Source organism: Bradyrhizobium sp. Cp5.3 (assembly GCF_000426265.1).
In the GTDB taxonomy this organism is placed as follows: Bacteria; Pseudomonadota; Alphaproteobacteria; order Rhizobiales; family Xanthobacteraceae; genus Bradyrhizobium; species Bradyrhizobium neotropicale.
Window position 1 is genome coordinate 1 of sequence record NZ_AUFA01000045.1, and the last position, 50958, is coordinate 50958.

The window sequence follows — 50958 nt, forward strand, 5'->3', positions numbered from 1 at the left end:
CGTCAGTTGTCGATGCAGGCCATATCCGCAGGGTCCGGCTTCGTAACAAAAACTTACCTGCCGGTCACCCTTGCCAAGCTTGTTCGCCAGCTTGTCGATTTGATCAGCGCGATTAGGGATGATCCCCAAGTTACGAACTTCACCGCCGCGCATCCCTTCCGCCACTGCGACCGAAATCGTCGCCTTGTGCACATCCAGTCCCACGAAAATGCTATTGTTCATCAGGCCCGCTCCCCATGCTTGAGGCTCGGCACCGGCTCATCCGGCGCAACCCTCGATGGAGCTTGCCGCGGGGCGGGCCGCCTGTCACCTCAGAGGGCAAACATAGGGTCTAGAAGAACATTGACGTCGATACCAACAGATTCAAGGCGTGGCCGGTTTGACGTGTATATGTGATGCTCGTCGGATTGTTGATATAGGTCAGTCCTATACTTGTGTATATTCCGGGCGCCACATGCGCGGTATACGTCCCCGATATCGCAGTACTATCGCGATGCGCAAGATGCCCTCCAGCGAGCGCAGCGTTAACTGCAAAAGCACTCCACGCGGTGTGGGTGGCAACAATTGCCATTTGATCATGCGGGCGGCTGTCAAATAACCCCTTTGCATAAAGACGGACTTCGTAATACTGGCTGACCTTGTTCAGGTCGGGCGGAGCGTACATTGCAGAGAACCCGCCATAGATACCGCGAGATGGCGAGGTTTCCATATCGAGCTGCCAGAGCTGCCTGTCCGCAGCGACGTAGTAGACGCTGTTCGCGTTGTTTCTCGGCTGACCCGGATATTGCAAATTCGTGTAGCTGCTGTTGTTCAAGCCGAGGCCGGCCCGCAACCATGTCTCGGGCGCGCCGGGAGCCGCTTTGTTCTTGTAACCAGACTCGTCAAGCAGAAGGATACCGGCGTTAGTCGTACTCCAGTTTAGACCTGTAGGATTTTCGGCTATCTGCGCCGCTTGACCGTCGGGGTTCAGCGAGCGCTGGATTGAAAACTTGTTATAGATGCGATCATCAAAATTGTACTTCACATTGAGAGCCGGCGTGGGCGCCGGATTGTTGCTCATTCCTGCCTGGTATAGGATGTTCGATGAGGGTCCAAAAACATTGACTCCGGCATTGCCGCCAACCACTGTGCCGGCGAACTCATTTTGATTTCTGAGATAACCCAGCTTGAGTTCGACCCTCCTGTCGAAAAACGTCTGATAGTAGGCAATCGTATTGATGCCCACCCGATCTGGCCCACCCGGCTTCCATGTCCAGTATTGCTGCTCGGCTCCCACAATAATCTGACCATCGGGAATTCCAAAGCGGCTCAGATCGTAGGTCACGATCAAGAAATTCGCGGTATTAAACGTCGGATTTTGTCCCATATAACGCTGATCAGCAATGGTGCTTCTAGCCGCATTGGGCAGTTGATTGTCTATGAAAGTGTTTTGGGTCCAGCCAACATAGCCTATTCCCACCTCTGCTAATGCAGATCTCACGCCGCCGCTATCCTGATCGATAGTGTCGGCAGGACCAGGAATGTTGAGCCACATTCCCTTTTCACGAAGGGCCTCGAACCTGGCGAATGGGTCGGCGGGTTTTCGAGTTTGATAGTTGGTCACCTCGTTTGTGCTGGAGCATTGCGGGGACGAGCGATTAACAGCTTGCGCCGACGCACAGCCGCCGACGACGCTCGCTGCTCGTCTAAGCTCTCGGACGCGGACTTTCGCCCCGCCAACCGGCTTCTTTCGAACCCTGCTCTCGGAAAGCTCATCGGGAGTATCGATCCTTTGAGACACGCTGGTGCCTTGTACCGGCGCCGAATTGACGCCAAGGCTCGCGGCAAGAGAAAGTGCGATGGCAAGCGATCTATCCTGCTTGGCTGTTCCGATGCTCCAAAGCGTCGCCGCGGCCGAATGTATCCGCATCGATGCCGCGACCACGCAACCGTACATAGTGAACCCCGCTTCCCTTTTCTCAGCTTTACTGGACCAGGCCCTCCAGCAAATCGGTCCGGAGCGTCTGATTGTCAGGAGGTCACGCCGGCGACGCTCGAGGCGCCAGCCCCGTCTATCCGCCCCATACTCGTTCACGGTTTTCGCGCTCTATCGGCTACTGGAGCCGGGACATGCGCATGAGCGCATATGTCGATCGCTCGATAAGTACTTCCGCGCGAGAGACGCGGACGGCGACCCGAACGTGTTCGCCGTTCATGAACGGGAGCGACCCATCTCAGTCGTCGGCCTAAAGATTTCGCTCATTCTGATCATCCGATTCAAGAGACCGCATGTTCGACAGGACAGGAGCGATTGACGCCCAGATTTGTACCGCTTGCGAACGAACGCAGTGCCCGAGCGGCTCGCCATTCATGGGCCCACGACTGTCATGTGCCGCCTCGTTCATCAATTGCCGAGGTTGGTAGTTGACGAGGTCCGCGGGGCTGAGTCTCGCTGCGTGCGGCTGAGGTCGTTGGCGCCCGCCAGGCGTTCGCAGAAGGCAGCACGCGATGGATTGAGCTCGCTTTGCCTGCCAAGTTCAGCTGGTGCGATGTGCGAGGGCTCTTTCCCGAAGTACGTGGCGGGATGAATGGACAGAACATGGGCTTTGCGACGGATACGCGGCCGCGCAAAGCGGGCGGTCGAGTTGCCGCCGCCATCGCTTACCCAAGAAGGCGGGAGCGAAGTGGCTGCCGAGCCCCGTCGTGATCCATAGAATTGCGGTTCCGGAAAAGCACTCTCAATCTCCGAAGCTGGATCAAGCCGCTCCCGCGATTCGCGACAGGGTATCGTTGGCCGATCTGCCGTCGTGACGCGGATTGGTACAGATCCGGACCTGGCCGGAAGAAAGGACATGGACAGCGGTTCAGCGAACGGAGCGGACGGCTCGTTGGGCGCCGAGCCAGATCAGTGGGACAAGCGAAGGGAGTAAATGCAGCCGCAGCGCAAAGCTGCTAGGCGTCCGCCGCAAGCGGTTGCTTGGTGACTTTTGTCCGCGTGACACTGGGCCGACCGTCGATACTGACCGGGACCTCTCCCTCGATCGCTGCCCGGCGCACGACCCGGTGCTGGCCATTGTAATCATTGACTGCAAAGTGTTGCGTGGCGCGGTTGTCCCACATCGCTACGTCGCCCTCTTTCCAGCTCCAGCGCACCGTGTTCTCGGGAGCTGTGATGTGGGACTGAAATAGATCGAATAGTTTTTGGCCATCATATTTCGGGATCCCAACGAACCGCTTCACCACGTCGCCAAGAACCAGTGTACGTTCGCCAGTCTCTGGGTGAACGCGTACAACCGGGTGCTCGGTCTCATAGATCGTTCGAGTGAAGACTTCATCGAAATGCTTCTTGTCTTCCTGGCTGGCGCGGGCCATTACGGCGTAGTCGAAGGCGTTGGTGTGAACGGCCCAGAGCTCGTCGGCAAGCCTGCGCAGCGGCGGCGGCATATCGAGATAAGCGGCTGCCGTGTTCGACCAGATCGTATCGCCCCCGAATGAGGGCAACACGACGCCCCGCAGCACTGCGATCTTGGGATAGGCGTCAAGGAAGGTTCCATCGCTGTGCCAGAGATCGGCCCGGCTCGCGGCGCGGGTGGAGTCAAGTTCGATGATCGACGTTGTTCCTTTGATGGCACCGAGCGTCGGATGCGGGACAAGCTTTCCGAAACGATGAGCGAATCGCTCATGTTCGACGTCGTCGAGATGCCCCTGGTCGCGAAAGAAAATGACCTTGTGTGAGATCAGTAAGGTGTTGATCGCAGCGATCGTCTGGTCCGGCAAAGCCCCCGAAAGCTTGATGTTCCTGATTTCGGCGCCGATGCGCCCTGCGCGCTTGACGATATCAGCGGGTGGAATAACAGCATCGATCGCGACCGCTCTATTCACGCTGGCATTCTCCGAGCTTGCCGTTTTTTGGCGAGAATCACCGGTTGCCTGAGACGCGACCTGACGCGGCATCCGTCAAGAGAAGCGGTGCTTGATCCATCGATTGACACGCTCTTCAGCCCAGGTCCGCCAAATGGTCTGGGACCGTGACACCGGCCTGCCCTCTCGATCAATTGCCAAGATTGGTAGTTGACCGGACGCACACTCGCATATGACGACGGTGGTCCGTTCTGGTCAAAACCGAGACATGTACCTCGAGATTGGTATTAAAGGCATGTCGCCGACCAATCGAGGTAACTAGGCACCATGGTCGACGCCGAAGCCGCAGGAGGTACCAAGGGTCCTCACCTTCGTTCAAGGCGCGACGCTCAATGACAGCGTTTGTCACCAGCCGGGACCGATTTTTGATCCGTTTGCGAAGCTGTCGGATCCGTGCGCCGTTGCAACCTGGCTCCTGCACGCGAGCAGTTCAGCTTTCTTGTCGCAGCGATCAGGGCAATCCCTACGGTCCGAATGCCGCCAACTGATCAGCCGACTGGCTCGAGCCGCCCACCACGAAAATCTGCCCAATTTCAGCAGGCGAGCCTATCCGAGGGCTTGAATCACACGTCGCGTCAACTTGTACGATCTCGAACAATACTACGGCGATTTCTGGCTAGGTCGTCGCCACCCATGAGTTGGGGAATCTCAATGTCTCTGCCCGTTCAGCCTCCCACGACACAAGCCCGCCAAGGTGCGGGGGCCTCGCTCCAACACTTGACGCGGACACAGCCTATCCAGCAGACCACCCATCTGAGGCCCAGCACATTTGGATTGGCCGCTGTGTCGGATACCCGACAAGAACTTCTCCCTCACCTATCGAACACGCTCACCGCCTGACTGCGAACGAGAGTCGTCAGTTCGAGTGATCTCGCCATGTGATGACAGTTTGAGGTCGTGCAAAAGGACGCACCAGTTCGAATTGACTACATCGCGACAAGTTTCGATCGACCATCGTTGGGCTCGTCCCAGCCGTCCATAGGCGGCACGGAGCTAGGATGTGCGAGGACGACACGACAATTGCGGGTCAATCACTCGCGAGCCTCGAATTTCAGCCCCTGATTCTTCGGAGAGTAAACGAATGCAGACGTTTCCATTCGGCACGGTTCTGATAGCTAACAGGGGTGAAATCGCCGTACGCATCATCAAGACGTTGCGCAACCTGGGGCTTCGCTCTGCAACTGTCTACCATGAAGCCGATGCCCGGACGCCGGCCGTCTACATGGCTGATACCGCGATCGCTATAGGCGGCCATCCGCCAATGTCCGCCTACCTCGATTCCGAGCAAATCATTGCCGCCGCTCGCAGCGCAAACGCTGGCGCACTGCATCCAGGCTACGGATTTCTATCAGAGAGCGCGGAGTTTGCCCGGGCCGTTGAATTGGCTGGCATAACATTCGTTGGGCCCACATCCGAAAACATCGAACTTATGGGCGACAAGACCCGGGCTCGCAATTTCGTTCAGGGGAGCGGATTTCCGGTCGTGCCCTCGGCCATCGAGGACGACGATGCATCGACATTCGCGTCAAGAGCGCGGGCCCTTGGGCTGCCTTTGCTCATCAAGCCTTCAGCGGGCGGCGGAGGCAAAGGTATGCGGATTGTACAGGATGTCCGCGCTCTGGATGACGCGATTGCTCAAGCGCGTCGCGAGGCGCGGCGGTATTTCAGGGATGGCAGGCTGTACGCCGAGCGATATGTCGAAAGGCCACACCACATTGAAGTTCAGGTGCTGGGTGACGGCTTCGGAAATGTCGTCCACCTGTTCGAGCGCGAGTGCTCGGTCCAGCGCCGATTCCAAAAGATCATCGAGGAGACTCCCTCGCCGGCCCTGCCACAAGAGCTGAGGAAGCGGCTCTGCGACACCGCCGTCAGTATTGCCCGTAGCATCAAGTATCGAGGCGCCGGTACCGTGGAATTCATCCTTTCGGGAAGCGAGTTCTACTTCCTTGAAATGAATACGCGGCTGCAAGTCGAGCATCCCGTGACCGAGGTGGTCACCGGAATAGATCTTGTTGCGGCACAACTCCATGTCGCCGCGGGACATGAACTTTCATTTTTGCAGTCGGATATCGTCTTGAGAGGTCACGCGATTGAGGCCAGACTGTATGCCGAAGCTCCCGAAGTCGGATTCGCACCGACGACGGGCAAGATACTAATGCTTGAGTACCCAGAAAGCGCAGATGTGCGAATTGACAGCGGTATCGTTCAAGGTCAAGAGATCACGGCGGCATTCGACCCTCTCCTGGCCAAGATCATCGCACACGCTTCCACGCGTTCCGAGGCTACCCTCAAATTGGAACGGGCAATTCGAGAGCTGGTCCTTCTCGGCTGCGAGACAAACGCGAGCTTTCTAGCACATCTGCTGACGGACAGCACGTTTCAAAACGGAGATATGCATACTGGATGTCTCGATGACAACCCAGGCCTCGCCCTTGGATCTAGGAGCGACATGTCTCCCTTCCTGGCGGCTGCCGCGCTTCTGACCAGACCGGTTCGCGATTCGGCGGACGCCGTGCCCGCCCTCCACGCAGCTCTTGGCAAGTGGAGAAACTGACGTGAAGCACTTTTTCGAGCTCAATGGCTACAACTGGGAAGTATGGCTTTCACCTTGCCAACAGGGCTATCGGCTTCACTTGCCGGGAGGGACGATTTCGCAGGTCGCGTTCTCGCATCAAAGCGACGGCAGCGGCTTGCTTGTGATTGAGGGCGACGCCATTCCCGTCAAATTCGCGATCGATGGTGACACGATCCATCTGCACATCCGTGGCAGGACGCACAGTTTGCGATACCTCGATCCATTGCGGGCACTCGCTTGCGCTGACGCAGCTGCCGAGCATCTCGTGGCCCGCGCACCGATGCCCGGACTTGTGGTTGCGACTAAGGTTTCGCAAGATGACGTCGTTGCTGCAGGTACGGCGCTCATGCTGATCGAGAGTATGAAGCTGGAGATTGTCATTTACGCTCCGAGGCATGGCAGGGTCGACCAGATTCATTTTAGAGAAGGCGAGAGTTTCGAGCGAGACGCCACGCTGATCACGCTATCCGAGACAGGTCGCTGACATGCAACGGATTGTTTCACGGCTCGACGTCAACTCGCAGGCGTTTCGCCTGAACGCACTTCATAACGGACGGCTTGCCGCAGAATTGAAGGAACGCCAGCATTCAACCCGTTTCGACCGCCCCGAACGAGATCTTGAGCGGCTGCGGTCGACAAAACAAGCTGTTCGTTCGCGAACGGCTCGAGGCTTTGCTCGATCCAGAGACTCCGTTCCTCGAGCTGTCGAGCTTGGCCGGCAACAAAGCCTATAACGGCGAGGTCCCTGGCGCGGCACAGGTCGTCGGCATCGGCCTGGTAGCAGGTCGGGAAGTCATCATTCATGCAGATGACGCCAGCGTGAAGGGCGGCGCATGGTACCCGCTGTCCGTGAAGAAGCTCGTGCGTGCTTTGGATATCGCGATAGAGAATCGTCTGCCCGTGGTCCATCTGTGCGACTGCGCAGGCGGCTTTCTGCCCTTGCAGGCGGAGTTCTTTGCCGACCGCTATTGCGCGGGTCGGATTTTACGCAACCAATCGATCCTCTCCAGGATGGGGGTTCCTCAGGTCGCGGTGGTGATGGGTCACTGCTCCGCGGGGGCGGCCTACGTTCCGGCCCTTAGCGACTACAACATCATCGTGCAGGGCACCGGAGCGGTCTTCCTTGGGGGTCCCCCGGTTGTAAAGGCCGCCACTGGAGAGGACGTGTCAGCCGAGGAGCTTGGCGGCGCTCACATGCATACGAGCATCTCGGGAACGGGAGACTATTTCGCGACCTCCGAGATGCATGCGATTGCCATCGCACGGGACATTGTCGCCCGCACGACGCGCCCCACGAAAGCGCCGGTTGATCAAACCGCCCCGGAACCACCAGCCTATGATGCAACCGAAATTTATGGAATCATCCCAAGCGATTCTCGCGTTCAGTTCGATATGCGGGAGATCCTTGCTCGTCTGGTCGACGGCAGCCGATTCCATGAATACCAGCCAAGCTATGGCCAATCGCTCGTATGCGGTTTCGCGCGCCTTCATGGATATCAAATCGGCGTACTTGCCAACAATGGCGTGCTTCTAAACGAAAGCGCGCTTAAGGGCGCGCACTTCATTCAATTGTGCGACAAGAACCGAACGCCCCTGCTCTTCCTGCAGAACATCACCGGGTTCATGGTTGGTCGCGAATACGAACGGCGCGGCATCACCAAAGATGGAGCCAAGCTGATCATGGCGCTGTCAGGCGCGTCGGTGCCTAAGTTTACGGTGATTTGCAACAGCTCCCATGGAGCAGGAACATACGCCATGGCCGGACGTGCCTTCGATCCGCGCTTTGTATTTGCGTGGCCACAATCTCAGATATCCGCCATTGGGGCGGAGCAAGCGGCTGGCGTCCTCACTCATGTCAAGGCACGGCAACTGGCTCGTGAAGGTGGACGTCTGTCCGACGAACAACTAGCGGCCATTCGAGAGCCGATATTGGAAGAATATCGCGAGCGGTCGAGCGCTTACTACGCGACTTCCGAGATTTGGGATGACGGCATTCTAGATCCCGTAGACACCAGAAACGCGCTGTCAATCGCCTTGAGCGCATCGCTCAATGCTTCAATCGAAGCGCCACACTATGGCGTTTTCAGGATGTAGCGGCGGATGAGGTTGTCGGCTCGGACCAGAGACCCTCCGCATCGATAACAACGTTACGACAAACCGGCTCTCACGCGTTCCATGCGCCGGTACAATCGCCACGTAAGGAATTGAGGCCCGGCTCGATGTGTCGGTCAACGAAAGCGAGATGACTCATGGATCTTTGCACACTCATTGAGCGCAATGCCGCCTTCGCTCCCAACAAGCCGGCAATCCGCTTCGAGGGCGACAGCTTGAGCTACGCCGACTTTGATCGACGTATCAAACAGACGGCACAAGCCCTTGTGACTGCGCTCGGAGTCCATAAAGGCGATCGTGTCGCCGTCCTCAGCCTCAACCGCCCTGATTATCTCGTTCTTCTGTATTCTTGCGCACGGATCGGGCCATATTGGTTCCGGTGAATTGGCGTCTGGCGCTCGCCGAGCAGAGCTTCATCCTATCCGACGTTGGTGCCAAGGTGCTTGTGCTCGAGCGGGCCTTTGGCGGCCTTCTGCCAATAATCGCGGAAACACTGCCCAAGATCGCGACAGTTGGCTTGGACTTTGCGCCTCCCGACGGGCGGATGTGGGACTCCCTGTTGGACGAGGGGTCGCGCGAGAGCTGCGACTCTCCCTCGGACCTGACGGACCCGCTCCTGATCGTCTACACATCAGGTACGACAGGACGGCCAAAGGGTGCGGTGTTGAGCCAGCAGGCCTTACTGTGGAACGGTGTGATGAGCCAGCATATGCACGCCCTCACGTCGGACGACCACGTGCTGACGGTATTGCCGCTTTTCCACGTTGGCGGGCTCAACATCCAGACGACGCGGCATTACATGTCGGCGCGACAGTAACGATCCATCCACGCTTTACCGGAGATGCGGCGATTGACGCGTTGAATCACCTTCGGCCGACGTTGACGGTGCTCGTGCCAGCGATCATTCAGGCCATAACCGACAGCGTCAGGTGGCCAACGGCCCATCTGTCGTCGCTCCGGGCCGTATCTGTCGGTTCCACGATCGCGCTGCAGTATCTGATTGATCGCTTGGTCAGGCGCGGCGTCCCCGTATTGCAGGTCTATGGCTCTACCGAAACGAGCCCGATTGCAATCTACACGCGGCTGGGCGGCGAAGTGTCCAGAGAGGACTCGACCGGCCTACCGGGGCTATGCTGTGAGGCGATTGTCATGGATAAGTGCGGCAACGAGTTGCCCGCAGGGGTACCGGGAGAGATCGCCGTGCGCGGGCCGAACGTTTTGCAAGAGTATTGGGGCGACCAGCAGGCAACGCGTGACGCACTGCGCGCTGGCTGGTATCGCACTGGTGACATCGCGGCTCAAGATACTGACGGCCATTTTTGGATAAAGGACCGGAAAAACCGTCTGATCATTTCTGGTGGCGAGAACATTTATCCGGCGGAAGTCGAGCGCGTACTTCTAAATCATCCCGATGTCGCAGAGTGTGCGGTCATTGGTCGACCCCATCCGCAATGGGATGAAGTGCCGATCGCCTACGTCATCATGCAGGCGGGAACTCGGACTGACGCAAAGACTTTGGTGGCGCACGTGCAATTCCATCTGGCGCGGTTCAAGGTGCCACGCGAGATCATTTTCACGAAAGAACTGCCGCGAACAGCATTGGGCAAGATCCAGCATAGCGTACTTAGAGAACTCGATTCTCGATCCAGCGAAGGACGCGACGCTGATTGAGTATCCAATCTGAAATGAGGATCCAATCTGATATGTCGTAGCGGGTGCTGTGCGCCGTTGTTGCTTGCCCCCGGCTCGGCTCAGCCGAACTTGAATAGCACTCCGTAACCGCCGCGGGGGTAGCTCCACTCGATGTCGCCATTCTCCTCGCAGATGATCCGGCAGGTGCCACATTCCATGCAGCCGTCGACGGTCACCTCGACCTGCCCCTGGTCATTGAGCTCGTAGCAGCGCGCGGGGCAGGCCTTTAGCAGGGACAAGAGCTGCGGCGAGGGGGTGCTGTGCGGCCGTACTTTGATGTGCGCACGGCCCGTATCCACACGGTAGCGATTATAGAACAGCTTGTCCTGGACGCGTTCGGGTGGCTCGATCGACATGGTCCAATCTCCGTCAGTTCCCATCGCTCAATTCAACGCCACGCCCGCACAAAACGGAAGGCGTCGCTGAACAGCCCCCTGCGCGAGCGGGCCGTTATGAACGACTTGAGTGCCAGCTTTTCCTTTTCGACCTTCGGCGTGCCGTCGATGCGCAAAAAGCCCTGCATCGCCTTCGAGAATAGCTGCGGATAGGTCAAAAAGAAGTTTTGCGACTGCGTATGCATCAGCGCAGGCATATCCTTGTACTTTTTCAGATCCTTCATCACGAAGGACTCATTGAGCATCCTCCTGTACAGGGCGAGATTCTCGGCCGTCATCGGCCTTTTCTGAGACCTGAGCTTTAGGATCGCTTCCGCTGCGATACGTCCGGAAGTCATTGCGAGGTTTGATCCCTCGCGATGAATAGCGTTGTTGAACTGCGCGGCGTCGCCGACCACGACCCAGCCCTTGCCGTAGAGTTGCGGGATTGCCTTATAGCCGCCCTCTGGAATGAGATGTGCAGAATATTCTTTCACCTCCGAACCTTCTATCAGCGGCGCGACTGAGGTGTGCCGCTTGAACCGCTCGAGCAGCCCGTAAGGTGTCTCGGCAGCCGACTCAAAATCGGCGATGAGACATCCGATCCCGAGCGAGATACATTCCTTGTTCGTATAAACAAACGCCATACCGGTCATGCCGCGCGTTATGGTGCCTGCGGCTTCAATCACGGCGCCTTCATCACCTTTTAGATTGAAGCGTGCCTCGATAGTCTCGCGCGGCAGGAAATGCATTTCTTTCACCGCGAGCGCGACGTGCGCGGGATTCGGCCGCTCACGCAGGCCGGCGCGCGCACCGAGCAGGCCGTTGACGCCCTCCGCCAGGACGACGACGTCGGCATGGATCTCGCCGTCGCGGCGATCGGTCCGAACGCCGACCACGCCGCCGGAGGTATCCCGAACAAGCTCGGTCACAGTGGTTTCGCACAATACCGTGGCGCCGGCTTCGCGAACTTTCTGAGAAAACCATTTATCGAACTGGGCACGAATGATCGTATAGCGGTTTGGTCTCTCTTCATTGAAGTCATCTGAGCGGTAGTGCAGGCCGGTGTGCGAGTGATCGTCCATCATCCAGAAGCGCTGCTCGACCAGGTTCCGCTCGAGCGGGGCGTCTTCGCGGAAGTCGGGAATCAATTTCTCCAGCATGTCAGCGTAAAGGATCGCACCTTGTACGTTCTTGGAGCCAGAATACTCTCCGCGCTCGAGCTGCAGCACCTTCATGTCATTCTTGGCCATCGTGAGCGCCGCCGCGTTCCCCGCCATGCCAGCTCCAACGACGATGGCGTCGAACTTTTCATCGATCATGACGATGCTCCTGCAGCTTTCGATCGGCCACGCGATTCGCTCATCAGCCGCGCGCGAAACGCCGCGGTGAGCGGCGGCAACAGGCGGATGGCGTCGTCAACGATGCCCATATGGGCGAAGTCGAAAATCGGCGCATTCTTGTCGGTGTTGATGGCGACGATGAGATCGGCGCCTTCGACGCCGACCCGATGCTGGATAGCCCCCGAAATGCCCGCTGCAATATAAAGCTTGGGCCGAATGGTCTTGCCCGTCTGCCCGATCTGGCGGTCGGCGGTGGCCCACCCCTTTTGCACCAGCGGCCGCGAACAGCCATACTCGGCCTTCAGAACGGTCGCGAGCTGCCGAACCAGCTGAAAATTTTCCGGCGATCCAATGCCCAGGCCGCCGGCAACGACTATGTCAGCATAAGGAAGGTTGGATTTCGCGGAGTCCCGATCGGGCAGAAAGGAGAGAACTTTTGTGACGATATCGTCTTCGCGGAGGTCCAGTGCATGGGTGATGACCCGACCGACGGGACGCGCGGTGCGTTCGGGCATCGGCATCACGCGGGGACGGACCGTCGCCATCTGCGGCCGGTAGTTCAGCGTGTAGATGGTGCAAAGGAGCGAACCGCCGAACGTCGGTCGTGTCGCGGCAAGGGAGCCATCGGCGTCAACGTCGAGTCCCGTGCAATCGGCGGTGAGCCCGGTGAGCAGAGTGGTCGCGACCGAGCCCGCAAGATCGCGGCCGAGGGTGGTTGCGCCTAAAAGCAGTATCTCCGGCTTGTGTGTGTTGACGAGTTCGGTCAGCGCCTTGGTGTAGGACTCATTGCGATAGTCAGCCAAGATGTTGTTCGCGACCAGGTACACGAGGTCGGCGCTGTAGCCGAACGACATGGCCACGGCCTGCTGTGTTGCGGCGCCTTCCGGCCCGATGACAACCGCGGCAAGATCGACCTTGAGCTGATCGGCGAGCCTGCGGCCGGCGCCCATCAATTCCCAGGAGACGGGGTGCACGACCCCGCGCTCCTGCTCAATGAAGACCCAGACGTGCCTGTAGGCCCTGAAACGCTCGGGCAACTCCTTCTTCGTCGCGGCACGGCCTGCTGCGGCGGCCGGCGTCCTGGATTTACTGCTCATGGTACTTCTTCCTCTCTAAGGCCCGCGCATGTGCCGTGTGCTCCAGCTTCGCCCACCTTCTGAAAAGCGCCTCGAGGAATGCTTCGGGCCGCCGCTCGCCACGTTCGGCCTGCGCGCAAGCGGCGCCGACCGCACGGGCCGAGCCGAGTTGGGCCCGCTCGGCCCCTCGCGGAACCGGCCAAGAGTTGCCCGGTTGCGGTTAAGTGCTGGCCGACCGTTACAGGCCTATCACGGGCGGCCAGGTAGCAATCGGTCACTCCCATGGCGGAACTAGCCCCGAAGATGCGCGCCTTGGGCAAATACACTTCGGCCGCAAGTGGACCCATGGTCCGCGAGGTCGCCCTGCCGCGGGCCTGCCCGGAGCGCCACAAGGATGGACCGCCCGCAGGGGACGACAGTCGTATGCGCTCCTGGCGCAGGATAGGATCGGTCACGGGCAGCATTCCTGCCCGACCGGAGTGAGGCAGCTGTTGCTGCAAACAGCGGTGCGCATGCGCTTCTCCAAGCTTAGCTGCGCAAAGCAGACAGCAAGTGTCGTACCAAGTTTACATGTCTGGCAAATCCTGCGCCGCTATATGGATTTTGCGTAAGCCGCTCATCGCTCGCGTGCAATTGGGTCGCGGCGCCGACAAGCGGCAGACGTCGGAAACACGACAAGGCCACGGCGATCGCTGAAACCAACGTTGTCGAGAACGCGACATGCCCATCTCCCGCCGCAACTTCGATTGACCGATCAATGCCTTCACGCGCACGCATTAAAGATCTAGCGAGCTGACTTGGCCTGGAATTGAGAATGGCGTTCCACACACGCAAGCCAGCTCTTTCACTTCAAAGCGTTGAGCTGAACGAGAGCTTGAGCCTTTTTCGGCCGTGGACTGACGGCGTCCTTCAGAACCTTGAACACGCGCTGGTCAATTGGAGAGGAGGTGACGAAATCGGCATAAGCTCGCTCCAGCACTTCCTTGCACCGTTTCGCTACAGCTTCATCCGGCGCGCCAGTAAAATCCTCGGCTTCGAGATATTGTCCCATGCGTCTTAGAATGTGGAGCCGCGCAACATTCACCACTTTCGGGTCGTATTCGACCTCCAATATCGCGAAGATTTCCTCGGCCGCCGCGGCCTTGTTCAATCGCGCGAGGATGCCATCAACCATTTACTGTCTCCGTCTTCACCTTTGTACCGAAGCGCTATCCTGGAAGCAGCTGGGCGGCGAGCGGTCGCGGACGTCGTGCCAGATCTTTATCACGGTCTCTCGCGTGACCGTCCCTTTGCACTCGACAGCATGCTTGCGGACCCGGGCAAGGACCGCCCTCGCTTGAACGTCGGTCGCCGATAGCCGCAGTTCGGAGAGCAACGCCGTGATGGCGGCGAGCCCTGAATGTTTGCCGATCACGAAACGATTGGAACGACCAAGCAGCCGTGGGTCGAGTGCCTGATAGGTGCGCTGGTCCTTCAGGAGACCATCGACATGTATGCCCGATTCATGGGTAAAAACATCCTCACCGACGATCGCTTTATTGAGTGGAATCGCGCGAACGGCGGCCGCCGCGACAAGGGCCGCGACGTTCTCAAGCTCCGACAGTACGACGCCCGTGTCGCGGCCATAAAGCTGCTTGAGCGCGACAGCGACCTCTTCCAGCGGCGCGTTGCCGGCGCGCTCGCCAAGGCCGATCACGGTGACGGACGCATGTGTCGCGCCCGCTTTTATGGCGGCGAGCGTGTTGGCTGTCGCAAGACCGAGATCGTCATGGCCATGGAATTCGAGCTCGAGATCGGTGGTGGCGCGTAGTACCGAAACTATGGCAAAGGCCGTATCTGGGTCGAGTACGCTGAGCGTGTCCGCGACACGAAAGCGGCGTGCGCCGGCGCGTTTTGCCGTAGCCAGCAATTCGATCAGGAAATTGACGTCGGCCCGCGAGGAGTCTTCGGCGCCGACTGAGACATCAAGGTCCTTCTCTCGAGCATAGCCGACAACCCGCCTCACCTGCTCCAGTGCAGCCGGTCGGCTGCCCCCCAGCTTGGCCGCAATTTGGATGTCGGAGGATGGAACCGACAAATTGATCATTGACACACCGGCGCTGAGCGCCGAATCGACGTCAAAGGTCCGCATGCGGCACCAGGCGATGATCATCGCCGGCAGACCGGCTTCGACGATAGCCCGGATCGCGCCGATCTCTTCTTGGCCCATGGCCGGTGTACCGGCTTCGATCTCAGTAATTCCGGCGCGCACCAGCGCGCGGGCAATCGCTTGCTTTTCTGCCGCCGTGAAGGCCACGCCAGGCGCCTGCTCGCCATCGCGCAAGGTGGTGTCGTTCAGGACGATCGGTCGCGGCGGCGTTTTACCGGACTGCATCACTCTCATCAGGGGGCAATACTCCACTTTCTGTGACGGTGAGCAACCGGCATGCCAGATCACGATAGAGCCTATACGCTCGAAGATGCGGACCTGTCCGTCGATGAGTCTTTGTCGCGAAACTAACAACGTCGACAGCGCGCCAGCTCAGATCTGCGTCGCTTGCGAGCGACATTGACGTTCATCTCGAACCTGGATCCTCCTGGTCGGCCCGGTCTCCCTGGCTCCAGCTCATTTCATGCTACCTCGATACGACACTCTTGGTCAGATAGCGGCTCTAGCCGACGAGCCAGACTCACCACAGTTTTCGCGCGCGCCCCCGTCAGAACCGATTTCTTCTCGAAATTGCGATACTTGCGGATCTGGGGATGGGGCTCAGCTAGCCACCTCGATGCACCTCGAGCCGCCCGTGGCGGGCAAGATCAGAACGGAACGGACCCGACGGCATGAACCAACAAGCGCCGAGTCCGCCCCTGCATCACGCGACGGCTTCAGTGATGCAGTCAGGACCAGGGCAAGCACCGTGCCATATCGGACGCTGTAAGGATCGCTAGGTTCTGCATTGCAGTGCCTTCGCTTGTCTTGATTCGAACGCCAAGATAGATCAGGTGAATTGTCGCCTATGTCATAAGCCAAGCATTGATGAGATCGCATCGATTGATTTTGAATGGTTCGATTCGGACAAAGCGCGTGCCGCCATCCCTTATGGTCGAACGACTGGAGATGACCGCCTTGCGGATGCGCTACCAGCTGGAGCTGCGTGGCAGCACTCGCGCCCATGTGTACGCTCGCAGCTGTTGGTCGAAAGGATGCTGACTGATTCTAGTCTTCGCCTTGTGAGATCTGAGAAGGTCCGAGCTCGTCGCTTCTGGTGTATCCGCTTGTCGTCAAAGGATTCCGCTCAAGTCGGCAGTCGCAACATCGGCGTGAGCGGCGGCGAGGAACCGTGTTGTATCTCGCCAATGGTTTTGAAGCCGTGGCGTCTGTAAAGCGTTATGTTTTGTGGATTTGAACTTTCGAGATAGGCGGCGACGCCTTCTTCATCACATCTTCGAAGCGCGTACTGCATGAGCTTCGAACCAAGACCTTGTCCGACCCAGTTCGGATCAGCAGCGATGAGTGGCAGATACCAATGCGGCTCTGGTGGATGATGTTCCGCCATTCCTCTGCGAAGACAGGCCATATCCTCTGCAATCTCCGGACGCAGAGACCGCTCCATGAGCACGTCCAGCGCCGGCTCATCTTGCGGCACACCGGGGGGGAGCCACAGCGCTGCGGCCCGGATGCCAGTCGCGATGTAGGCTGTGCCATTCTCGAATGCTCGACCTCCGCATGCGACGACGAACTCCGGCATACTGCTGAGATATTGGTTCGAGTCAGGCCAGCTCCAACGCGCCAATGGATCGGATGCAAAGCCGAGCACGATTGTCCAGACGGTGTTTACTCGCATTTCCACGTGCGCAGATTTGATCTCGCACTCCGCTGTCATAGTGTCGTTCCCATTTTTTCAGTCCAACGATCAGGGGTAAATCCCGAGCACCCAGGCCCCCCCCGCATGAGCGACGTCCGGCGGTTGCAGCACAAGGCTCGCAGCGTAGCAACCACTTCATCGGACTCACCTTCTCAGAGGGCAGCCCTCGACCGAGGCTTCGCGAGATGCGCCATGATCGAGGCTCCTCGCACGAGGCGAAGCCGGCCCGATGCCGCGGTCACCAAGGGGTCAATGATCAGCGGACCGCACCTTTAGCGCCAACCTTCACCCGGTCAGTGGACCGGCGGCTTTTTCATGCTTCTCGGCGTCGCGCATAAATTCCCGGCGGCGCTCGGCCATGCGGTTTTCGCCACTCTCCTCGCCGAAGCAAAGATCAAAATCATTGCATTGAGTGCACACCGGTGTCGTGCACATCACCAGGCCATCGTCCTCGCATAGGGTGCGATAGATGAAGCGCTTCCATCGCATATTTTTTGTATTTCGTGCAGCCAGTGGCGCGAAATGTCGTGTCAGAAGACGCGACAACTCAGCTCGCTGGCGCAATCCGAGATCCTCCCACAGATGATTCGGCTCCATCGCGCGGCGCGCAATCATGGCAGCGAGCCAGCGGCTGATCTCGCCTTCTGTCGATCGCTGCGCGAGCAAGAGGTCACGCACCATGACGGTCTCGTCCTCGTTAGTTGAGCCCGGCTTCGCCGTCCGAGCGACCGGCCAGACGGGCGCAGATGGGAAGCATTTGGTGCGAAGCTGATCGAGCTCCTGCTCAACAAGCCCGACCTGCTCGGTGAGAGGCCCACCATCCATCGCGGCGACGGAAAGGACGGAGGCGAGCACATGACGATCAAAATCGCGATCGTCCGTTAGGTCGGCATCTGTGGGATCGCAGCCGACCAGAAGACTGTAGAATTGCATTCCGACGTCCCGACCTTCCGTAGCAGAGCTAGCCAGCGAGGGTGACACTTCGTCCAATGAACTTGATCGCGCTGCGGTCACCTGTGACTCCGGTCGATTTTCCTGCATCTCGTGCGACTGTGCGTGCCCATCTTCGGGGTATCCGCGACCACCTATTGAACGGCGAGCTCGGCGGCGGTTTTGCCCACCTGGTCCTCATCGACCGGCTTCATGATGCCGTGCTCCATCAGCATGTCCTCGAGTTTGTCCATGCGGATGGGGGTCGGAATGATGATGTTGTGGATTCTGCTCGCGAGATTGCGATAGTGATCCGCCTGCTTGGAGTCGGGGGCGTATTCCAGCACCGTCATGCGGCGCAGCTCCGCGTGCTGCACGACATTGTCGCGCGGCACAAAGTAGATCAGCTGGGTTCCGAGCTTCTTGGCAAGGGCTTCCGTCGTCGACTTGCCGATACCACCCTTGCCGTAAAACGCAATTTGTCTCAGTGACGACATTCTTGTTCTCCATCCAGTCCACTGCCGATGATTTTGCGCAGCACTTCAGCGATGTTGATGCTCTTTAAACTGCGCGCGGACAGGTTTCAGGAAGAACGATCTCGCAGCCACTGACGAGGGCACGTCCTTGAGCTCCGCTCGCAGTAGCTAATAGCAAGCGGCGTGCCATTCTCCGAGCCGGCGCTACGCGCGTCATCATGACAGTACGACGGTGATGAACGGTTCGCCGAAGCGGCACCGCGGCAATGTTTTGTGTCAGAGATACGACGGGTGAACGTGAGCCAATTTTGTTGGCCCTGCAAGCAGCGCAGAGCGCAAATCACTTTGGTCAGTCGAAGCGAGAATAAACTCGATCCATATCGGGCGGTGCAATTGGCCAGGTCGCCAAATATCGATCCGATATGCGACGTCCAACACCGAGCCCAACAGCTTGATTTCGAGCAACCAAGGGTGCCGTGCGGAATTGTTAGGGCCAGAAAGAGCGCTCGGGATCGGCGCTCAAGAAATCGGTCGCACTCTTCAGGCACTTGTGCGTCGAGTGGAGTTCCCAAAGGCTGTTATCGTGATTCTTGCGCAACAGCCGCCACCTTGCGCTCCTGCAATCGTGGCGCAGGAGCGCGATATCGATGAGACCACCTTGCATGTCGATATGGCGTGAGCAGCATGGACTCTCGATCAAGTAACCAGCCGGAACGCAGGTCACTCGCGGTGACACATAACGGTAGTACCGACGCGTGTCCAACGTTCGTTCGATACGCCTGCGATCGAGATCGTTAGGATGCGCCGGCAGTTCGGGCTCATGAGCCGTCGTGCTCATTAACTCTGCCTTCCGGGATCGGTGCGATTTCTTCTTCGAGACAACCGATGACCAGTTCCTTGCCAAACTTGACGACATAGATCGGCAAGTTCGTTCCGGTGTGCTGTGCAACGCGGACGACCTGGCCGATGTCGCCGACGCTGACCAGAACGCCTTCTGACGGTGCTCCCGGCAATGAGCCGTTATTGATGAGATCAACCTTCGCTTTGACTCGCTGGCCAGACTGATACTTCGGCCGCCTTGGTTTGATCATCGGCAATTACCTCCGGGCAAGGGCCGTTCCTCGGCGTCCTCATTCGCCAAGAGCAGAGCGAGCTCCTTCCGCCTCATCCCGACCCGATGCCCGGTCCTGACAAATTCGACGCCGTACACGTAGAATTTCTGCAGGAACGTCCCGATCGAGATCACGTAGCCGATCTCTCCCTTCTTCGCCAGGATGTCGCCGACCTGCTTGCCGGCGTAAGTGCCATCGTTACGAATCGTGTACTTGGCCCGGACTTTCTCACCGCAATTGAAGAAGGGCGCCGACGTCAACTCGACGACGTCATCATCAGCCATATTCCTCATGTTCAACTCTCTCGGCCTCGGTTTGCGCTCGCAGCCCACGTGGGACAGGGCTCAGGCGGCGACGTCTCGCTCACTGTCCAGTCGCGCACTGAAACCCGTGTCGGTCGTCGGCGGCACCAGTTGAGCGAGCATTTCCTTACGCTTGTGGAATAGGCCAAGCAGCCATTTCAGCGAGCTCGCTTTTCACATCTGGTCCCCGGCCGGCAGATTCAGCTTTGATGCTGTCGCGTTCGACGGCGTCGAGAGCGTTGCGCGCTCTTGGTAGCCAACTCGATGGCAAGTCAACGCGATTGGACGGGGCCGACCGCGAGACAAAAAGCCTGCGGGCGTCCCATCGACCGCAGTATTGCGCCGGTCTCACTTGTTCCGTGCATGGGAAAGGCCCCCGCCCCTCATCGTCTCTTGCCCTCAAGAGGCGTAGCGCGGTCGCGCCATGTCAAGCACGCAAGTGTTGTCGACCGGGCAGACCGCGACGCACTGCGGTTCGTCGAAATAGCCGATGCATTCGGTGCATTTTTTTGGATCGATCACGAAAATCCCGCCTTTCTCCGAGATTGCGACATTGGGACACTCCTGTTCGCAAGCAGAACAGCCCGTGCACTGCGAGGCGACGATCTTGAACGGCATTGTTTTGCTCCCCCGCCTCACGCCGCTGAAATCATGGAGGCGGGCGCGGTCGCGGCGTCGCCGCGCTCCACATGCTTGATCTCGCCGGTTTTAACCCTGTCGAGATAGCGCTTGAACCAGGCGATCGCCGACTTTTCGATAAACGCATGGGCGTATTGATCGACTGGCTCAATGCCAGCCTTGATCAATTCAGCTTTGGGACAGCCGCCGATCCTTGCGACGAAGACCGCGTGGCAATCGTCGATTGTACGGATAATGGTCGGGAGCCGATCTTCCTCGGCATAGCCGCCGCCGCAATAGAGCTCGACGGGACGATGGCCCACGATCTTTGCGCCTGTGGCGGAGAGTTCGTAGATCTGGAACTCCTTGGCGTGGCCAAAATGTTCGTTGATCAGTGCCGAGCCTTTGGTCGCGACCGCTACCAGCACCTTTACGGTGTCGGCGCAATCCGCGAGCTCCGCAAGCTGCCGACGTGTGGCCGCAACTTTGGCGTGGCGCACATTTTCGACCCTGGCCTGATAGGCCTTTCGGGCCTCCACATCGTATTTGTGCCCGAGCGCCACGATCCTTTCGGTGGTGAACTCGGCTCGGCGGTCATCACCTAGGAGGCCGACTGCGTCTGCACGACATTGGCGGCAGTGTCGCATCATTTTCATCTCGCCTTCGCAACTATCCTGCAGCGTCTTCAGTTCCCGTGCCGTCGGACCACGCTGCCCGTTCAACCCAAACACAGTGCCATGCTTTGGCGAAGAGATCAGCGGCATTATGTTGTGCAGGAACGCTCCGCGCGATTTCACCTCCTTGTTGACCTCAACCAGATGCTTGTCGTTGATCCCCGGGATCATGACCGAGTTGATTTTGCAGAGGATCCCGCGCTGTGTGAGGACGCCAAGCCCCTGGAGCTGCCGCTCGATCAGGATCTTTGCGGCATCGATTCCGACATGGCGCTTATGCTTGTAGAATATCCAGGGATAGATCCTTGCGCCGACTTGCGGGTCAATCGCGTTGATGGTGATCGTGACGTGATTGACGTTGCATTTCACGATCGCATCCACGTGATCCAACAACGCGAGTCCGTTGGTCGACAGACAGAGCTTGATGTCGGGTGCGACCTTGTTGACGAGCTCGAATGTCTTGAAGGTTTTTGCCAGATTGGCAAGGGGATCACCCGGGCCCGCGATCCCGAGTACCGTCAGCTGTGGAATTGTGGAAGCCACAGCCAGCACCTTGTTCGCCGCCTGCTCAGGCGACAGCTTCGCGCTGACGACCCCCGGGCGCGACTCGTTGGCACAATCATATTTTCGGTTGCAATAGTTGCACTGGATATTGCAGACCGGCGCCACCGCGACATGCATTCGCGCAAAGTGATGGTGTGCTTCCTCGCTGTAGCACGGATGATTCTTGACCTTCTCCCAGATCTCGGACGTCAGATCAGCCGAGACTGCGTGCGGTGCACAGCCCGCCATTCCGCCAGCGCCGGTCCCGCTGCATCTCCCGCGCTCCGTGAAGGCCTGTCTGGCTTTATCCATCGTTGCGCTGCCATCCGATGCCTTGCGTTCCGCTGACACGTCCATATACCCGGTCTCCATAGAGGGTCGAAGCGGCTCCATGATCACTTCCTGGAGCCGTTCTGCAGACCATTAGCAACTCACGTGCCATGGTCGCATCGCGCGAACTAGCTGCTTGGTTCAATGGTTTAACGGGAAGGCGCGTAGGGGCCGGAATTTGGACGCCGTGCTGACGGATGTCGTAGGTCTGACACGCCGTACTGTTTCCGACAGCGTCGACCCTGCTGCAAAAATCGCTACTCGCCTCCCTTATACCCGTTCGGAGAAGCTGGGACCTGGGCGCAGCGATAATGTGGTTTGACATAGGCTGAACGAACTGAAGTCGAACCGCGGCACGCTAGTCGTCGCCTGTCGCAGCCCCACAGCTGTCTCTATCCCGTGGTAGAATCGTTTGACACGGTGGCTAGCGTGGTGGAGACAGGAGGTAGAAGCAGATCGAATTGTTGCGACTGCTTTTCGGCGTGATATTTCCAGACTTCCACGTAGCTAAGAAGCTGATAGCGCTCCCGGCTGCATGGACCCACGGAACGCGAGATGGCAGTACATCATCTCTTGATCGAGCGCGAGCGGGATCAGCTTCTTCAGAGGGCCGACAGGGCTATCTCGGAAAGCAAACGGCTCGTGGATTCACTACACCAATCGATAAGCCAGGCGCAGGAGCTGGAGCAGCGCCTGAACTACGACCATTGCCTTCCGCATTGGGGGACCACCGCCGAAACAGGTGAGATGGCACGGTCTCCTTGATTTGAACGTCCCTGTTGGCGCAAGGGAGCAAAGAAGGCTAAGCCGCGCACACGAGCTCGATAGCGCGCGAAAGCGGGATGGCGAGCGGCGCCATGCCCTGCGCGACCAGGAAGCGCAACTCATTTTTCGAGAGCGCAGTCGGATCCACCACAGCGTAGTGGGTCTCCGCCGAACGCTTCAACACTTGTCGGGCATAGGTACGCAGGAGCTGGTCGTTGAACCGGCAACCGACGAACAGAAAGCTACGATCCGTACGGCGCGCCTTCACCTCGTCCGGAATTGGCGTCTGGATGTCGATCTCGGTCAATGCTTCAACGTAGTCCGCATCCGAGATCAGGAAATTCCTTGCCGGCGCGACACTGCCATGCGGTTTGTAGAGAATGGTGGTCCAGCGCCCGGCGATCTGACCATCGACCTCCTGGCCCGCCGCATCGTAGAAGCGATACCAGCGTTCCTCGCCGAGGCCGGCGCGAGTGATACCCTGGATCTCGCCCCAGTCCTCGCGCAGGCCGAAGGCTGCTCGCATCGCTCCATCGTACCAGCTATCGACTACTAATGGTAGCGCCAGCGTGGCCAGATATTGGTGCAATGCTGTCGGCGCGGCTGCCGCCGCGAATGCTTCTGCCATCAGCGCGCTCACGGTAGCACGATGCCTCGTGTTTTCGATGTGCTGAGCCGAGGCCCAGGCGTTTCCCCTGGCCCGGCGCGGCAGCGCGACCTTGCTGGCGAAGAACGCCGCGAGCGCCTCTGGAGCCATCGGCGCTGTCGAGGTGGAGAGTTCGGCCAAGCCAGGCCCGAGATAAGGAACGACGCGGCCCTTCCGCAGGTGCTGTGCGACTTCTCGGAGGCTGGCCTCGGCGTCCGCCGAGCTGGCGAAGTCGATGCGAGGGGCCAGCGCGTTCATCAGTCCTCTTTGTCCCCGCCCCGCTTCTTGGCGTTAATCGTAATCGGCAGGCTGGTGTCGCCTGCCATCTGAGGCAGGTCAAGAACCCATCCATTGGCTAGTCTGATCCAGCCACCCCACAAGGCCTCATTCTCCGATTCCACGATCGGCTCTTCGAGATCCTTCTTTGGCACGTAGATTGAAAAGCCTGTTTCCGGCGACCGGCGAAGCATGACTTTCATGGACTCAGCTCCATGGGAAGAGAGGTGCCGCTCGCACGCTCCTGCTTCGCGGTTGACGTTGCCCGAGAGCTCGCAATGACATCGGCCATTACCTGCACGACGCGTTCAATCTCGCTGCTTGTCGTCTCGCGCGACAGCGAGAAGCGTATCGCTCCGTTCATTGAGTCTGGCGGCACCTTCATCGCGCGCAGCACATGCGAGGGTTCCATCGAACCGGACGTGCAGGCCGAGCCAACGGATGCGGCAATGCCGGCGCGGCTTAGATGATGGATGATCGCCTCGCCTTCGAGATGCTCGAACGCGATGCCAGTTGTGTTCGGTAAGCGGCTGTTGACGTCGCCGAGCACCATGCAATGACCGAGATTCAGAAGGCGCTGCTCCAGGCGGTCGCGCAATGCGCCAATCCGCGCCTGCTCCTGCTCGAGCCTTGCCACGGCAAGCTCCGCCGCCTTTCCCAAGCCGATGATCCCCGGGACGTTTTCGGTGCCGGCGCGGCGCTGCCGCTCCTGTGGGCCGCCCGTGATGAGCGGCCTGAACCTGGTGCCCTTGCGCACGTAAAGCGCGCCAATCCCTTTCGGCCCATGGAGCTTATGGGCGGAGAGCGAGAGCATATCGATCTCCGTCCGCTTGAGATCGATTGGGATCCGTCCCACGGACTGTACGGCGTCGGTATGGAACAGGGCGCCGGCTGAGCGCGCCATTTTAGCCAGATATTCTACCGGAAAGATTGTCCCCGTCTCGTTGTTTGCCCACATGATAGAAGCAACCGCGGTGCGGGGCGACAGAGCCCGGCGGTATGCCTCGACGTCGATCCGGCCGCAGCTATCGACGGGAACAAGATGGCATGTCGTGCCACGACGGGTGAGCTCGTTGGTGAGCGATAGCACGGCCGGATGCTCCACCGCCGTGGTGACCACTTGGTCACGCCCTTCCTGCACCGCAAGCGCGGACAGAATGGCTGTGTTGTCGGACTCTGTACCGCCCGAGGTAAACACAATCTCGCTGTCAAATTCCGCACCGATCAGGGCCCGCACACATTTTCTGGCCTCCCTGACGGTTCCCGCGACATCGCTTCCGAACACATGCCCCGACGAGGCATTGCCAAACCGCTCCGAGAAGAACGGTAGCATCGCCGCGATGACCAGCGGGTCAGTGCGCGTGGTCGCATTATTATCGAGATAAATTGGCCGCACCAAGCGCCTCACTCAATGCCGCACTTTCGCAGCTCCAGCAGAGGGGATCAGGCGGACGAACTCACCTAGCCGCTCGATCAAGCGCGCCTGGATACCCTCCAACGTCGCGCTCGCGAGCTTGCAGAGCACGCAGGCACCGGTGAGCTTGACGATGATCTTGTTACCGTCAATCTCGATCAGCTCGCAGTCTCCGCCATCACGCTTGAGGTTTGGCCGCACTTCGTCGAGCACGGCGCGGACGATTCCCTCGCGCTCTGCAGAGGATACGGCTGACGCAACTTTCTTGTCGTGGATCTGGACCTGCATGTTGCGATGACCTTTCCGCCAGACGATCTGGCGCGCAAAATCAGCTGAACGATTTGCCGCAGGAACAGCGCGAGCTCGCGTTCGGATTGTCGAACATGAAGCCAGACCCCTCGATGGTCACCGCGAAATCGATTGTGGTGCCGGCAAGATGCTCCCGGCTGGCATTGTCCACGAACACCTTGATGCCATCGCGCTCGACGATGCTATCATCGGGTTCAGCCGCCTCCGCGAGGCCCATCGTGTACTTGAATCCGGAACAGCCGCCGGCTTCGACCATGATTCGCAGGCCGCGCGACGGGGCGCCCTTTGAGGTGATCGCACTCTTCACCGCGTTCAGCGCATTCTCAGTCAAATTGATCATTCTACCCTCCAACTGCTTTGGACGATTGGCTGTCGTGCTCATTGGCAAGTCGTCGCGACAAGTCCTTCTTGGCAAGTCCCATGCCATCGATCGCGCAAGCAAAAGCGCTCGCATTTGCCGACGTCATTGTTTGGTTGGCGACGCGTGTCGGGTGTGCGACAAGACGTATTTGCGGGCGCGCGGACCAGTGGCGCCCGCGGTGCGGCGAGACATGTCCTGCAATCGCGCCGACCTGCCGCTAGCTTGCGCGCCCAGTAGGTTTGACGGCAGACAACTTGCATAAAGTCGCACGCGCAAATTCCCGCGGACCGAAATGTCCGCTCGGCACTCGAAGAGGAGGCCTCATGACATCGATCGACAACACTGCCCTTGGCCGTCTTGAGAAGGAAGGCAGGCTGGTGAATGCGGTGCTGAAGGGCTGGACCAAGAAGGATGGCCGTTTTGGCTTTCGCGGCGACATCGCATTAAGGTTCCAGCCCCAACTCGCCGACGAGAAGCGGCCGCCGGATTATTCGATTGAACAAGTGCTGACGATCGCGGAACGGGGAGAGCCGAAGATTCCGATATTGGCCGGCTATCTACACTCCTTTGCCTATCTGGCCGATGTCGCACAGGTGCTTGATGGTACCCTGAGCCCGGATGGAAGATATTTCATATTCTGCAACAACATCGACTTGCTCGCGAAATACCGCACCAAAATTGGTGACATCACGTTCTGCGTGCTGCCATGCGAGGAATCGACCGTATGGAAGGAGATGATGGACCTGGCCGGTGTCGACAAGAACGACATCAAGGCCTTCGATACGGCGGGAAAGCTCGACTACCTCATCGACGCGGCCAAGGACATTGAGGTGTCCTGCACTGAGCTTTCTTATAAAGAGGGCCTGTCAAAGATGGGGCCGGTCAAGAACAGGAACGAGAATCGTCCGGTTTAGCGTTTTGTCTCAGACCCTCTTTGCCTCGTCATCTTCGACAAGCTCAACTCCCGTGACGCAGATGTCGCCATCGAGCACTGCGAGGGCAATCGACGCTGCCCCTTGCAGGGGCCGTCCACCGCAAGCCCTGTACCGACCTCTAACGTCGAGCCGCGCTTGCCGCACATCAGGCGCGAGCCCATTGGGATCTAGGAACTGGTTCCGCACCCAGTCCAGCTTCACGTGATCATGTGGGCAAACGTCGAGATAGCCGATCACGTCTTTACCCGAGCGCACGATCACGATCGGCCATGGCCTGGCGCGCCGTCGTTACCGCTAATCATGGGCTGAAAGCCGATCGCTCGCCGGTTCGGAACATCGCCGAAGCTGCAGATCGCGTACGCGATGTTCCGCTCCATGTTGTCCTCACTAAGGGACCAGGTCTCGGCCAGGCAAATTGCAAGAATCGCGCAAGACCTCGGGGCCGCCCGGGTCCAATCACCTCTTAAAGGCCAGATGCGATGCAAGGTGCTAGGCCACGCATGCGGGATCGCGGGGGGCTTTTTCACCCGCTAGCACCACGTTGTTGGGTGCAGAAGCGCGGATATGGCACGAGATTTGATCCTCGCCCTCAAGCACACGTTTGCATGGAGATTGACATGAACACGTCGCCGGAACTCGTCCATCGCTCCGCGGCCAATCCCATTCCCACCTCCGGCGCTGGCGCACCGCGCGACGCTCGTGCCGCCAGGACGGATGGGATCATGGTTGGGGATCCCTCTGCTGGTGGCGGCAAGGACAAGGTCGGCTCTGTTGAGGCTACTTGCTCGCAAGACGCGTCGAGGAAGATCGCCTCGAATGTCTCTCCCGAGGGGAGCTGGCGGGGATGGCCTGACCACCTCTAGGCCCAGAAGCCGAGCCATCGATGCCAACTTTTGTGAAGCTCACGCAGGACGGCCGCAAGCTCGAAGTGACAGGGCTCGCCATTACACTTGGCGGCGAGCTCGAAAGCGACAGCCTGATCGAGGTGAAGGATCATCCTTATCGCCGCGCGATCTGGGCAGCTGTGCCGGATGCCAGCCACATGGCCGGACGCGTTCCGTTGACGCGCGAAGAAGCTGAGATTGTGATCGAGGCCCTCAGGAACGCGCAGACTACCCTGCTCGCAAGCCCGGTCGCCATTCATGAGCGATTTCGAGTCGCTGCAATGATGAAAGCACGTGATCAGGGGATCGAATAGGACCTACTCAAGTTTCGGCTATGGGGATATCACCTCTGTTAGGCCCCGCCTTCGAAAGCGAGCGACCTCGCAAGTGAGCGGCTCAGGCGACGATAGCGTGAATTTGACAATTGGTGGGACAGACGCGCGCGCACGCGCCGCAGCCGATACAAGCGCCGATATCGGTCATGACCATAATCTTCTTCTCCACCTCGTCATCATCGTCATCGAGCTCAATCATCTCGCCGTCCTCATTGAGACCTTTCAACGTCATGACGTCGCGGCCGCATACCTTATAGCAGCGGCCGCAGCCGATGCACTTCTCCGGATCGATTGAAACAAGGTATTCCGGGCTCCACTCGCGGCCGTCGCGGGTTACTGATGCCATAATCGTTGATCGCCTATGCTCTTTCCAAGTTGTTGAGCTCTTGACGCTTGCGTTCGAGAACGGCGAAAGCGTCGTAGGCCTTCTGAGCGACCTCCAGGATCGAGGTCCAGTTGGCGGGGAGATCTTCGGAGAGATCGTGGAGATCCATCTTAGCCTGGGTCGCTTTGGTCGATAGTTTTTTGATCTCGGCTTTCAGTGATTCAAGATCGCTCATGATCGCCTCAGTAGTTCGCAACTTCCGGAAACCTGCGGATCATCTGGACCGCGCTGTTGACGTGCCCGTCGCCTTCGGCGGCCAGCTTTGCAAGATTATCAAAGCCAAAGCGATGCACGTCACGCAGCCGCTTGCTCACGACGACAAGCCGACCTGCGATGAGGACCAGCCGACCGAAGCCTTCGTGGTGCATCTTCAGCATCGGGGACACCCCTACTCCGGTTTCTCTTTCGATCGAAAGCGCAACGGCGTCGAAGAAGAGCTCAAGCCGCCAGATCGTATCCGGGTCTGGATCGCCGACGATCGGAAGAATGCGCCGCTTCTCCTTGTCGAGCAGGTAGGGCTCAAGGAGGTCGATATCCCTCTTGCCTTCCCACGCGCCGTGGGTGTCCTGCGCCCGCCAGATCTTGACGAGTTCCCGGACGAAGGGCGTGTCCATCACCAGATCGCGAGGAGTGGGTTCAGCCGGTTTGTTCATGACAGGTGCCATCAGTCCTCGAACTCCAGATTGCGCCCCCCGCCCTTGGCGAGCACCTTGCGCAGCCAAGGCGGCGGAGAGCCCTTCAGGACGCCTTCGAGCTTCACACAGAGATCGTCGATCGCCTCCGGCTCGGCCACCTTCATGGGATGGATTTTCTGGGCAACGACGCGCGCCGCGCCCGAGCCGCCGATCGCGGCGACATAAAGAATGGCGCAGTCCTTGATCGCCTCGATCTTCGGCGTGAGCTTATCCTCATTGCCGTCTTCCTTGAGATCTCCGTCAAACTGGATTGCCTCGACAAAGCGGTGGCCGTCCGGTCGGACGTCATAGATGGCGATGTTTCTGGCCCAGCCGAAATGGGCATCGACGCGCTTCAAATCCTGAGTGGCGAATGCAACCTTCATCGACTTAGGCCCTCCTCTGGCATCAGTGCAACTGCGGCGGAACGACCTGGAAGCCGGGATCGGAGGTCCGCCAAGTGTCCGGCGTCGGCTGGCGATTGTCCTCGCGATCGGCGATAATGAGGTTCGCCAGATCGAAGATCAGATCCCGCGTGCCGCGATAACCGACGGTCTTCAGATGCCCGGCGCCGACCCGGTCGAATATCGGAAAGCCAGCGCGATAGAATGGGATTTTCAGCCGCGAGGCTGCCTGGCGCCCATGCGCGTGGGTGATAAGGAGATCGCAGTTGCGTCCCCTGGCGCGTTCCTCCAGGTCCTCGAGATCGCCGATCAGCACCTCCTCGGACTTGACCCGCTCGAGCACCGGGGAGGCGGTTGTGGTCACCGCTGCCGCGATCTGGGCGCCCATCTCGTGCAGCATGCTGGAAACATCAAACAGCAGGTCGGGCTCGGCGCCGATCGCGAGCTTGCGGCCTCCGATGTGAAAATGAGCATCCAACATCGCGTCTGCGAGCTGTCCGCGCTGACGACGGTATTTGGGCGGGACGGTCCGCCCGCTGATCTCGCTCAAGAAGGCGATGAATTCGTCATTGGGGATGAGGCCGCAGAGCCGCTCGAACAGGCGGACTGGCGTCCCGGTTCTGGCATGCATGGCATCCGCTGCCCGGCGCATTTGTGCACCGATTGCGACCGTCCAGGCCGCGCGCCCCATGCTCGCGATCTCCTCGACGCCAATTCCTCCGATCGTGGTGGGCGTAAACTTGTCCGGTATGTGGCCATCCAGCGAACCGCCGATATCAGGAAGGAAGGATGGATCCAGCCCGAAATCCTCGAAAGTCGTGCGCAACTCGTCGATGTCACCGGGCGTTAGATGACAGCCCGGCAGCACATTCACGCGCAAGGGGTCGCGCGGCGCAGCCGCGTCAATGGGATCGACGAGGACCTCTACCATTCGCGCGACCGTCTTGTCCCAGCCGTCCTGAAACGCATCTTTGAAATCTGGGGTCGCGACGTAGACCAGCGGACATTTTTCGAGCTGCGGGTGCTTCTGCCGGACCTGTCGGATGAACGCCTCGACGTCGTCGCCCTTTGTCTCGGTGACGCCTGTTGAATTGATGCCGATGATCTCGGGCTTGGTCCGGCTATAGATGTTGAGGATCGCCTGCTCGACGTTGTCGTAGCCGCCGAGCACCGTTGCGACTTCGCTCATCGCAGTCGTCTGCAGCGGCACAGCTTCCTTGAAGTGCCGCACCAATAGCGTCAGTGCAAAGGAGGTACATCCTTGCGGGCCGTGCAAGAGGGGCATAGCGCCGCGCACGCCGAGATAGGCAAAAGCGCCGCCGACCGGTTGACTCATTTTGAGCGGATTGACCGAGCAGGCTTTCTTCGACATTGTGACGGTCGCCATGCCGCGCTGCCCTACTCCGCCGCCTGCAGGCGAGGCGCAGCATGCACAGCCGGTCTGTCACGCATCCTCCCCTCGCACGCGCTGTGGCTTACGGAGTCCCATGGCGCCGGTCTGCGGAGTTGGTACCAGATCGGATTGTACAAAGCCTTGTCGATCTCCTCCATGAGCGTCACCATGCCGGCATATCCCAAATAGGCGTGAGACCGTTCTTGGTTGATGTCGAGCCACGGCATGGCGGCCTTCAGCGCAACGAACTGCGACTTTCCGCCGGAGAGCATGATGTCGGCCTTCGCGTCCTTCAGCATCTCGTACATTTGGCGCGCGCTCATCTCTTCGATCATGTGAGCGTCCTGGCCCATCAGCTCTTTGATGCGTTCTTTGTCTTCCCTCGTCGACTTCTTCACGGACGTTCCGACAATCTCGAGGCCCGCTTCCTGCAGGGCGGCCACGACCGACCAGGACTTTACGCCGCCCGTGACCAGCAGCGCCTTTTTCCCGGCGAACCGCGGCTTGAACTCGTCGATCGCGGCCCAGGCCTTTGCCTCCTCTCGGGAGATGACGGCCTCGGTCCGGGTCATCAGCTCGGCTGGCGCGCCGCGCGCGATCAGCATGCTTGCAATATTGCGCAGAGAGTCGCTGGAGTCCTGAATGCCGTAGAACGATCCTTCGAAGAAGGGAATACCGTAGCGCTCCTTCATCTTGCGCGCGACGTTGATCAACGCTTTGGAGCAGACGATCATCGCAGCTTTGGCGCGGTGCGAGCAGGCTATGTCGCGATATCTCGCGTCGCCAGAGATGCAGGACAGAATGCGGACGCCGAGCTCGTCGAGCAGCGGCTTGACCTGCCAGAGCTCGCCGGACAGATTGAACTCGCCGATGATATTGATATCGTATGGTGTCGTGATATCGGGTTCCTGCGTGCCGATAACGTGCTCGAGCAGCGCCTCGCCGGCAAGCTTGCTGCCGAGGTTCTTTGAGCCAACGAAACCCGGCGAATTGACGGGAATGACGGGCTTTCCGAACCGTCTTGCAGCTGCCTTGCAGACTGCGTTGATATCGTCGCCGATCATGGCGGGCACACACGTCTGGTAGACGAAGATGGCCGGCGGATCGTACTTCTCGACGACCTCGCGGATCGCCTTATAGAGCCGCTTTTCGCCACCGAACACGATGTTCATCTCGTCCATGTCTGTCGTAAAGCTCCTGCGCCAGAGGTCGGGGCCGGAGGAGACGGAGCTGCGGTTGTCCCAGGAATTGCCTTCGCAGGCGATCGGGCCGTGGACGAGATGGGCGACATCGGTCACCGGCTGCAGCGCTATCTTTGCGCCATCGAAGGCGCAGCCGCCGGCGGCGCCGCCTGGCTGCAGCTGCTTGGTGCAGCCCTTCCTGCGCTCGGCTTCCGATTTATTGACGTTTTTCGCGCAGCCCGGCTCGCTGAAGGCATCCTGGATCTTGGTCGATAGCGAACTCATCAATGTCCCCTTGCATGGGCCGGTGGCTTCCCGGTCCAGGCGCAGACCATAGTCGCGCCCGCGCCGGAGCTCCGACAATGGGCGATAAGGTCAAGATGCGTGGCCGCATCAGCGAACGATATCGAAGCTGTAGTCCGTCTTGCCCGCGATGTTCGTGTGCTTGTCGATTTCGTCGAATATCTTGTCGAGGATCTTCACCAGCACGTTGATCCCACCCTGATATCCCCAGACGGGGTATCGGTGATGGTGATGTCGATCGAATATCGGAAAGCCGATCCGGATCAACGGCGTGCCCGTATCGCGCTCCAGATATTTCCCATAGGTATTTCCGATCAGGAAGTCGACCGGCTCGGTGAACAAGAGCGAGCGCATGTGCCAGAGGTCCTTGCCAGGATAGACTTGGCAATTTTGCCCGAAGGGCGACTTGGCAAACAGCGCCTGCATCTTCTCTTCCCAGGCCTTGCCGCCATTCGTTGAGAGCACATGGGTTGGCTCGGCACCGAGCTCCAGCAAGAAGGCTGAAAGTCCGTAGCACAGGTCGGGATCGCCGTAGATTGCAAACTTCTTGCCGTGGATGTGACCGTTGGAATCCGCCATGGCGTCGACCAGCCGCCCGCGCTCCTGCTCCAGGGCCTTCGGTATTGGCTTGCCCGTGATACGCGACAAGGCAATCAGGAAATCATCGGTGGCGCCGACGCCGAGGGGATAGTTGAATGCGAGAACCTTGTGGCCATGATCCTCAACAAACGGCAGCGTTTTCTCCGTGCAATACTGCTGCATAGAGATGGTTGCCTTGGCGTGAACCGCATTCGCCGCGTCGTGCAAGCTGGTGCCACCGCCATACATGCGGAACTCGCCATCGGTCGGCGTGTCGAACACGTCGCTGTTATCGCCGAGAATCGTATACTCGATCTCCATCAGTTCCAGAATGCGCTTGATCTCGCGAAGGTTGCCGACGGTGTAGCCATCGAAGCCGCCGATGACGTTGATCTTACCATTTTTCTTGCGCTCGAGCTTGGGCGCGCTGCCGGCCTTGCCGTCCCAGAAGTGCTCCAATATGCCCTTGAGTGCATGATCGTAACCGTTGACGTGACTGCCGACAAAAGCTGGCGTATGGGCGAACGGAACGTCGAACTCCGCCGGCACTGAGCCCTTTTCCTTTGCGGTCTTGATGAAGGCGTTGAGATCGTCGCCGATCACCTCGGCCATGCAGGTGGTGGAGACCGCGATCATTTTGGGTTTATACATGTTGTAAGAGTTGGCAAGCCCGTCGATCATGTTGTTCAGGCCGCCGAACACGGCTGCATCTTCCGTCATCGAGGAGGAGACGCAGGAGCTGGGTTCCTTGAAATGCCGGGACAAATGGCTGCGATAATAGGCCACGCAGCCCTGCGAACCATGCACGAAGGGCAGCGTTCCCTCAAAGCCAGCGGAAACAAACACGGCTCCGAGAGGCTGGCAGGCTTTCGCCGGGTTCACAGTCAAGGCTTCGCGAGCAAAGTTTTTCTCTCGGTATTCAGGCGTCTTGGACCACTCCCGGATGCGCTCGACTTCTGCGGGATCATGCGGGCATTCAAATAGCGCCCTCTTATTAGCCAGCATCTGCTGGTATTCCTGGCCTTTGAACAGCTCAAGATGATCGAGCACGTGTTCGGCATTCTGCGTCATTGTGGCACTCTTTATCGGCTTCCAGTTGCATCGCCTGTCGCACCGGCTCCCACAGCTTGGGGCGAGCCGTGTCGTTTGCTCATTCCGCCGCCATCAGGGTCGGCTGAGGGGCGTCCGTCCAGGGCGCCTTGGTCATTTTCCAGACCGGCGAATTGATCGCCATGTCCATGTCGCGGGCGAAAATCGCAAATCCGTCATAGCCGTGATACGGGCCCGAATAGTCCCATGAATGCATCTGCCGGAACGGCACGCCCATCTTCTGGAAGACGTACTTCTCCTTGATTCCCGAACCGACAAGATCCGGCTGGATCTTTTCGACAAAGCGCTCGAATTCGTAGCCGGTCACGTCGTCATAGATCAGCGTGCCGTCCTTGACGTAGCGCTGGGCAGTGCGCTGGTAGTCGTCATTATGACCGAACTCGTAGCCTGTGCCGACGACCTCCATGCCGAGATCCTCATAGGCGCCGATCACGTGGCGCGGCCGCAGCCCCCCGACGAAGAGCATCACCGTCTTGCCTTCCAGGCGCGGGCGGTACTTGGCGACCACTGCATCCATCAGCGGCTGGTACTTGGTGATGACGCGCTCAGCGCCCTCCTTGATCTTGTCGTCGAAGAAGGTTGCGATCTTGCGCAGCGACTCGGCGATCTTCGACGGTCCAAAGAAGTTGTATTCGCACCAGGGAATTCCGAACTTCTCCTCCATGTGGCGAGATATGTAGTTCATCGACCGATAACAGTGCAGAATGTTCAGCTTCGCCTTCGGCGTCGCCTCGAGCTCGGCAAGACTGCCGTCACCAGACCACTGCGCAATCACGCGCAGCCCCATTTCTTCCAGGAGAATGCGCGAGGACCAGGCGTCGCCCCCAATATTGTAGTCGCCGATGATCGCGACATCGTAGGGCGTTGACTCGAAGGACGGGGCCTTATCCGGCGCGATCTTGTCGAATATCCAGTCGCGCACGGCGTCGTTAGCGATGTGGTGACCCAGGGACTGCGATACGCCACGAAATCCCTCGCAGCGCACCGGCACGATGGTCTTACCATTATATTCCTTGGACTTGGATCTCGACACGGCTTCAATATCGTCGCCAATCAGACCGATGGGGCATTCCGACTGGATGGTGACGCCGTGGTTGAGCGGAAACAGCTCTTGGATCTCATCGATGATCTTGACGAGCTTCTTGTCACCGCCGAAGACGATGTCCTTTTCCTGGAAGTCGGAGGTGAACTGCATGGTCACGAAGGTGTCGATGCCGGTGGTGCCGACATAGTAGTTGCGCCGAGATCCCCAGGAATACTGGCCACAGCCGACCGGACCATGGCTGAGATGGACCATGTCCTTGATCGGCCCCCACACCACCCCTTTGGAGCCGGCATAGGCACAGCCACGGATAGTCATCACGCCGGGGATCGATTTGAGATTCGATTTGACGCCACAATCGGATTTTCCGGCCTCATGGACGTTGAGGTGCTTGGCGCGCCGCTTGGCCGTCTTCTCCGGATAGACCTTCAAGACGTCCTGGATGAGCTGTTTGTTGCGGGCCTTGATTTCCGCGACGCTCTGGCTGCTTGCTGGGCTCATACGAATATCCTTCGTTTTATCGTCTGCGCTTTCAGGGGCGAGACTCGCTCGAGACCCGAATCTGGCGGCTGTCTCAGGCCGGCTGGGCTGCCAGCTCGGCGGCGGTTTTGCCCACCTGGTCCTCGTCGACCGGCTTCATGATGCCGTGCTCCATCAGCATGTCCTCGAGCTCGTCCATGCTGATGGGGGTCGGAATGATGCCCTTGCCACCGTTGTTGTGGATTCTGGTCGCGAGGTTGCGATAGTGATCCGCCTGCTTGGAGTCGGAGGCGTATTCCAGCACCGTCATGCGGCGCAGCTCCGCGTGCTGCACGATATTGTCGCGCGGCACAAAGTAGATCAGCTGGGTTCCGAGCTTCTTGGCAAGGGCTTCCGCCAGCTCCAGCTCCTTGTCCGTTTGCCGCTCGTTGCAGATCAGCCCGCCGAGGCGCACGCCGCCGGAACTGGCGTACTTCAGAATGCCCTTGGAGATGTTGTTGGCGGCATACATCGCCATCATCTCCCCGGACATCACAATGTAGATCTCCTGGGCCTTGTTCTCGCGGATCGGCATTGCAAACCCGCCGCAGACGACATCGCCGAGCACGTCGTAGGACACGTAGTCGATGTCCTCATAGGCCCCGTTCTCTTCCAGAAAGTTGATCGAGGTGATGACGCCGCGGCCGGCGCAGCCGACCCCCGGCTCCGGCCCGCCAGACTCGACGCACCGGATGTCCTTGTAGCCGACCTTCATGACGTCCTCGATCTCGAGGTCCTCGACGCTGCCGGCGTTCGCCGCCAGGCTCAAGATCGTGTCCTGCGCCTTGGCATGCAGGATCAGTCGGGTCGAGTCCGCTTTAGGATCGCAGCCGACGATCAGGATCTTGTGACCCATCTCGGCAAGCGCCGCCAGCGTGTTCTGTGATGTCGTCGATTTGCCGATACCACCCTTGCCGTAAAACGCAATTTGTCTCAGTGAAGACATTCTTGTTCTCCATCCGGTCAATCGACGACCGCCCTGTTCGCTCATGTCCCATCGCCGCTCGCTCCGCTCAAATCCTCTTCAAGACGCAGCGGCCCGACTTGCCAAGCATTGTGCAACGAGTGTGCCAGCCCACGTTCAAAAGAAAAAAACCCACAAATCGAGATAGATGCTCGCGCCGATGGAGATTGTCGCAAATCCGACGCGGGGTTCGGCTTCGACATCTGCGGTCCCAGTTCGCTGTTCGAAACGAAACAATGAGCTGCACTCGAAAGCAATGATATCGAGTGTCGTTGTCGCACGCCTGGATCGATCGGAGTGTAGCGTTTACTTCCTGGGCGCCGGTCTATGCGTGTGGGTTCATGCAAATCAGATTGCCCGAGCGGAAAGGACCAGCGATCATCTTTTGCTTGAGAGCGGGTCGGCAATACATCGCCCATCTTTGTATCGGATCCGCTTCATAGGAGCGCCATCTGGCTGTGACAAACATTCGATGTCGTTTCGCTCGGCATCGCGGGCCTGCCGGCGCACGAGGCGGGTCTTATCGCCATTCAAAATGATCGTCTCGTCCTTGCCCTTTATCGTGCAGCTTGCCAGTTCACTTCAAAAGTGACAGCAGACCGCGAAACGCCATCCTTTTTCGGCGCAAGTCGCAGACCCTTGGTCACCCTTGCACGATCACACGTGCTGTCCACCATTGATCGGAACTTCCGCACCCGTTATGTAGCTCGCCGCGTTCGAGCAGAGGAAGAAAATCACCTTTGCGACCTCGTCCGGCGTACCGACACGGTGCAACGGTATGATCGGCGCCAGCTGCGCCTCAGTTTCCGGCGACAGAATGTCGGTCTTGATCTCGCCTGGCGCGATTGCGTTGACGCGAACTCCGAAGGGAGCGTAGTCATGTGCCATCTCGCGCGTTAAACAGGCAAGCGCGGCTTTAGACGTCGCATAGGCGGTCCCGGCAAACGGATGCACGCGAGAACCGACGATAGATGTGACATTGACGACGGAGCCAGAGGCCGCCTTCAACTGCTCGAACAGGCCCCGCGCCAGCAGGATCGGCGCGAGGAGATTGACGTGAAAGACCTGCATCCAAGTGTCGACTGGCGTCGTCAACGAATTCAGTCGGCTACCATTTGGTGCTTTTGGTGAAATCCCGGCGTTGTTGATCAGAGCATGGAGCGGCTCACCGTCGAGCCGCGCCTCGATCTCCGCGATCAGGCGCGGCAATTCGCGATAATCGCTTAACTCAACCTGGATATGATTGTCTGTCCCGGAATGCCATGGGCATCGACCTCCATCGAAGGGTTGACGGGAACAGGAAATAATTCGCCAACCCGCCTCCGAGAACAGCTTTCCCGTGGCGTGCCCGATGCCCCGCGAGGCGCCGGTCAAAACGACTGTTTTTGCTTCACCAAGGACTCGCGCAGGCGACTTGTCGGCTTGAGTCGGGCAAAGCGCGAGACCAGATCCAGAAGTCGTTCCAGCAGCACGGTTGCGATCTTTTCGGTCGAGAGGCACGAAAGCTCCTTCGCATCTTCGATGTGCGCCGCGACGCCCACGGTCACTCTCAGCAAGAACCGCGCCATAAGCAGTTTGTGAGAGCAGTTATCGTGGTCCGACGTCGGGCTTGCGATTCCATGACTGGTTCAAACAAGAGCGAATGCTCATTGGTCAAACGCCGTCGCTACAGCTCTGATGTCTGTTGCGGCCCGCTAGTCGGATCGCCAATTAGACTGTCTTGGTTGGTCCTCAACTGCGAGGGATTGGTCGAAGACCAGATCTTGCTCCTTAGAAGAGTGGCGGTTAGCCGGATTTCCAGATCGTCGACGCGCGCTCGAGGACCCATTGCCTAGAAGATGTGGCGCACGGAGCACTCCGCCCTCGGACTGATTACGTGAAATTCTCGAGCGTAAGTCCACAAGGTCCGCAAAGACGTCAGCCTGACGTCGCAGCGCATCCGCGATCATCGGCGGCTGACTAGCAAGCGAGGAGACGACTGTTACACGCACACCGCGCCGCTGCACAGCCTCGATCAGTGACCGGAAGTTGCCGTCGCCGGCGAACAGGATCATCTCATCGATGCGCCCGGCGAATTCCATTGCATTGACCGCGAGCTCAATATCCATGTTGGCTTTGAGCTTGCGACGTCCGCTGACGTCGACGAATTCCTTGCCCGGCTTGGTGACGACGGTGTAGCCATTATAGTCGAGCCAGTCGACAAAGGGACGGACCGACGAACCTTCCTGGTCTTCAATGATCGACGTGTAATAGAACGCACGCAGCAACGTGCCGCGGCCTTGAAATTCTCTGAGCAAGAGCCCGTAGTCGATATCGAATCCAACAGTCTTTGCTGTAGCGTACAGATTTGGACCATCGATAAAGAGCGCGATCCTGCCTTGAGGTAAAAGACATGCCATGTTCACCGTACCGCAAATAGTTCGATTGGAAGAAAGAAGTGACGCTGGCCAACGCTCGGCCGCGAACCAGATCAGCTGCTTGCGAAAGAGAAAGACAACACCCGGTCCGCTTATGAGGTCCTCAACTTAAGAAGGTGTCTCTCTGCTTGGAACAGCAGGCCGCAAGCCACAGACTCATCTCTGAGACAGCCATTCCGTTGCGCAACCGGATTCTCTCCTGGAGAGATTGCCAGCGTCAGATGAGGTACCCGGCGCACTTCGCCAGGTCTTAAAAAGCGCGCCGGGCTCCCTCCACATCATCAGTACATCCGTGATGATGCTGCCTTGAATGAAACGAGTAGCGTGGCGAAACTGAGGCCACATGTTTGCTTCACACGCGGAGCGGTTTTCTTTTTGCAGAGCACAGCAGACATCTTGAATCTGACGCTGCGTCACGTTGTACGATGCTCAGCTCGTGTTTCATGCCGACCGAAACGTGACTATCCATGGTGGCACCGCAACACGCTTGAGAAGTTCTAACGATCAGCAAGCTCCGCCTTTTTGTCCGCGGCATTCGCGAAGGTGGTAATGGTCATCTTCGCCTTCGTGACCTCATATCCGCGGTTTCGTGGATTAGTCACTGCCCGGCCCGCCGCATTGCCCGGTACGGGCTGATATCGACGCGGAACAGCCGAGCTCGCGTACGCGGCGACTTGTGTACGGAACGCGCCCCGCTTCAGGCCGAAGATCCAGTAGCGCTAGCGCGCGCTCGCCCGACCCGGGGTCTCCGGCAGAATGCGCCGCGGGCGCCTTCATCAACGCCCATCATACTGCGCCCAACAGTCGGCGGTTTCATAAACCCGAACGGACGATATGTCGGGCAACTGATCATTCAATCTTTCCCAGAGCCACTCTGCAATCCGCTCCGCGGTCGGGTTCTCCAGACCCTCCACTTCGTTCAGATAATGATGATCAAGTGTCTTGATGATTTCGACGAAGGCCTCCTCGATGGTAGAAAAATCCACAACGAACCCGGTGACTGGATCCACAGGCCCCTCTAGCTGCACCTCGACCCTATAGGAATGTCCGTGCACGCGGCTGCACCTGTGCGTTGACGGCACGCTTGGGAGCCGGTGAGCCGCCTCAAACTTGAACGATTGTGATATCCTCATCGGCGCGCCATATGTGAAATTTGATTTTGGACCGTCGGCTGCTGATGGCCGGGCGAACCGCAGATTACGACTGCGCGCCGCGCGAACGACTGATTACGTCGTAGATGGGATCTTCCGGAAACTTTGCTCCGGCAGGCTTTCGCGAGCCGAACCGCATTTCTTCGTTCTCGCAAAGCGCTGACTTCTCCTCCTCGATCCAGTCGAACACCACAACTCGCTTCTGGACGCGCCACTCATCGCTGCGCTTCTCAAAACAATCACAATATCGTCCTGCGATCAGAAGCTGCTCGACAACGCCATCTCGTATCGGACGTCGCTGAAAGGCCACGAAATAGGTCTCTACAGCCGCGTGATCTGGATCGAGAAATTCAATCAGGATGTTGCTGACCATGTGAAAGCTGCGGCCGTTCGTTCTGAAAACGTCGCGTGCCCACTCAAAGAAGCCTTGCACCGGGCCGGCATAGATACCATGCTGATCCGTTGCATCCGGCCAGTAGGCGCTCCGCAGGGCAGCCTCGTCGGCCCGGTCGATGCCCCTGCAATAGCGGTAGATGCAATCGCGAATCGCTTCTCTATCGAGGAGTTCGGACAAATCCCGAGGTCGCATTCACCAAGCCTTAAGCTGATCCGAGGCTGTCGCCTTTAAGCCACGAGGCGGCGCCTCAAATGACCTTTTGGCTACAGCAATCGGCGTGCCAAAAGCCGGTTCGTGCGACTAAGAGCGGAGAAGGCGAAGGCCACAGTTCGTGTTGGCGTGACCAACCATTCGATCCTGGCGTCGTGCTTCGGACAGGGATGTCGCAAAATGGACACGGCGGAATGCCACGCGAAGCGTCGTGCTGCGTGCTTGCGCCTAACCCGGCCAGAAGGACCGATGCGCCGCCCCCTACTCCGGCTCATGCCGTCGTCTGTGGCGGTATGAAAGGATGTCAGGATGTAACGTTTGGGACGCTCCGGCTAGACCGGAGGACTGACTTGGCTCGGATCCAACACTGTAGCTATTGATGGAATTTCATTTCGGCTCGGACCGTCAGAAGTCGAGCGTCGGTTCGAGGCTTTCGACACATCAGTCCTGCAGCTAACCAGAAGGAGATTGCGCTGCTTATACGATTCTTGTCGATTCCCGCCGCCGTCCTGGCCGGATGCTTCGGCCTTCAGGCACGCGCCGAGCCACTTCTGGTCTCTCAATCCGGCGGCAAAGCCTACCGCTCCGTACAGGAGGCCATAGACGCCTTACCAGCGCCGGGCGGCGATATCCTGATAGCGCCAGGCATCTATCGCGAGAAGATCAAGGTCTTCAAACCCGGCGTTCATCTCCGCGGCACCGGAAAGAGGCCGAACGATACAATTCTACTTTATGGCGACGGTGCCATCAAAGTGGGAGGAACCTCGCATTCCGCGACGTTAGAATCGTCTGGAGACGACTTTCGGCTCGACAATCTGAGCGTCCAAAACGATTACTCGCAGAATCCCGACAATCCGCCGTCGCAGGCAGTCGCATTGTCCCTGGTCGGAGACAGGAACGTTATCACCCGCGTCCGCCTGCTGGGCGCACAGGACACGCTGTTTGCAGGTAGCAAGTCGAAGGGCCAAATGTCGCGGCAATACTTCCAGGACTGCTACATCGAGGGACACGTGGATTTCGTATTCGGCAATGCCAGGGCCTATTTTGATCACTGTGAATTGCACGGCATTGCCAATCACGCCGTCGTCTACACTGCTCAGAGTAAGGACGCGCCAGATCAAGACAGTGCCTATGTCTTCGATCATTGTATCCTGACGGCTGATCCTCGCGCACACGAAGTCGCGCTCGGTCGTCCCTGGCGCCCTTATGCAACGGTGATCTTCCTCTTCACCAAGATGGATGCGCCGGTGATCGCAGAAGGCTGGAGCGAGTGGGATCGCGACAAGACCGAGAGACTGAAGACAGCCTTTTATGCCGAATACAAATCGACGGGTATCGGGTCCAATCCCGGACGACGCGAGCCTTACGCCCATCAGCTGACAGACAGCGAAGCCGGAGGATGGTCGCTAAGGGCATTTTTCGGCAACGACACCGCCTGGCTTCCAGCCGGCAATCAAGATATGAAATAGGAGCAGCCGTGGCGTCTTGGACCCACTAGCCGCCGCTTTGGTCTGACGACGATTGGTCCAAAAAGAAGATATCAGCGGAATGCCTTGATGCATCCAACCCACGAGCCTGAGGCCGGCGCGCCAGCTGCCCCCTGCAAAGGTGGCAAAACGCCGGAAGCCGTCACATCTGCATTCTCCACCTGCCAGGTTGCGCGATCGGAAAATCGCACGTCGTCGAGCAAGATCTTCAGAGCGTGCTCCTGGTCCAGTCCGCGCATGACCAATGCGCCATCACCGCCACGCACATGGCGCAGAGCGATCTGGCGGTACACGGGAATTTTGTCGCCGCGTGCGCGACCATCGTAGCGTGTATCGAAATAGATCGGCCAACGGTTACCGCGCAGGCACACATTCTCATAACTTACCCTCTCGACCGGGCCGCCCCGGCTGACGTCGCTCTTGATGCGCAAGCCCCAGGTCGTGCCGTCCAGGGCGAGATCGCGCACCAATATGTCGCTGACCCCGGAGTCCACCTCACTTCCGATCGACATGCCGTGTCCCCAACCGAAGTAATTATTAACGATCGAGATATGGCGGCTAGGGCCGTTGTTGCCGGCTTTGATGGCCACATTATCATCGCCGGTGCGGATAGAGCTGTGGGTGATGGTCACATCCTCGCTTGCGCCCGGATCGATCCCATCGGTGTTGCGGGCGTCGGCCGGGGCGTCGATGGTGACGCCCCAAAACGTCGCACCTTCGACCCGGTTCATCGCCACGTGGAAGTTCGCCGCATTGCGCAAGGTGATGCCGTGGAAGCCAATGTCTTGTGCATGATCGATCTGGATGAGGCGCGGGGCGTTCTGATTGCCGCCCTCGCTTTGCGCACGCCGCGCCAGCTGCCACCAGGTCTCTTTGGTGCCGTTCATGACCGCACCGCCCTGGCCGTCGATGGAGCCTTCGCCCATAACGCCGCCGCCGCGCGTCTTTGAAAAGCTGATGAACGGCCGACAGCCGTCTCCCTTGCGATCGATACGACCACAGCTTCCCAAGCCCTTGTCATAGAGGGTCGGGTCGGAGATCGCAAAAAGTGTAGCGCCGCGCTCGATCCAGAGCGTTACGCCGGATTTCATCTCAAGAGGGCCTGCGAGAAAAGCCCCGCTCGACAAATAGACAGCTGCCCCGGCGCGACAGTGGGCAATAGCCTCTTGTAGCCTGGCCGTCTCGTTCGTGCTGGAGGGTACCAGGCGGGCGCAGACGTCAGTGGGCGCAGCGGGTTCGACGACGTGGCGGCGATCTTGCGCCCGGGCAACAGTGCAAAGAGCGAGCACGATAACGGCGGACAGCAATGGCGGGTACCGGAGGGCATTTCTCATCGATTGCGCCATATGTCTTGCTCACCTCGCCTGGAGTGGCCGATCACTCTTGAAACGGAGCGCCGCAGGCCGTCTGGCCCGGAGACACAGCGCGAGGTGCTCCAACTCGCTCGCGGACGGCCTATTCGACGGTTACCGATTTCGCCAGATTGCGCGGCTGATCGACATCCGTACCGATCATCACCGCAGCGTGATAGGCCAAAAGCTGGACCGGGATGGCATAGACCATCGGTGCAAACGTGGGAGCCATATCCGGGAGCACGATGGTGGCGAGCGTCTGCGCTATTGCTTCCGAGGCACCCTTCGCATCCGTCATGAGGATGATGTTGCCGCCACGCGCTGCGACCTCCTGCATGTTCGAGACAGTCTTATCGAATACCTGATCATACGGCGCGATCGCCACGACCGGCATGTTCTCGTCAATGAGTGCAATCGGTCCGTGCTTAAGCTCGCCGGCGGCGTAGCCTTCCGCGTGGATGTAGGAGATTTCCTTCAGTTTCAGCGCGCCTTCAAGCGCGAGCGGGAACGAGGTGCCGCGGCCAAGGTAGAGCACGTCGCGCGATTTGGCGATCTCGCGTGCGACCTTTTCGATCTGGGGCTCGCTCCCAAGCGCGGCGGCAATCAACCCCGGAATCTCCATCAATTCCCGCACGAGCCGGATCTCATCTGTCTCGGACAGTTCGCCGCGGGCTTTTCCCGCCGCCACGGCGAGTGCTGCCAGAACCATGAGCTGGCCCGTAAATGCTTTGGTCGAGGCGACTCCGATCTCCGGACCGGCGAACGTCTGCAGCACGGTCTCGCTCTCGCGCGCAATGCTCGAGGTCGGCACGTTGACGACCGACAGCGTGTGCACCTCCCGGGTTTTGGCATAGCGCAGCGCCGCGAGCGTATCGGCCGTCTCGCCCGATTGTGAGATGAAGATTGCGAGATCGCCCTTTCTCAGAAGCGGCTCGCGATAGCGGAACTCTGAGGCGACGTCGAGTTCGACCGGCATACGGGCGAGCTGCTCGAACCAATATTTGCCAATAGAGCCGGCATAGCTTGCGGTGCCGCAAGCCGTGATCGAGATCCGCTGAATGTCCGCGAAGTGAAAGGGCAGTTCTTGCGACAGCTTAATGCGCTCGGCCGTCACGTCGACATAGCGGGCCAGCGTGCGGACCATCACCTCCGGCTGCTCATGAATTTCCTTGGCCATGAAGTGGCGGTAGTTCGCCTTGTCGACCAAGAACGGCAATATCCCGGATTTGAACATCTCCCGCTGAGCGAGCCTGCCTTGCGCGTCATAAATTACGCTCTCGTTCCGGCTGAGGACGGCCCAGTCACCTTCCTCCAGATAGGTGATGTCCTCGGTAAGGGGCGCGAGCGCGATGGCGTCCGATCCCAGATACATCTCGCCGCGGCCATATCCGATTGCGAGCGGCGAGCCCTTGCGGACGCCGATCATGAGATCATCATGGCCGTTGAACACGAAGACGAGCGCAAAGGCGCCCTGTAACCTGGGCAATGATGCGCTCACTGCCTCCTGCGGCGTACACCCCCGTTTCAGACTGAGTTCGACAAGCTGGGCAACCGCCTCAGTATCGGTTTCCGAGGCGAATTTGGCGCCTTGCGCCTCCAGTTCCGTACGCAGCTCGCGGAAATTCTCGATAATGCCGTTATGGACCACGGCGACATTCTCGGTTATTTGCGGATGTGCGTTGTTTTCCGTCGGCTTGCCATGCGTAGCCCACCTGGTGTGACCGATGCCGGTGTGTCCACCCACAGGCTCCTTCCGCAAACGCCGCTCCAAATTCTTCAGCTTGCCCGCCGAGCGCCGACAGGAGAGACGTCCGCCCTCGAGCGTCGCAACACCTGCAGAATCATAGCCGCGATACTCGAGCCGTCTGAGCGATTCGATCAAACGCTCCACAACCGGTTCACGGCCCACAACGCCAATAATGCCACACACGGCGGTAACGAACTCCAGCTCAAATCATCTTCAAAAACGGCAAGCGTCTCTCACGAAATTCACCCGTCAGGACCCAGTCCGTCAGTCCTGCAAACAACAAAGCAGGACCACCTCTCGCTGTCAGCACCAACAGCTTCGGCCTCATCTTGCGCGAGCTAACCCCTCAAGATCTCGGCGGTCATCAGCCTGACCACGCGCATCGCCGCTCTGGCAATCGAGATTGAGTACCAGCAGGATGCATCTATCGAGGATGTGAGAACTCTCAGCTGGGCCGAATAGTCGACCGCTCCGCCACTCTCGGATTCTGTCCAAAGTCGCCACGGCGCAAACAGGCGCCTCGTCTGCTCATGAAGATAACAATCGTAGTTACAGTAAGGCCGCCGCGTAGACATATCGCGCACGTAGCCTTCTCCGAGTGGGCGGTGACACTCCGCGCAGCAAGAGACTCCGCACGGCGTCCTACGATTTACCAATATGAACTTCATGGGTATCGGCCAGCTCGGCAGCAGATCGATTGATGACGCTTTCTCTGTTTCTTCGCCTCGGCGCAAAGCGGCGCGCCACAAACGCCCCAGCCTCACGGCGGTCTCCTCCGCATCTTGCCGTGCCGCAGAGAGGCGCCTCGAGCTAGTGCGAGGATCTCGCTGTATCCTGCTCTCCCATTAATCAAACTATCCACCGTATCAGAATGGCTCGAGCGCGTAAGAAGGACCTCTCTCGCACTCAAGGAGGCCGGTCCCCTCATCTCCGTCAATCGGTTTGACGACGTGCGGAGATGCGAGCCCCTTGGCCCGGCTGAAAAGCTCCTGGCGTTTGCGTCGGCCCGTTACGAGGAGGACGCGGGTTCAGTTGCTCGGAGGGAGCGAGCCTCGCACCAAAGAGCCATGCAAGGTTCGCTGACCACCAGATTTCTGGACGGATTGCGGTGTGAGATCGGGGCCATCCAGCTTGCCAATACGGGAAGAATGCTAGGCGAAGTCGCCATATGCCTCGTTCGACAGTCCGCACACATGCCATAATTGCGCGAAACGGAAGCGCAAGAATTGTCAATCATTGAAACGAGCTCAACTAGTCAGACCGATGGCTCTATATTGGTCAGCCTCCACAATCAGTAAAATCAATTGTTTTGATACGATCCATCCATCCTAGATATGTATCCTTGCAATCGGCTTCGCCCACAGCCACCGGGCGAGGCTTCCGGCCTCCCCGCGCACCCACAAATAGGCGAATCGGGTCGCGCATCCGGTGCGAAGCTCGTCCGGCCACACCTGTCATCGCTCTCCCGCTCATAAGCGGCGTTGACGTCCTCACACGGCTCGTTAAGGTATTGTATCCAGCCGGCCGGCCCGCGCGTCCGATGGTGGCATCGATCGCTGACGAATCGATTGCACGGAGAATGCGCCCGAATACATCATGATCGGATATAGCGCGACGATCTGGTGGGAAGAGTGCGACTTGACGCTCCACGTCATCCTGATTGCCGCGCGGGAGCATCAGAGTTTTCGACTCAACTGTTTCGACGAATTGCGACCGATGATCTCGAACGAAATTGCATTGATGTCAGCGGCTCATCGATCAGCCCCTTGATCACTGCCTTTTTGATGAACTCGGACATTTTCATCCTAGAAATCGATGTGAGTTAGCAGCGGGCGCAATCTTACCGAGCCCGCCAACGCTTGGCGACTAAAGCCTTCAGGCGTCACAAAGAGAGCCGGCCAAAGTTGAGATCCCGCGGAAAAGCTGAGACTGCATGGTTGGAGCGATCGAGCCGCATGGTCCCTTAAAGCTCGCATTCCAACCGATGTCAGTGTGATCGGACCTGTCCCGGGCAGACAGGATGCAGCCCGACAGTTGGGTACCGGACAGCACCATTAGCCTTTCTGAGCGTACACGCCGTCATCCGATGGGCCGCCATTGGTCCGATGCATTCACGACGCGGATGCATTCTATCATAACTATCTATTGTACCAATCCAATGTGATGGACTAGTTCCTTTTTAACGGGTCGCTCAGAAAGTACAGCTCGTGAAGGCCGATTTCTGTTTCTTGAACACGCCACGCCGCCCTCGATTGGCAGCAGCTGGCGGCCAAAAGGGTCTTCCAGACCGCTTTTCATTGCACATCGGTAGGCAATATCGAGCGCGTGCGCTCCCCAGGGGACTCCACCGCCGAATGTCCGAACCCGACATTGCCCGCAACGAACCGCCGGCGTGAACGCCCCCCAAATTCCCCCGCCATAACAGTACAGGAGGCAGCCATGAGTATGACAATGTCCAGATCCGGAAGGATGCGGCCAACAAAACGCGAGAAACGACCGTCTCGGATGACAGCGCGATGCGCTGAACTGGCCGGGATGGTCCCCTTTCCTCTGCATATCCCGCTCAACTCATCTTCAATTCGGGCCGCCCCGCCTCCGGCCCAGACAACACCAGACCGATCAGAACCAGCAGAACAGAGTAGCTGCGGCTCGCGAGTTCAGCATTTTGAGCAGATGATCGAGCTGCAAATCGAGGAGGTCGCAAGACTCATCTGGGAAGACCAGAACGCGTGTGAAGCGACAAAGCGGCTCACGGAGCTGACGAGCGAACTGATAGCGGCAAGAATCCGCCCAGAACGCGACGACCATATAGCCGGCGCGATCGCCGGTTTCCGACCGGCGCAACTCCATCAACAGAGCGGCGTCTACGATCCGGAACAGCTTTTGGTTTTAGGACGTATTTTTGATGAAGCAGTCGCAGCGCTGCCTGCGGATATGCGTACTGACATTAACCGAACAACGGTCGCCAAACTCATTTTTGGACGTGCGACCATAAGTGAAGTCGATCTCGGTACTCTTGTTACCCTGATAATCGCGATCGCCTCTGCCGTTTAATTAGGAAGCGCTTTGATTTGGCCTCTCACACAATAGGGCCTGACGCCCCTTCGACCAGGTCGGAAGGGGCGTCAGGCCGCAAGCCTGCTTGACGTGCTGGGCACCGACTGGAAACGAACTGCTGGAGGAATTTGCGAACAGACGCTCCGCCCTTCGAGAAGCTGACGAGATCTTGCTGCCAACGGTGGGGTCCACGAGCGCTCAGCGTGGAGGGTTCAGGATGAACCACATCGAACCGCTCCAGTATATCGGAGCCGGAACATAGCAGATTCGAACGTCTTCGAGTCGCTTTTGGAGCATGTCTAGCGTCACGGCTGCGGTCGCGGAGATCGCTCTCGGACCTGAGAGACTTAGCTCGCATTCTCGCGGCATACCGAAGTCAGTCTCACTTGAAGGTCCTCGATCGACACGCTATCGAATGGGTCGGGAATTACCCGGCGGGCGATGAAGAACCCAACTACTTTAGTATCTGGCAGGCGCTCCAAGATCATGTCCTTGATCGCGCGGAAATGTGAGCCTGTGGTAAGGACGTCGTCGACGATTCCGATGCTCGGGTGCACTCCGCCCCGAAGAAGTTGCTCGTTGAATCGATAGTTTTGACGAAGCTCGTCTGGCTTCTTCCTATTTCCTCCCTTGAACGTCTCGGTCGATGTGATCTGCTCGATGAGCTCTAACACTTGAGGCGCACCAGGCACCAGGCTTACGGATTCCGTTGCAAACGCGGCAGATGCGATCGTCGTAATCGACATCCGTTCTAATCTTGGAGGGAGGCGTCGGGACAAGACTGGCGTGCGCCAGCCAATCCGCGTTGATGACTTCGGAAAACGCCTGAGCGCATTGCGCGATCGCAGGCGTCTTGTATTGGTAGCCGCCGGCGTTTCGCTTCTTCTGCAGGTTATGGATCAATTGATTGGTCGCGCCGCCCTGCCATCCGGCATGGGCGGTGTATTCGTACAGGAAATAGCACTCGTCCTCGTCGACGAGGTAGTAGTGGTCGCCGCGGTTGGTCGGGTCAATCTTCTGAAGCCGTAGCGCCATCGCCGAGCGCGCTCCAGATATCGGATATATCTCGCACCCTGATGGCGCCCTTTTTGGCATAGACGGCAGGCCACGTCACGTCACTGCGCTCGAAGCAGGAATCAAGAATGAAAAGCTTTCGTCCTTGTTGAAGGGCGGCTCGCGCCTGAGTGAGGGTTCCGCTCGTTTCACCCGCCTCGACGATGACCGTGCCCTCCGTTAGAGCACTCATCGTGACGTTTCGCTCGGGGAAGAACAGCTTATTCTGCGGTACATGTTGGGCAGCGTATCGCAGAACGGGCACTTGCGAAATCAGGAGAAACTCCTCGGCAATTCGGCGCTGGAGCTTTTCATTCTCCTTCGGGTAGTAGACGCCGATGGGCGTTCCGATAACGGCGATCGTTCGGCCACCCGCCTCGATCGCTGCGCTGTGTGCCGCCGCATCGATCCCCGCGGCCAAACCGGACACGACCGTGAAGCCCTTTTCCACCAGCGCTCGAGAAACCTTCGCAGCTCGGCGCAAACCCTCCGCAGTGGCCTCACGATTGCCGACCACGGCCACACAGCGCATCTCAGTCAACTCCCAAGTTCCCTGGAAATACAGCATCTCGACGGGATGCCGTGCATCGCGGAGCTTCGCCGGGTAGTTGCCAGTTAGATTGAGCCGCGTGCCAAATCGTGAAACCCCCGCCTTTGCGAGTTTCGCCGAGACTTCCGAGGCGCGCGCGTCCGCGACTGCGTCGGATACGAAATCGGACGGTAGCGCAGACGGATCGGCCGCAAATCGTTCCGCAAGCGTCTTGAATGTGGCGCCCTTTTCAAGCCACAACGCTTCGTATGCACCCAGCTCGCGGCGTGGAGAGACGGATGCGACCGCGGGACCGGAATTCATGCGAGCTATCAAATTCATTTCTCGAACCTATCCGTACACTCCGATTCCGTCGAATTGACGGTGTCGATAATCACCGTAATCCAACGCAATCTCTTGCTTTTCCCTTTGAGGTCGGCGATAGAGCGAGCATAGAACAAATAGCGAACGATGTAAAGGTTCGTTCGAAATATCATCGACTTACATGCTTAAAAGTCTATTACGCGGCAGGTCCTGTCGCCCCATTGAAGCAGGCGTGTGGGTTGTCCATAGGCTCCGTAGCCCAGTAGCAGACCCCAGTACTTGCTGCCGAGCCGAACATCTCGCTCGCGACACCAACCACGCCATGCCAGAGCTCTGCATGCTCTTTGCTATAGTCGTAATAGCCTTTGAAGCGATCGGCCGAGAGGCCACAGAACCAACAGCCGACGGATGGCGCAACATCTCGCGCATATGCTCGTTCCACATCATAGCCAGCGGCCACTGGGCCGACTCCGGCTTGAACGTTAGGCAACGCGACATTCAAGCAGAAATTGGTCGGGGTCACCTAGTGGCTCGTCACCGTGATTTTGACTCTTTGGACGTATCTGGATAGGCGCGGCCCAGTTTGGCGCGAGCTTTGTCTGTTGTGAACATCCAGTTGATGCGGGCGCGAGCTTTGTTTCGCTGCCGCTCCCATGCTGCGATCTCATTTCTGAGGTGTTTTGGATCGTCGATTCGGCGGCTGAGACACTGCCCTTGGAGAACGCCGATCTCGATCTCGACCATGTTAAGCCAACTGGCATGTTTCGGGGTGTAGTGGAACTCGAGGCGACGCAGGATACGGCGGGCCTCAGCGGGCGCAAAGGCCTGGTAGAGGGCGCCGGGGGCATGGATC

44 protein-coding genes and 6 pseudogenes are annotated in these 50958 nt (G+C 58.9%); 9 read left to right on the forward strand and 41 right to left on the reverse strand.

The features are described from left to right. The 3 genes and pseudogenes from K289_RS0134710 to K289_RS0134720 all read right to left on the reverse strand — a co-directional run. Nucleotides 1-222 (reverse strand): annotated as a pseudogene (locus K289_RS0134710) (IS110 family transposase); the annotation flags it as partial. A gap of 109 nt (nucleotides 223-331) precedes the next feature. Continuing rightward, complete coding sequence (locus K289_RS49340; protein ID WP_156918346.1) at nucleotides 332-1936, reverse strand: carbohydrate porin; 1605 nt, start codon at nucleotides 1934-1936, stop codon at nucleotides 332-334. Nucleotides 1937-2931: 995 nt separating this feature from the next. Then, entirely contained in the window at nucleotides 2932-3861 is a 930-nt protein-coding gene (locus tag K289_RS0134720; protein ID WP_027555666.1) for a TauD/TfdA family dioxygenase, read from the reverse strand. A 1120-nt stretch (nucleotides 3862-4981) separates the two neighbouring features. On the opposite strand from K289_RS0134720, the gene K289_RS0134725 reads away from it, so the two are divergent. The 4 genes and pseudogenes from K289_RS0134725 (at nucleotide 4982) to K289_RS46175 (ending at nucleotide 10258) form a co-directional block, all read left to right on the forward strand. After that, nucleotides 4982-6454 carry an acetyl/propionyl/methylcrotonyl-CoA carboxylase subunit alpha gene (locus K289_RS0134725; RefSeq protein WP_027555667.1) on the forward strand — a complete coding sequence of 491 codons (1473 nt, stop codon included), beginning with the start codon at nucleotides 4982-4984 and terminating at the stop codon, nucleotides 6452-6454. 1 nt (nucleotide 6455) lies between these two features. Further along, nucleotides 6456-6959, forward strand: a complete 504-nt coding sequence (locus K289_RS46165; RefSeq protein ID WP_051311105.1) for an acetyl-CoA carboxylase biotin carboxyl carrier protein subunit — start codon at nucleotides 6456-6458, stop codon at nucleotides 6957-6959. Between the two features lie 134 nt (nucleotides 6960-7093). Then, nucleotides 7094-8569, forward strand: coding sequence for an acyl-CoA carboxylase subunit beta (locus K289_RS46170; RefSeq protein WP_245284081.1), 1476 nt, complete (start codon nucleotides 7094-7096; stop codon nucleotides 8567-8569). Nucleotides 8570-8724: 155 nt separating this feature from the next. Further along, nucleotides 8725-10258, forward strand: a pseudogene (locus tag K289_RS46175) (class I adenylate-forming enzyme family protein). Between the two features lie 80 nt (nucleotides 10259-10338). Here K289_RS46175 and K289_RS0134745 read toward each other — a convergent pair. From K289_RS0134745 to K289_RS0134835, 18 genes and pseudogenes are all read right to left on the reverse strand, one after another. Next, the gene (locus K289_RS0134745) at nucleotides 10339-10635 is read right to left on the reverse strand and encodes a ferredoxin family protein (protein WP_027555668.1); all 297 of its coding nucleotides are present in this window, start codon (nucleotides 10633-10635) and stop codon (nucleotides 10339-10341) included. A gap of 32 nt (nucleotides 10636-10667) precedes the next feature. Continuing rightward, nucleotides 10668-11975: an FAD-dependent oxidoreductase gene (locus K289_RS0134750; protein ID WP_027555669.1), complete on the reverse strand. Its 1308-nt coding sequence runs from the start codon at nucleotides 11973-11975 to the stop codon at nucleotides 10668-10670. Then, complete coding sequence (locus tag K289_RS0134755; RefSeq protein WP_027555670.1) at nucleotides 11972-13093, reverse strand: electron transfer flavoprotein subunit alpha/FixB family protein; 1122 nt, start codon at nucleotides 13091-13093, stop codon at nucleotides 11972-11974. Before K289_RS0134755 ends, K289_RS0134750 begins: the two co-directional genes overlap by 4 nt. Before the next feature lie 823 nt (nucleotides 13094-13916). Then, nucleotides 13917-14246: a nitrogenase stabilizing/protective protein NifW gene (nifW, locus tag K289_RS0134760; RefSeq protein ID WP_027555671.1), complete on the reverse strand. Its 330-nt coding sequence runs from the start codon at nucleotides 14244-14246 to the stop codon at nucleotides 13917-13919. Nucleotides 14247-14261: 15 nt separating this feature from the next. Continuing rightward, a complete protein-coding gene (nifV, locus tag K289_RS0134765; RefSeq protein ID WP_051311107.1) occupies nucleotides 14262-15455 on the reverse strand; it encodes a homocitrate synthase in 1194 nt (397 codons plus the stop codon). A gap of 892 nt (nucleotides 15456-16347) precedes the next feature. After that, entirely contained in the window at nucleotides 16348-16935 is a 588-nt protein-coding gene (locus K289_RS0134770) for an N-acetyltransferase (RefSeq protein ID WP_051311109.1), read from the reverse strand. A 267-nt stretch (nucleotides 16936-17202) separates the two neighbouring features. Then, nucleotides 17203-17958, reverse strand: coding sequence for a nitrogen fixation protein NifQ (locus K289_RS46180; protein ID WP_051311111.1), 756 nt, complete (start codon nucleotides 17956-17958; stop codon nucleotides 17203-17205). Between the two features lie 44 nt (nucleotides 17959-18002). Continuing rightward, nucleotides 18003-18284 (reverse strand): annotated as a pseudogene (gene nifH, locus K289_RS0134780) (nitrogenase reductase); the annotation flags it as partial. 526 nt (nucleotides 18285-18810) lie between these two features. Next, nucleotides 18811-19161: a hypothetical protein gene (locus K289_RS52525; protein ID WP_027555675.1), complete on the reverse strand. Its 351-nt coding sequence runs from the start codon at nucleotides 19159-19161 to the stop codon at nucleotides 18811-18813. Beyond that, nucleotides 19142-19414, reverse strand: a complete 273-nt coding sequence (locus K289_RS0134790) for a nitrogen fixation protein NifZ (protein WP_027555676.1) — start codon at nucleotides 19412-19414, stop codon at nucleotides 19142-19144. Before K289_RS0134790 ends, K289_RS52525 begins: the two co-directional genes overlap by 20 nt. Beyond that, nucleotides 19411-19728: a nitrogen fixation protein NifZ gene (locus K289_RS0134795; protein WP_027555677.1), complete on the reverse strand. Its 318-nt coding sequence runs from the start codon at nucleotides 19726-19728 to the stop codon at nucleotides 19411-19413. Before K289_RS0134795 ends, K289_RS0134790 begins: the two co-directional genes overlap by 4 nt. 408 nt (nucleotides 19729-20136) lie before the next feature. Then, nucleotides 20137-20355 (reverse strand): 4Fe-4S binding protein, encoded by a 219-nt coding sequence (locus K289_RS0134800; protein ID WP_027555678.1) that lies wholly within the window; start codon nucleotides 20353-20355, stop codon nucleotides 20137-20139. Nucleotides 20356-20372: 17 nt separating this feature from the next. Then, entirely contained in the window at nucleotides 20373-21929 is a 1557-nt protein-coding gene (gene nifB / locus K289_RS0134805) for a nitrogenase cofactor biosynthesis protein NifB (protein ID WP_027555679.1), read from the reverse strand. A 775-nt stretch (nucleotides 21930-22704) separates the two neighbouring features. Further along, nucleotides 22705-23571: an SIR2 family protein gene (locus tag K289_RS0134815; protein ID WP_027555681.1), complete on the reverse strand. Its 867-nt coding sequence runs from the start codon at nucleotides 23569-23571 to the stop codon at nucleotides 22705-22707. Continuing rightward, entirely contained in the window at nucleotides 23571-23792 is a 222-nt protein-coding gene (gene nifT, locus K289_RS0134820) for a putative nitrogen fixation protein NifT (RefSeq protein ID WP_027555682.1), read from the reverse strand. Before nifT ends, K289_RS0134815 begins: the two co-directional genes overlap by 1 nt. Then, nucleotides 23789-24985 (reverse strand): cysteine desulfurase NifS, encoded by a 1197-nt coding sequence (nifS, locus tag K289_RS0134825; RefSeq protein WP_027555683.1) that lies wholly within the window; start codon nucleotides 24983-24985, stop codon nucleotides 23789-23791. Before nifS ends, nifT begins: the two co-directional genes overlap by 4 nt. A 12-nt stretch (nucleotides 24986-24997) precedes the next feature. Next, nucleotides 24998-25291, reverse strand: coding sequence for a NifU family protein (locus K289_RS0134830; protein ID WP_027555684.1), 294 nt, complete (start codon nucleotides 25289-25291; stop codon nucleotides 24998-25000). Nucleotides 25292-25331: 40 nt separating this feature from the next. Continuing rightward, complete coding sequence (locus K289_RS0134835) at nucleotides 25332-25652, reverse strand: iron-sulfur cluster assembly accessory protein (protein WP_027555685.1); 321 nt, start codon at nucleotides 25650-25652, stop codon at nucleotides 25332-25334. A 344-nt stretch (nucleotides 25653-25996) separates the two neighbouring features. Between K289_RS0134835 and K289_RS0134840 the strand changes: the two genes are divergently transcribed. Beyond that, nucleotides 25997-26587, forward strand: a complete 591-nt coding sequence (locus K289_RS0134840; RefSeq protein WP_027555686.1) for a hypothetical protein — start codon at nucleotides 25997-25999, stop codon at nucleotides 26585-26587. Nucleotides 26588-26596: 9 nt separating this feature from the next. On the opposite strand, the pseudogene K289_RS52530 reads toward K289_RS0134840, so the two are convergent. Then, nucleotides 26597-26985, reverse strand: a pseudogene (locus K289_RS52530) (Rieske (2Fe-2S) protein). A 506-nt stretch (nucleotides 26986-27491) separates the two neighbouring features. Here K289_RS52530 and K289_RS0134860 point away from each other — a divergent pair. Further along, the gene (locus K289_RS0134860) at nucleotides 27492-27806 is read left to right on the forward strand and encodes a hypothetical protein (protein ID WP_027555688.1); all 315 of its coding nucleotides are present in this window, start codon (nucleotides 27492-27494) and stop codon (nucleotides 27804-27806) included. Nucleotides 27807-27888: 82 nt separating this feature from the next. Here K289_RS0134860 and fdxB read toward each other — a convergent pair whose 3' ends face one another. The 13 genes and pseudogenes from fdxB to K289_RS0134935 form a co-directional block, all read right to left on the reverse strand. Continuing rightward, on the reverse strand, nucleotides 27889-28173 hold the full coding sequence (fdxB, locus tag K289_RS0134865; RefSeq protein WP_027555689.1) for a ferredoxin III, nif-specific: 285 nt from the start codon (nucleotides 28171-28173) through the stop codon (nucleotides 27889-27891). Nucleotides 28174-28186: 13 nt separating this feature from the next. Continuing rightward, complete coding sequence (locus tag K289_RS0134870; RefSeq protein WP_027555690.1) at nucleotides 28187-28387, reverse strand: CCE_0567 family metalloprotein; 201 nt, start codon at nucleotides 28385-28387, stop codon at nucleotides 28187-28189. A gap of 7 nt (nucleotides 28388-28394) precedes the next feature. Further along, nucleotides 28395-28877: a NifX-associated nitrogen fixation protein gene (locus tag K289_RS0134875; RefSeq protein WP_156918347.1), complete on the reverse strand. Its 483-nt coding sequence runs from the start codon at nucleotides 28875-28877 to the stop codon at nucleotides 28395-28397. After that, on the reverse strand, nucleotides 28877-29272 hold the full coding sequence (gene nifX, locus K289_RS0134880) for a nitrogen fixation protein NifX (RefSeq protein WP_027555692.1): 396 nt from the start codon (nucleotides 29270-29272) through the stop codon (nucleotides 28877-28879). The genes K289_RS0134875 and nifX overlap by 1 nt, the downstream gene beginning before the upstream one ends. A gap of 22 nt (nucleotides 29273-29294) precedes the next feature. Further along, on the reverse strand, nucleotides 29295-30677 hold the full coding sequence (gene nifN / locus K289_RS0134885; protein WP_027555693.1) for a nitrogenase iron-molybdenum cofactor biosynthesis protein NifN: 1383 nt from the start codon (nucleotides 30675-30677) through the stop codon (nucleotides 29295-29297). Nucleotides 30678-30768: 91 nt separating this feature from the next. Then, nucleotides 30769-32149, reverse strand: a pseudogene (nifE, locus tag K289_RS46190) (nitrogenase iron-molybdenum cofactor biosynthesis protein NifE); the annotation flags it as partial. A gap of 108 nt (nucleotides 32150-32257) precedes the next feature. Next, a complete protein-coding gene (nifK, locus tag K289_RS0134895; RefSeq protein WP_027555694.1) occupies nucleotides 32258-33817 on the reverse strand; it encodes a nitrogenase molybdenum-iron protein subunit beta in 1560 nt (519 codons plus the stop codon). 79 nt (nucleotides 33818-33896) lie between these two features. Then, nucleotides 33897-35399 carry a nitrogenase molybdenum-iron protein alpha chain gene (gene nifD / locus K289_RS0134900; protein WP_027555695.1) on the reverse strand — a complete coding sequence of 501 codons (1503 nt, stop codon included), beginning with the start codon at nucleotides 35397-35399 and terminating at the stop codon, nucleotides 33897-33899. A gap of 73 nt (nucleotides 35400-35472) precedes the next feature. Further along, nucleotides 35473-36363: a nitrogenase iron protein gene (gene nifH / locus K289_RS0134905; protein WP_027555696.1), complete on the reverse strand. Its 891-nt coding sequence runs from the start codon at nucleotides 36361-36363 to the stop codon at nucleotides 35473-35475. A 675-nt stretch (nucleotides 36364-37038) separates the two neighbouring features. Beyond that, nucleotides 37039-37881 carry an SDR family NAD(P)-dependent oxidoreductase gene (locus K289_RS0134915; RefSeq protein ID WP_084788836.1) on the reverse strand — a complete coding sequence of 281 codons (843 nt, stop codon included), beginning with the start codon at nucleotides 37879-37881 and terminating at the stop codon, nucleotides 37039-37041. 194 nt (nucleotides 37882-38075) lie between these two features. After that, entirely contained in the window at nucleotides 38076-38780 is a 705-nt protein-coding gene (locus K289_RS46195; RefSeq protein WP_084788837.1) for an NYN domain-containing protein, read from the reverse strand. Nucleotides 38781-39574: 794 nt separating this feature from the next. Continuing rightward, nucleotides 39575-39931 (reverse strand): 6-carboxytetrahydropterin synthase QueD, encoded by a 357-nt coding sequence (queD, locus tag K289_RS0134930; protein ID WP_027555699.1) that lies wholly within the window; start codon nucleotides 39929-39931, stop codon nucleotides 39575-39577. A 64-nt stretch (nucleotides 39932-39995) separates the two neighbouring features. Further along, nucleotides 39996-40523, reverse strand: a complete 528-nt coding sequence (locus K289_RS0134935) for a nuclear transport factor 2 family protein (RefSeq protein WP_371260891.1) — start codon at nucleotides 40521-40523, stop codon at nucleotides 39996-39998. A gap of 521 nt (nucleotides 40524-41044) precedes the next feature. Here K289_RS0134935 and K289_RS0134940 point away from each other — a divergent pair. After that, a complete protein-coding gene (locus K289_RS0134940) occupies nucleotides 41045-42025 on the forward strand; it encodes a pectinesterase family protein (protein WP_245284083.1) in 981 nt (326 codons plus the stop codon). 71 nt (nucleotides 42026-42096) lie between these two features. Here the strand turns inward: K289_RS0134940 and K289_RS46200 are convergent, their stop codons facing one another. Both K289_RS46200 and glmS read right to left on the reverse strand, forming a co-directional pair. Next, nucleotides 42097-43134 carry a glycoside hydrolase family 28 protein gene (locus K289_RS46200; RefSeq protein ID WP_051311116.1) on the reverse strand — a complete coding sequence of 346 codons (1038 nt, stop codon included), beginning with the start codon at nucleotides 43132-43134 and terminating at the stop codon, nucleotides 42097-42099. Nucleotides 43135-43498: 364 nt separating this feature from the next. Further along, on the reverse strand, nucleotides 43499-45325 hold the full coding sequence (gene glmS / locus K289_RS0134950) for a glutamine--fructose-6-phosphate transaminase (isomerizing) (protein ID WP_027555702.1): 1827 nt from the start codon (nucleotides 45323-45325) through the stop codon (nucleotides 43499-43501). A gap of 2490 nt (nucleotides 45326-47815) precedes the next feature. Here glmS and K289_RS49350 point away from each other — a divergent pair. Then, nucleotides 47816-48196 carry a hypothetical protein gene (locus K289_RS49350; protein WP_051311119.1) on the forward strand — a complete coding sequence of 127 codons (381 nt, stop codon included), beginning with the start codon at nucleotides 47816-47818 and terminating at the stop codon, nucleotides 48194-48196. Between the two features lie 350 nt (nucleotides 48197-48546). Here K289_RS49350 and K289_RS51870 read toward each other — a convergent pair whose 3' ends face one another. Beyond that, entirely contained in the window at nucleotides 48547-48945 is a 399-nt protein-coding gene (locus K289_RS51870) for a hypothetical protein (RefSeq protein WP_063614250.1), read from the reverse strand. Nucleotides 48946-48985: 40 nt separating this feature from the next. Here K289_RS51870 and K289_RS50960 point away from each other — a divergent pair, with 40 nt between their 5' ends. Then, complete coding sequence (locus tag K289_RS50960) at nucleotides 48986-49228, forward strand: hypothetical protein (protein WP_156918348.1); 243 nt, start codon at nucleotides 48986-48988, stop codon at nucleotides 49226-49228. Here K289_RS50960 and K289_RS0134975 read toward each other — a convergent pair. The 3 genes and pseudogenes from K289_RS0134975 to K289_RS49365 form a co-directional block, all read right to left on the reverse strand. Next, nucleotides 49209-50105 (reverse strand): DNA-processing protein DprA, encoded by an 897-nt coding sequence (locus K289_RS0134975; protein ID WP_245284084.1) that lies wholly within the window; start codon nucleotides 50103-50105, stop codon nucleotides 49209-49211. The two genes, K289_RS50960 and K289_RS0134975, sit on opposite strands and share 20 nt — an antisense overlap. A 235-nt stretch (nucleotides 50106-50340) precedes the next feature. Continuing rightward, a pseudogene (locus K289_RS52535) lies at nucleotides 50341-50585 on the reverse strand (radical SAM family RiPP maturation amino acid epimerase); the annotation flags it as partial. A 54-nt stretch (nucleotides 50586-50639) separates the two neighbouring features. Then, nucleotides 50640-50958, reverse strand: a 319-nt coding sequence (locus tag K289_RS49365; protein WP_198024826.1) for a transposase, incomplete at its 5' end; no start/stop codon positions are given.

What these genes read in the sequence shown, in the direction of transcription:
- K289_RS49340 (WP_156918346.1), bottom strand. Translation starts at nt 1,936, where the DNA reads ATGTACGGTTGCGTGGTCGCGGCATCGATGCGGATACATTCGGCCGCG.
- K289_RS0134725 (WP_027555667.1), top strand. Translation starts at nt 4,982, where the DNA reads ATGCAGACGTTTCCATTCGGCACGGTTCTGATAGCTAACAGGGGTGAA.
- K289_RS0134745 (WP_027555668.1), bottom strand. Translation starts at nt 10,635, where the DNA reads ATGTCGATCGAGCCACCCGAACGCGTCCAGGACAAGCTGTTCTATAAT.
- K289_RS0134750 (WP_027555669.1), bottom strand. Translation starts at nt 11,975, where the DNA reads ATGATCGATGAAAAGTTCGACGCCATCGTCGTTGGAGCTGGCATGGCG.
- K289_RS0134755 (WP_027555670.1), bottom strand. Translation starts at nt 13,093, where the DNA reads ATGAGCAGTAAATCCAGGACGCCGGCCGCCGCAGCAGGCCGTGCCGCG.
- nifW (WP_027555671.1), bottom strand. Translation starts at nt 14,246, where the DNA reads ATGGTTGATGGCATCCTCGCGCGATTGAACAAGGCCGCGGCGGCCGAG.
- nifV (WP_051311107.1), bottom strand. Translation starts at nt 15,455, where the DNA reads ATGAGAGTGATGCAGTCCGGTAAAACGCCGCCGCGACCGATCGTCCTG.
- K289_RS0134770 (WP_051311109.1), bottom strand. Translation starts at nt 16,935, where the DNA reads ATGACAGCGGAGTGCGAGATCAAATCTGCGCACGTGGAAATGCGAGTA.
- K289_RS46180 (WP_051311111.1), bottom strand. Translation starts at nt 17,958, where the DNA reads ATGCAGGAAAATCGACCGGAGTCACAGGTGACCGCAGCGCGATCAAGT.
- K289_RS52525 (WP_027555675.1), bottom strand. Translation starts at nt 19,161, where the DNA reads ATGAGCACGACGGCTCATGAGCCCGAACTGCCGGCGCATCCTAACGAT.
- K289_RS0134790 (WP_027555676.1), bottom strand. Translation starts at nt 19,414, where the DNA reads ATGATCAAACCAAGGCGGCCGAAGTATCAGTCTGGCCAGCGAGTCAAA.
- K289_RS0134795 (WP_027555677.1), bottom strand. Translation starts at nt 19,728, where the DNA reads ATGAGGAATATGGCTGATGATGACGTCGTCGAGTTGACGTCGGCGCCC.
- K289_RS0134800 (WP_027555678.1), bottom strand. Translation starts at nt 20,355, where the DNA reads ATGCCGTTCAAGATCGTCGCCTCGCAGTGCACGGGCTGTTCTGCTTGC.
- nifB (WP_027555679.1), bottom strand. Translation starts at nt 21,929, where the DNA reads ATGGACGTGTCAGCGGAACGCAAGGCATCGGATGGCAGCGCAACGATG.
- K289_RS0134815 (WP_027555681.1), bottom strand. Translation starts at nt 23,571, where the DNA reads ATGAACGCGCTGGCCCCTCGCATCGACTTCGCCAGCTCGGCGGACGCC.
- nifT (WP_027555682.1), bottom strand. Translation starts at nt 23,792, where the DNA reads ATGAAAGTCATGCTTCGCCGGTCGCCGGAAACAGGCTTTTCAATCTAC.
- K289_RS0134830 (WP_027555684.1), bottom strand. Translation starts at nt 25,291, where the DNA reads ATGCAGGTCCAGATCCACGACAAGAAAGTTGCGTCAGCCGTATCCTCT.
- K289_RS0134835 (WP_027555685.1), bottom strand. Translation starts at nt 25,652, where the DNA reads ATGATCAATTTGACTGAGAATGCGCTGAACGCGGTGAAGAGTGCGATC.
- K289_RS0134840 (WP_027555686.1), top strand. Translation starts at nt 25,997, where the DNA reads ATGACATCGATCGACAACACTGCCCTTGGCCGTCTTGAGAAGGAAGGC.
- K289_RS0134860 (WP_027555688.1), top strand. Translation starts at nt 27,492, where the DNA reads ATGCCAACTTTTGTGAAGCTCACGCAGGACGGCCGCAAGCTCGAAGTG.
- fdxB (WP_027555689.1), bottom strand. Translation starts at nt 28,173, where the DNA reads ATGGCATCAGTAACCCGCGACGGCCGCGAGTGGAGCCCGGAATACCTT.
- K289_RS0134870 (WP_027555690.1), bottom strand. Translation starts at nt 28,387, where the DNA reads ATGAGCGATCTTGAATCACTGAAAGCCGAGATCAAAAAACTATCGACC.
- K289_RS0134875 (WP_156918347.1), bottom strand. Translation starts at nt 28,877, where the DNA reads ATGGCACCTGTCATGAACAAACCGGCTGAACCCACTCCTCGCGATCTG.
- nifX (WP_027555692.1), bottom strand. Translation starts at nt 29,272, where the DNA reads ATGAAGGTTGCATTCGCCACTCAGGATTTGAAGCGCGTCGATGCCCAT.
- nifN (WP_027555693.1), bottom strand. Translation starts at nt 30,677, where the DNA reads ATGGCGACCGTCACAATGTCGAAGAAAGCCTGCTCGGTCAATCCGCTC.
- nifK (WP_027555694.1), bottom strand. Translation starts at nt 33,817, where the DNA reads ATGACGCAGAATGCCGAACACGTGCTCGATCATCTTGAGCTGTTCAAA.
- nifD (WP_027555695.1), bottom strand. Translation starts at nt 35,399, where the DNA reads ATGAGCCCAGCAAGCAGCCAGAGCGTCGCGGAAATCAAGGCCCGCAAC.
- nifH (WP_027555696.1), bottom strand. Translation starts at nt 36,363, where the DNA reads ATGTCTTCACTGAGACAAATTGCGTTTTACGGCAAGGGTGGTATCGGC.
- K289_RS46195 (WP_084788837.1), bottom strand. Translation starts at nt 38,780, where the DNA reads ATGGCATGTCTTTTACCTCAAGGCAGGATCGCGCTCTTTATCGATGGT.
- queD (WP_027555699.1), bottom strand. Translation starts at nt 39,931, where the DNA reads ATGAGGATATCACAATCGTTCAAGTTTGAGGCGGCTCACCGGCTCCCA.
- K289_RS46200 (WP_051311116.1), bottom strand. Translation starts at nt 43,134, where the DNA reads ATGAAATCCGGCGTAACGCTCTGGATCGAGCGCGGCGCTACACTTTTT.
- K289_RS49350 (WP_051311119.1), top strand. Translation starts at nt 47,816, where the DNA reads ATGATCGAGCTGCAAATCGAGGAGGTCGCAAGACTCATCTGGGAAGAC.
- K289_RS51870 (WP_063614250.1), bottom strand. Translation starts at nt 48,945, where the DNA reads ATGTCGATTACGACGATCGCATCTGCCGCGTTTGCAACGGAATCCGTA.
- K289_RS0134975 (WP_245284084.1), bottom strand. Translation starts at nt 50,105, where the DNA reads ATGAATTCCGGTCCCGCGGTCGCATCCGTCTCTCCACGCCGCGAGCTG.